This window comes from Streptomyces longisporoflavus (assembly GCF_014649775.1).
GTDB lineage: Bacteria > Actinomycetota > Actinomycetes > Streptomycetales > Streptomycetaceae > Streptomyces > Streptomyces longisporoflavus.
In genome coordinates this window covers 57,672-115,342 of the sequence record NZ_BMTR01000017.1, presented here as the reverse complement: position 1 = coordinate 115,342, position 57,671 = coordinate 57,672, and the positions used below count along the sequence as shown (strand labels likewise).

Genomic DNA, 57,671 nt, shown 5'->3' with positions numbered 1-57,671 from the left:
CAGCCATCAGCACGATGGCCAGAATGACGTCGACGATGCCCAGGATGATGGCCGCCTTGGCCATGCCCCCGCTGCCCTTGACCGCCTTCTGGCGCAGGGCGACGGCACCGAAGATGATCGCGAGCGGCCCGAGCACGATGCTGAAGATGAATATCCCGACGACGCCGCAGGCAAGACCGGCAATCGCGAGACCATTCGTCCGGGAGCCGGACGAAGCCGCGGATGAACTACCGTAAGCCGACATGATCGCACTCCTTGGAGATCGCATTTCAGCCTTACGTGACGCAACTCCGGGTGCCCCGCTATTCATTACGTAATCAGCCGACCGTTTTCATGGTTGAGGATTAACATTGCGGCGATCGCAGGATCACCCGAGTCGTTCGATCACCGTGAGGACTTTGCGCATGCCGTCCTCCCTGGCCAGAGCCCCGGAGATGTCGCGGGCGCGAGCGCGCAGGGCGGGACTGCGGACGGCTTCGGTGAGCGCCGACGAGAGACGCTGCGCGGTGAGGTGCTGGAAGCGCAGCGGGCGCGGTGCGACACCCAGGGCATGCAGGCGGGCCGCCCAGAAGTGCTGGTCCAGCTGGACGGGGACCGGGACGGAAGGAATCCCGGCGCGCAGTCCGGCCGCGGTGGTGCCGGCGCCCGCGTGGTGGACGACCGCGGCGGTCTGCGGGAACAGCCAGGCGTGCGGCACTTCCTGCACGGTGATCAGATCGTCGCTCTCGGCGTGCAGGCCGCTCCAGCCGGCCTGGATGATGCCCCGCACCCTCGCGCGGCGCATGGCGTCGGCGAGCAGACCGCTCAGCCGCCGGGCGTCGGCGGTGACGCAACTGCCGAAGCCGGCGAACACCGGGGGCGGGCCCGCGTCCAGGAAGTCGAGGAGCCGCGCGTCCGGCTCCCAGCCGGGCGGGGTCTGGGGCCACCAGTAGCCGCAGACCTCGTGCCCCGCGGGCCAGTCCGCGGGACGCGGGACGACGCGCGGGCTGAATCCGTGCAGGACGCTGCGCCCGCGCGGCATGCCCAGCATGCCGCCGAACCTCCGCCGTGACAGCCCCAGTTCGCGGCGCAGCGCGGTGACGGAGGGCGTGAAGATGCGGTCGGTGCCGGCCCACAGGGCATAGGCGGCAAGGCGGTTGCCGTGCGAGCCGAACGAGCGGGAGCCGGTCATGATCGGCGGAAAGGCGCGCGTGGGCTGGACCGGCTGGAGATAGACGCCGATGCTCGGCAGCCCCAGCGCCTCGCCGAGCACCGCGCACGCGGGGTCGGTGACCGTGGAGCTGAGCACCACGTCGGTGCCTTGTCGCACGGCGTCCGTGACGCCGCGGGTCAGCCGGGGCATGAACGCCCGTGCCATGCGCGCCACTCGGGCCAGCTCCACGGGCGGACTGCTCGCTCTGGCGAGGCCCTGGCCGCCCTGCGACGCCAGTTCCTGGCGCGGGTCCACGGGCAGGGCGCGGAAACCGAGTCCGTGGGCGGTCACCGCCTGCTCGAACCGCTCATGGGTGGCCAGGGCCACCTCGTGACCCGCGGAGCGCAGCCGCACGCCGAGTCCGGTGTACGGAGCGACGTCGCCCCAGCTGCCTGCCGTCACGATCAGTACTCGCACCGCGACAGGATGACAGACGGCAGCGGCCTCAGGGCCTGTCCGACGCGGCGAGCGCCGAGAGAAGCCGATCGGCCTCCGCCGTCACCGAGGCGAGTGCGGCCGCCGGGTCGGGCGAGCGGGCCAGGAGCATGCCCGCCTCGCACAGCGCCCCGAACATCATCTGGCAGCGTACGTTCAGGTCTCCCTCCCCGATGTGGCCGGCGGCCGCCGCGGCGCGCATGCCGCCGGTGAGTACGCGCAGCGTATGGGCGTACTCGATCTCGCGTACGGTCTCCCAGCCGAGGACCGCTGGCGCGTCGAGCAGCACGATCCGCCGGAAGCCGGGGTCGAGGCAGTGCTCCAGGAATCGGTGGCAGCCGCGACGCAGCGCGGACCAGGCGTCGGGCTTCTCGGCCGCCACGCGCTCCAACTCCGCGGCGATCTCCTCCTGTTCGCGGACGAACACCGAACGGAAGAGGGCCGCCTTGCCCTGGAAGTGGTGGTAGGCCGCACCCTTGGTGACTCCGGCGGCGGCCGCCACGGCGACGATCGACGTCGTGGCGTACCCGTCCCGGCCGAAGAGCCGCTGCGCGGCGGCGATCAGCTGCGCGGTGGTCGCGTCGGAGCGTTCCGCCTGTGTGCGGCGGGCAGTTGGTCGCGCGGACGGGACGGGCGGGCTCACGATCGGCTCCTCTTGACGAACATACTCAGGGTACGTAGGTTCCGCACCAGTTGCATACCTCAGGTATGAAAGCGAGTTGAGCATGACAAAGCCGCTCTTCGCAATCTACGGAGCCTATGGGCACACCGGACGCCTCGTGGCCGCCGAACTGCTCGCCAGAGACGCCGAGTTACTCCTGGTCGGCCGCGACGCCGCCGCGCTGGACGCGATGGCCGGCGAACTCGACGCGGGCGAGCGGGTCCGCACCCGAACCGCCCCCGTGGACGACCCCGCGGCCCTGCGCGACGTGATGACGGCAGCCGACGTCCTCATCCAGTGCGCGGGCCCCTTCGCCGTCACCGGCGCACCCCTCGCCACCGCCGCCGCGGAAGCGGGCTGCCACTACATCGACCACGCCCTCGAACCGCATCACGTCAAAGCCGTCTTCGACACCGTGCAGGCCACGGCGCAACGCACCGGCGCCGTCATGATCCCGAGTCTCAGCTTCTACGGCGGCCTCGGCGACCTGCTCGCGGGCGCGGTCGCCGACGGCATCCCCGGCATCGACCGGATCGTCCTCGCGTACGCCGTGGACGGCTGGCGCCTGACCACCGGCGCCAAGAACACGGCGACGCTCCTCTTCGCCGCAACCGAACGCCTCACCTACAGCGACGGCGCCCTGCACGCGGGCTATATCGAACCCCGTAACGCCGTCTTCCCCTTCCCGCCGCCGCTCGGCCCGCGCACGATGATCGCGCCGTTCCCTTCCAGCGAGGTCGTGACGGTGCCCCGGCACGTCCCCGTACGCAACATCGACCTGATGCTCAGCGCCAGCACCTTCGAGGCGGAGGACGCCTTCGAGAGCGAGGACATCGACGCGCGTGAGCGGTCGGCCACCGACTTCACCGTCGCCGTCCAGGTGATGAGGGAAGGAGACAGCGTGGCGGGCCAGTTGACCGGCCACGACCTGTGGCGCGCGGCGGCGCTCGCCTCGGTGGAGGCGGCGGTGCGCATCGCGGAGGGGAGGGGCCCGGCCAAGACGGGGGTCCTGGCTCCCGGAGAGGCCTTCGCGGCCGAGCCGTTCCTGCGGGCACTGGAGCGGCGGGGCGCGTTCACGCTCACGCTGCCGGGCAAGGAGAGCGAGCATGCCTGAGAACGAGCCGGTCCTCGTCACCGGAGCAGCGGGCGGACAGCAGGGCTCCACCGGCCGCCACGTGGTGCGGCTGCTGCTCGACCGCGGTCAGGCCGTACGTGCCTTCGTGCGCACCGACGACGGACGCGCCGCCGAGCTGCGGGACATGGGCGCCGAAGTGGTCGTCGGCGACCTCCGCGAGATCACGGACGTGATCGCGGCCGTGCGGGGCGTGCGGCGCGCCTTCTTCACCTACCCGGTGACGGACGGCCTGCTGGAGGCGACCGGCGCGTTCGCGGCGGCGGCCCGGCGGGAAGGCCTCGAACGCGTCGTCGAGGTGTCCCAGCTGGCGGCGGCGCCGGACGCGGGGACGCCCCGGATGCGGCAGCACTGGGTCGCCGAGGAGGTCTTCGACCGGGCGGAGGTCGGTGCGGTGCATCTGCGGGCCGGGGTCTTCTTCGAGAACCTGGACTTCCTGGTACGGGCGGGCGCGGACCGTGAGCTCGCGATGCCGCTGGGCTCCCTGGACACGGTGCTCCCGCTGATCGCGGGGGAGGACGTGGCCCGCGTGGGAGCCGGCCTTCTCGCGGACCCCGCCCCGCCGTGCCCCGATCCGGTCGTGCTCCTCACGGGACAGGTGCTCTCCGTCGGTGAGATCGTCGAGACGTTCGGCGGCGGCCTCAAGTACGTGGACGTGTCGCCGCAGGAGTGGCGGGAACGGGCCAGGACCCTCTACGGAGACGCTCATGCGGTGGCCCATCTGGACAAACTCTGGGAACTGTTCCGCCAGATCGGCTCGCACCACGAGCTGTACGAGGTGACGCCGTCGATCGAACGGTTCGGGGGGAGGGAGCCGGGGACGCTGGCGGAGTTCGTACGAAGGAGGCGGGGCTGAGGAGGAGGGGGCTGAGGCCTCACTGGTCACGACGGAGGAGGGGTTGATCGATGATCGATCAAAGTGCATGATCGATCAAACGGTTACCCCGTCCGCCCCGCCCCTCCGGAGGAGCACGTGCACCACCCCGTCACGGTAGTAACCGGCGGCAGCCGCGGTATCGGCGCGGCCATCGCCATCCGCCTCGCCGAGGGCGGCCACCATGTCGCCCTCGGCTACCGCTCCGACGCCGACGCCGCGGAAAAGGTGGCCGCGGAGGTCCGCGCGGCAGGCGCGGCCTGCGTCACCGTCCGCATGGACACCGCCGACGAAACAGACGTCGACCGCCTCTTCGAGACCGCCGCCGCGGAACTCGGCCCGGTCACGGGACTGGTGAACAACGCCGGAATCGGCGCCCCGGTGGGCCCCCTGGCGGAGGCAGACGCCGCGGCCATGCGCCGCGCGCTCGACGTGAACGTACTGGGCTACCTCCTCTGTGCCCGGCGCGCGGTCCGCGACATGACGCGGACCGGCACCGGCGGCGGCATCGTGAACATCTCGTCCGCCGCGGCGACCCTCGGCGGCCCCGGTGAGTACGTCCATTACGCCGCCGCCAAGGGAGCCGTCGACACCATGACGATCGGCCTGGCGAAGGAGGTCGCGGCGCACGGCATCCGCGTCAACGCCGTCGCCCCCGGCGTGATCTGGACCGAGTTCCACGCGGACCCCGAACGCCCGGCGAAGCAGGCCGCCGGCATCCCCATGGGACGGGCGGGCCGGCCCGGGGAGATCGCGGCGGCCGTCGCCTGGCTGCTCTCGGACGAGGCCTCCTACGCGACGGGCACGATCATGCGCGTCGCGGGCGGCAGATAACACCAGCAGACGCACGCAGAGGCCGGCAGACCCGAGCAGACGCAAGGCCGGCGGACCGCCCCGCACACCCGCCGCAGTCCTTACGCTGGGCACATGATCACCGAATCCGCCCGCATCACCCCGGACGTCGTCATGCGCCCCGCAACGCTGGAGGACGCGGGCGGTCTCGCCCGCGCACGGCTGCGCAGCCGTACCCACCTGGAGCCGTGGGAGCCCACCAGACCGGAGGACTACTTCACCACGCAGGCGCAGACCGCCCGGCTCCGCGCCCAGCTGGAGGAGTGCCGTGCCGGGCGGGCGGCACCGTGGGTGCTCGACCGCGACGGGGACATCGTCGGCTCGGTCACTCTGTCGACCATCGTTCTCGGCCCGTTGCGCAGCGGAAACCTCGGCTACTGGATCGACGTGGACCACGTCGGCAAGGGCCTCGCCACCGCCGCGGTGACGTACGCCTGCGCGTCGGCGGACGCCGAGCTCGGCCTGCACCGCGTCGAGGCGGGCACCCTCCTCGACAACGTCCCCTCGCAGCGGGTCCTCACCAAGTGCGGCTTCGAGGAGTTCGGTGTCGCGCCGGAGTTCCTGCACATCAACGGCGCCTGGCGCGACCACCGGCTCTTCCAGCGGATCCTCAACGACCGTACCCCGTAAGGGCGTCCCGGCCGGGGCACGGCCGTACGAAGAGTTCCTGCCGACCCTCGGAGGACCCGCCGACCCTCTAGACGATGTCCTCCGCGATCTCCGCCTGCTCCCGCTCCGACCCGTACGCCGAAGGCGTGCTGTAGGAGCGCCGGGCCACGAACCACCACACCGTGGCGAGGGTCAGCACCGCGACCAGCGCGATCGACGCGTAGTTCATCGAGTCGACCGTCACCGGCGAGGCCTGGGGCAGGCAGAACAGGACCGTCACGAACGCCACCCAGACCACCGCGATCCAGCCGACGGGCTTGCTCCAGCGCCCGAGGTTCCACGGGCCCTTCTCGAAGCGGTCGCCCGCCCGGAGGCGCAGGTAGATCGGGATGGCGTACGCGGGCGTGATGCCGATGACGTTGATGGCGGTCACGGCCGTGTACGCGGTCGTCGAGTAGAGGGACGGCAGCGCGATCACCGCGGCGAGACCGACCGAGAGCCAGACCGCGGGCACCGGCACCTGGGTGCGCGAGCTGACCTTGCGCCACACCTTCGAGCCGGGCAGCGCGTTGTCGCGGCTGAACGCGAACACCATACGGCTGGCCGCGGCGGTCTCGGCGTTGCCGCAGAACAGCTGCGCCACGATCACGATGAGCAGCAGAGCGGTGGCGCCGGCCTCGCCGATGGCGTCGATCATGATCTGCGCCGGCGGTACACCGGTCTCGGTCGCCCGGGTGCCCGCGTAGTCCTGGATCGCGAAGGTCAGACCGGCGAGCAGGACGAAACCGGCGATCCACGACGCCCAGATGGCCCGCACGATGCCGCGCGCCGCGGTCACCGAGGCGTTGGAGGTCTCCTCCGACAGGTGCGCGGAGGCGTCGTAACCGCAGAAGGTGTACTGCGCGAGGAGCAGACCGATCGCCGTGACGTAGAGCGGGTTGTCCCATCCGGTGTCGTTGACGAACTCACCGAAGACGAACCTCGGCGACTGGTGGTGGTCCGGCACGATCGCGAGGACGCCGACGATCACGGCGACACCGGCCACGTGCCACCACACGCTGATGGAGTTGAGCAGGCTCACCAGGCGCACGTTGAACAGGTTCAGTACGGCGTGCAGGAGCAGGATGCAGAGGAAGATCACGAAGGTCTTCTCCGGCGTCGGCGTGAAGCCGAACTTCAAGTTCAGGAACGCCCCGGAGAAGAGCGCGGCGCCGTAGTCGATGCCCGCTATCGCGCCGAGCAGACCGAGCAGGTTCAGCCAGCCCGTGTACCAGCCCCAGCGGCGCCCGCCGAGCCGGTCGGCCATGTAGTAGAGGGCACCCGACGTCGGGTACGCGCTGGTGACCTCGGCGAGCGCCATGCCCACGAAGAGCACGAAGAGGCCGACGCCCGCCCAGCCCCAGAGCATCACGGCCGGGCCGCCGGTACCGAGCCCGAAGCCGTAGAGGGTCATGCAGCCGGAGAGGATGGAGATGACGGAGAAGCTGATGGCGAAGTTGCCGAAGCCGCCCATCCGGCGCGCGAGGACCGGCTGGTAGCCGAGCTCCCTGAGCCTCTGTTCCTCGTCGGGCAGCGGGGCTTTGGCCGAGGCGGTGCTCGACCAGGTGGTGCGGGACACGGGTGTACCTCCGTCGGGGAGCGGTCGTACAAGGAGTGGTCGTACAAGGAGCGGTCTTGCATGAAGCGGTCGTACGGGTAGCCGGGGAAGGAACGGTTCGGGGGGGAGCCGCTCCGGCGCGTGCGGCTGCCGCGGAAGTCCGTGGCCGGGCGCCTCAGCCCGAATCCCGTGCGGCCGCCAGACAGCGCGTACGTGCCTGCGTGAATGCCTCGGCCGCCGCGTCCGCGTCACCGGGAGACCGGGTGCGGTACGTCCACGGCGCCGCGGTGTAGAACGGGTCGAGCACCTCGAACACCCGCCCGGCGTCCGCGAATTGGTGGGCACCCCATAACGCGTGGGCCAGGTAGTTGAGGTCGAGGAGCGAGGTCGCCGCGGGCAGTGCGTGCTCGAACCACAGGTGCAGCGCGCGCAGCGCGGAGCGGGTCGCGTCCTCCCCTATCCAGTGCAGGTCCAGGGCGTGCTCGCTGCCGCCGTCCTTGCGGTACCGCTCGACGCGCACATACAGGGGAAGTACGTGCAGGGCCGAGCCGGTGTGCGCCGAACCGGACGCCCAGTGGGCGAAGTTGACCGCTTCGGTGAGCGGGCCTCCGGGGCGGCGCGTGTAGGCGAACTGCAGCATCCGGTGGTAGGCCTCGCGGTTGCCGGGGTCGCGCTTGTCGGCCTCGGCGAGGAGGTGCCAGGGGCCGGGGAAGAGCATGGGCTCGGGGGCCGGCACCCGGTGCTCGTCCCACCGCTGCCCCTTGTCGAGCTGGGCGAGGGCGAGCAGACAGACCCAGGGCACGGGATCCTCGGGCGAGGCGTCGACCGCGGCTCCGCACGCGGCCGCCGCCTCGCGCCACAACTCGTTGGTGTGGCGGTGTCCGGCGCGATGGGCGCGCAGGGTCCGTTCGACCAGGACCCTGGTGTGCAGCACGGACGCAGACGCGCTGTGCGGCTCCTCGGCCCGCCAGGCCGTGACCACGTCCGAACCGGCGACGGCGGCCGCCAGGATCTGCGTGCGTTGCGTCCAAAGGCCCCAGTCGGGCGTGGAGTCGAGCAGGTTGCGCGTCGAGACCCAGCGACCCGTTCTGAGGTCCTGGAGCACGGCGCGCAACTGTTCGTCGTGGCCCGCCGGGTGGTAAACGGGGCGGCCTGACGGAGTGGGCATGGATCCTCTGTGGGGGAGGAGGGCGGACGGCAGAGCGTATGAACTTGCCTATGACGGAATGATGTTGTTCGGCGGTCAGTGTAGATCTGCAACTTCCGTTTTCAGGGCGGTTCGTGGATCTTTTGAGTTTCACTTGAGCTCAACTCGGCGCGCCGGTTGGCGATTTGAGGAAAGGCCGGTGTGAAACCGGCCCGGAGAGGGGCTCTTGACGCCTTCCCGGCCGCTGTAGCAGGCTTCCGCGGTGATCACGAATGGCAGAGGACAGCACGGCGAGGCAGTCCTCGCCATCGACCAGGGCACGTCCGGCACGAAGGCTCTCGTCCTCTGCCCGGAACGCGGAGTGATCGGCACCGGCACCGCTCCCGTACGCCCGCGCCACCTCCCCGGAGGCCTGGTGGAGGTCGATCCGGAGGCGTTGTTCGCCTCGGTCGTCGACGCGGGACGGCGTGCCCTGGCCGACGCGGACGAGCCGGTTGCCGCGGTCGGTCTGGCCAACCAGGGCGAGACGGTGCTCGCCTGGGACCCCGCCTCCGGCCGCCCGCTGACCGCGGCGATCGTGTGGCAGGACCGGCGTTCGGAGCCGCTGTGCACGGAACTTGCGCCGTACGGCGAGGAGTTGAGGCAGCTGACGGGGCTGCCCCTCGATCCCTACTTCGCCGCGCCCAAGATGGCGTGGATACGCCGCCACCTCACCCGGGAAGGCGTCGTCACCACCAGCGACGCCTGGCTGATCCACCGGCTCACCGGCGAGTTCGTCACCGACGCCGCGACCGCCGGACGCACCCAGCTTCTCGATCTGGACGACGTCACATGGTCACGGCGTGCCCTCGATGTCTTCGGCCTCGGCGAGGAGCGGCTGCCGCGTGTCGTCGACGCGGCGGGCCCCGTCGGCGCCACGAAGGCCTTCGGCCCCGAACTCCCGCTGACCGGCCTCCTCGTCGACCAGCAGGCCGCGCTGCTCGCCCAGGACGTGACCGAACCCGGCACCGCCAAGTGCACCTACGGCACCGGCGCGTTCCTGCTCGCCCAGACCGGCTCCCGTCCGCGCCGTGGCGACTCCGGCCTGGTCAGCTGTGTCGCCTGGCGCCTCGCGGGGGAGAGCAGCTACTGCCTCGACGGGCAGGTCTACACCGCCGCGTCCGCCGTCCGCTGGCTCACGGACCTCGGGGTGATCGAAGGGGCGGCGGACCTCGATCCGGTGGGGGCGTCGGTGCCCGACGCGGGCGGCGTCACCTTCGTGCCCGCGCTCGCCGGGCTCGCGGCGCCCTGGTGGCGCGGCGACCTGCGCGGCTCGATCACCGGCCTCGGACTCGACACGGCCCCCGGCCATCTGGTCCGCGCCCTGTGTGAGGGCATCGCGGCCCAGGTCGCCTCGCTCGCCGACGCCGTGGCGGCCGACCTGGGCGAGCCCCTGACGAGCCTGCGCGTCGACGGGGGCCTGACCCGCTCGTCCCTGCTCATGCAGACCCAGGCCGACCTGCTGCAAATCCCCGTCGAGGTATCGGCGTTGCCGGATGTCACAGCCCTCGGCGTGGGAGTCGCGGCCCGCCTGGGACTCGATCCGGCGCTCACGGTGCGGGAGGCGGTCCCGCGGTGGCGGCCCGCCGCCGTGTACGAGCCGAAGATCGGCGCCGACCGGGCCGCCGAGCGCCTCGGCGGCTTCCGCTCGGCGGTCGACACCCTCCTCGACCGCTCGTCCGTACCGTCGTCATGACCGTCACCACCCGGGGTCCGCTGCCCTCCGAGCCCTACGACGTGACCGTCGTCGGGGCGGGCGTGGTCGGCTGCGCCATCGCCCGCGAACTGGCCGGCCACCATCCCCTCCGTATCGCCCTGGTCGAAGCCTCCGGCGATGTCGGCGACGGCACATCGAAGGCCAACACCGCCATCCTGCACACCGGTTTCGACGCCGTGCCGGGCAGCCTGGAGGCCCGCCTCGTACGCGAGGGGCGCCGCCTGCTCGCCGCGTACGCCGCCGAGTCGGGCATCCCCGTGGAGCCGGTCGGCGCGCTCCTTGTCGCCTGGGACGAGGAGCAACTGGCAGCGCTGCCAAGCTTGTTGAAGAAGGCGGAAGCCAACGACTACCACGAGGCCCGGATCATCGGTGCGGCAGAGGTACGGTCAGGCGAACCACACCTCGGGGAAGGCGCGCTGGGCGCGCTCGAAGTCCCCGGCGAGTCCATCATCTGCCCCTGGACGACGACACTCGCGTACGCCACCCAAGCCGTACGCGCGGGCGTGGACCTGCACCTCAACTGCAAGGTGGAGGAGGTCTCCGCACCCCCGCAGCCGGACGTCCCGGGCCACCACGAGCAGCCGGACATCCCGGGTCACCACGAACTGACCACGCCCCGCGGCGTCATACGCACCCGCCACCTCATCAACGCGGCGGGCCTGCACGCCGACGCACTCGACCAACTAGTCCTCGGCCGAGGCGAGTTCACTGTGACCCCGCGCCGCGGACAGCTCATCGTCTTCGACAAGCTCGCCCGCGACCTGGTCAACCACATCCTCCTGCCGGTGCCGACGGCACTCGGAAAGGGTGTCCTCGTGTCGCCCACCGTGTACGGAAACGTCCTCCTCGGCCCCACCGCGGAGGATCTGGACGACAAGACGGCGACGGCCACGACGCGGGACGGCCTCGCCGGACTGCGCGCCAAGGGGCGACGCATCCTGCCCTCCCTGCTCGACGAGGAGGTCACCGCGGTCTACGCCGGACTGCGGGCGGCCACCGAGCACGACGACTACCAGATCCACAGCACGCCAGAGATGCGGTACATCACGGTCGGCGGCATCCGGTCCACGGGCCTCACCGCGTCGATGGCGATCGCCGAGTACGTCGTCGGCCTGCTCGCCGACGCGGCGGGCCCCGACCTGGACCTGACGGTGGCCGGGAACCTCGATCCCGTGCGCATGCCGAACCTCGGGGAATCGTTCCCGCGTCCGTACCAGCGCGCCGACCTCATCGCGACCGACTCCGCGTACGGCAGCATCGTCTGCCACTGCGAGCGCGTGACCCGCGGAGAGATCAGGGACGCCCTCATCAGCACGGTCCCGCCCGGCTCGCTGGACGGCCTGCGGCGACGGACACGGGCGCGGGGCGGGCGGTGCCAGGGGTTCTACTGCGGGGCCGCGGTACGCGAACTCTTCGAAGGCTGGGGCGGTTCGGGGGCGGCGCGATGAGACGGCAGCGGCACGTGGACGTGCTGGTCGTCGGCGCGGGCCCCGCGGGACTCGCCGCCGCGGCCCGGCTCTCCGCCTCGGGCGCGGGCACCGTGGAGGTCCTCGAAAGGGAGGCGCGGGCGGGCGGCGTGCCGCGCCACTGCCGGCACAGAGGGTTCGGGCGCTGGGGAGTGACGGGACCGCAGTACGCGGAGAACCTCGTCGAGGCCGCGCTCGGCGTCGGAGCGGCAGTACGCACCGGGGTGACCGCCACCGGGTGGGACGGCCCGCTCTCGCTGGACACGACGGGACCGCACGGCCTGGAGCGGATCACCGCGCGCGCCGTGCTCCTGGCCACGGGCGCACGGGAAAGGCCGCGGACGGCGCGCCTCGTACCGGGCACGCGTCCGGCGGGCGTGTTCACCACCGGGGAACTGCAGCAGGCGATCCACCTGTACGGGCAGGAGATCGGCGGCCGGGCGGTCGTCGTGGGCGCGGAGCCGGTGAGCTACGAGGCGCTGTCGGCGCTGCGGCGCGCCGGGGTACGGGTCGCGGCGCTCGTCACGGAGGAGACGCGGGCGCAGGTGGGCCGGGCGCGGGCGACGACGGCCAGGCTCGGGATCGCCGGGGTGCCGCTGGTGACCGGGGCGGTGGTGGCCGAGCTCCTGGGCCGCGGGCGGCTCTCGGGAGTGCGGCTGCGGCACCACGACGGGCGGCAGGCAGTGCTGGCCTGCGACACGGTCGTCTTCACCGGAGACTTCATCCCCGACCACGAGCTGGCACGCCGTGGGGGCGTGTCCCTGGACCCGGGGACACGGGGTCCCGCGGTGGACGGCTCGTTCCGCACTGCATCGCCGGGCATCTTCGCGGTGGGCAACGGCGTGCACGCGGCGGAGCCGGCGCGGGTGGCCGCGGGGGAGGGCGAGCGGGTCGCGGAGTCGGTAGGGGCCTGGCTGGAGGACGCGGCATGGCCCGCGCAGGCCGTATCGCTACTGGCTGACGCCCCCCTGCGCTGGGTGGCCCCGAACCGCCTCGCACCGAACACTCCGGTGCCCCGCTTCGTCCTGCGCACGACGGAGCCGCTTTTCCGCCCCGTCCTGGAGGTGACGCAGAACGGCCGCCGCCTGCACAGCGAGCGCGTGCGACGCAGGGTGCTGCCGAACCAGGGGGTGTATTTGGCGGGGGGCTGGGTGGGGGGTGTGGATGCGGAGGGGGAAGCGGTGCGGGTGGCTGTGGGCTAGGCCTTCGAGCCCGTCCGGAATGTTTTAGCCCGTTCGGCGTTTGAGGACGAACACGGCGTAGCCGGTGATGACGGCAACGAGAACCCCGCGAGGCCCGCTGAGGCTGCCCCCTAAGGCCCCCCGAGGCCCCCGCGCCGGCGGGTTTTCGGGAAGGGGCGGGGTAGGGGAAAAACCCACCCTTCCGCCCAGCGCCAGCGCCCCGTACACTGCCAAAACTAGCAGTGCTAATTAACGTCAGGCGCTAACCCGCAGACGACGACCGCAAACGATCCGGAGCCGTATCGTGCGCCCAGTCCACTTCGCCGCAGCCCGCCGCACCCCCATCGGCAAACTCCGCGGCGCCCTCTCCACCGTCCGCCCGGACGACCTCGCCGCCACGGTCGTACGAGGCCTCCTCGCAGGCACTCCCGAACTGGACCCGGCCCGGATCGACGACATCTACTGGGGTGCCGCCAACCAGGCGGGCGAGGACAACCGCAACGTGGCCCGCATGGCCGTCCTCCTCGCGGGCCTCCCGGAAACCGTCCCCGGCGCCACCGTGAACCGGCTCTGCGCATCCGGCATGGAAGCCGTCACCGCGGCCGCCCGCACCATCGCCTCCGGGGAAGCCGACGTCGTCCTCGCGGGCGGCTCCGAGTCCATGAGCCGCGCTCCCTTCGTCCTGCCCCGCCCCGACGAAGCGCTGCCGCACAAGATGGAGACCGCGGACACCCGCCTCGGATGGCGCCTGGTGAACCCCGCGATGAAGGACCTGCACGGCGTCCTCGCCATGGGAGAGACGGCCGAAGAAGTCGCCGAGCGCTACGGCGTCACCCGCGAGCGCCAGGACACCTTCGCCCTCCGCAGCCACCAGCGCGCCGCGGAGGCCCGCAAGAACGGCCACTTCGACGACGAGATCCTCCCCGTCACGCGGCCCGACGGCACCACCGTCGACCTCGACGAATGCATCCGCGAGGACACCTCGTACGAGAAGCTGAGCGGCCTGCGCCCCGTCTTCCGCAAGGACGGCTCGGTCACCGCGGGCAACGCCTCGCCGATGAACGACGGCGCCGCCGGACTCCTCCTCGTCAGCGAGGAAGCCCTGAACGACCTCGGCCTCGAATCCCTGGGACGGTACGTCGCCGGCGCCTCCGCGGGCGTACACCCGGACGTCATGGGCATCGGCCCCGTCCCCGCCACCCGAAAGGCGCTCGCCCGCGTCGGCTGGGCCATCGGGGATCTCGAGGAGGCCGAGTTCAACGAGGCGTTCGCGGCCCAGGCCCTCGCCTGCGTCGACGCCCTCGGCATCGACCCGGAACTGGTGAACCCGACCGGCGGCGCCATCGCCATCGGCCACCCTCTGGGCTGCTCGGGCGCCCGCATCCTCACCACCCTCCTGCACCGCATGCGCCGCACCGGCGCGAGCCGCGGCCTCGCCACGATGTGCGTGGGCGTCGGCCAGGGCAGCGCGCTGCTCGTCGAACGCGGCTGAATCTCCCGCCCGCACGGAGCACTCGTACGGAGCACTCGTACGGAGCACTCGTACGGAGCACCCGTACGGAGCGCACGCACAGAGCACGCGCACAAAGCACCCGCACAGAGCACACGCAGTTCAAGAACCGCACGCAACGGACCAAAAAGCGCAACGCAAGGAACGCAAGAAAACGGAGCTTCACTCATGGCCACGCTGTCCCTCGCCGCGATCCTCGCCGAGCCCGCCCGACGCCGCCCCGACCACACCGCCCTCGTGGAGGGCGAACTGCGGCTCTCCTTCGCCGAGTTGTGGGAGCAGGCCCGCACACAGGCGGCCGCGCTCGTGGAACTAGGGGTCAGGCCGGGGGACAGGGTGGCCCTGATGGCACCCAACACCGCAGAGTTCCCGCGCGCCTACTACGCGATCCTCGCCGCGGGCGGCGTCGTCGTCCCCGTACACCTCCTGCTCTCCGCCGAAGAGGTCGAGCACGTCCTGCGGGACAGCGGCGCCACCCTGCTCCTCTGCCACCCCGCGCAGGCGGAGACGGGCAGGGCCGCTGCCGCCGCCACCGACGTACGGATGCTGACCCTCGGCGGGGACGGAGAGCTCGAAACCCTGGCGCACTCCGCCGACCCGCTCCCCACCTACGTCACACGCGATGCCGACGACCCCGCCGTCGTCTTCTACACCAGCGGCACCACCGGCGTCCCCAAGGGTGCCGTGCTCAGCCACCTCAACCTGGTGATGAACGCGACGGTCTGCGCCTTCGACGCGCACGACGTGTACCGCGACGATGTCGCGCTCGGGGCCCTCCCGCTCTTCCACGCGTTCGGCCAGACCGTCTCGATGAACGCCACCTGGCGCGCGGGCGCGACACTCGTGCTGCTGCCGCGCTTCGACGCCGCGCGGGCCGTCGAACTGATGGCGGCGGAGGGCGTCAACACCTTCCACGGGGTGCCGACGATGTACGTGAACCTCGTGGCCGCGGCGGCCACGGCTCCCGAGCTGCCCAAGCTGCGGCTCGCGGTCTCCGGCGGAGCCTCGCTCCCCGTGGCCGTACTGGAGCGCTTCGAGGAGGCCTTCGGCGTACCGGTCTACGAGGGGTACGGGCTCTCCGAGACCTCGCCCACCGCCTCCGCGAACCAGCCGGTCTTCGGCACCAGGGCCGGCACCATCGGCCACCCGCTGTGGGGCGTGGACGTGGAGATCGCCCGCGCCGAGGTCGAGGGCCGCATCGAGCTGCTGCCCCCGGGGGAGCTCGGCGAGGTCGTCGTCCGCGGTCACAACGTCTTCTCCGGGTACCTAGGGCGCCCGGAGGCCACCGCCGAGGCCGTCGTCGACGGCTGGTTCCGCACCGGTGACCTCGGCACGAAGGACGCCGACGGATTCCTGTCCATCGTCGACCGCAAGAAGGACGTCATCATCCGCGGCGGCTTCAACGTCTACCCGCGCGAGGTCGAGGAGGTGCTCATGCGCCACTCGGACGTCGCACACGTAGCCGTGATCGGCCTGCCCGACGACGTGCACGGCGAGGAGATCTGCGCCGTCATCGTCCCGGCGCCAGGCTCGGCGCCGGACGCCGCGCAGATCACCGAGTGGTCCAAGGGCCACCTGGGCCGCCACAAGTACCCGCGCCGCGTGGAGTTCACCGCCGAACTGCCGCTCGGCCCCAGCATGAAGATCCTCAAGAGGGAGCTGCGCGTCACGTACAGCGGGGCGTAGATCCGGAGACGGGTCCAGTCGGTCCGGGGCGTCCAGGATGTGGCCGCCCCTGACGGCGCGGGGATAGTTGGGCCTAGCATCTGTTCCCGGCATGGACATATCTCTTGGTGTATCTCTCGGTGTGTCTCCCCGGGAATTCGCCGCGCTCGCCGCGGCCGCGGTGCTCGTCGGCTTCTCCAAGACCGCCGTCAGCGGCGCCAACACGGTCAGCCTCGCCGTCTTCGCCGCGGTCCTGCCGGCCCGCGAATCGACCGGCGTCCTGCTGCCCATCCTCATCGCGGGCGACGTACTGGCCGTCCTCACCTACCGCCGCCACGCCCACTGGCCCACCCTGTGGCGCCTGTTCCCCGCCGTCGCGGGCGGCGTGGTGGTGGGCACGGTCTTCCTGATGTGGGCCGACGACGGCGTTGTCCGTACGTCGATCGGGGCGATCCTGCTCATGATGGCGGCGGTCACGCTGTGGCGCCGCAGGGCTCCGGGGGAGGAGGCGGCGGAACCGGAGCCGCCCGGCTCCAAGGGGCCCCAGGGCTCCCGGAGCTCCCGGCTGAAGGCACCCTCCTACGGCGTGCTCGGCGGCTTCACCACCATGGTCGCCAACGCGGGCGGCCCGGTCATGTCGATGTATCTGCTCTCGGCTGGCTTCAAAAAGCTGAGCTTCCTGGGGACGTCGGCGTGGTTCTTCCTCATCGTCAACACGTCCAAGGTGCCGTTCAGCGTGGGCCTCGGCCTGATCGACGCCCGGTCGCTGCTGCTGGACGCGGCGCTCGTGCTCTTCGTCCTGCCGGGCGCGCTCATCGGCAAGGCGGTCGTGCACCGCATCAACCAGCGTCTCTTCGAGCAACTGGTGATCGGCGCCACGGTCCTCGGCGGACTCCAGCTACTGCTGCGCTGACGCCGGTACGCGGCCGACCGGCCCACGCCCCGCCCCGTTCCCTATGCCTGTTAAGTCCGTCTGCCTATGCCTTGCTCAACGGCACCGGCCGCCGAGCCTCGGGGGCGAGTCCGTGCTCCAGGTCCTCGACGAGCAGCCGCTTGGCGATGGCGTCCACGGCCTTTTCGAGGTCCTCGTCCGCGGGCCGCCCGCTGTCCTTCTCCACCTGCTCGCCCAGCCACTTCGCCCACGCCCTGCCGATCACGTCGGCCTCGCGCGCACCCGCGGGGGTGTGCGAGAAGAGCAGCCCGGAGCGGGTGAGGAAGCCCTCCTCGACCATGCGGTCGAAGACCGGCACCAGGACTTCGGACGGCAGCTGACGCCGTGCCGCGATCAGCCCCAGACTGGCATGACCGACCATCCGGTCGAAGAGCGAGACCTGCATGACGGCCCACGCCCCGGCGATGTCGAGCCGGGTGTCGGAATCGCGGATGACACGGCGTGCGGTCTCCGTACCGGTACTGCGGATGATGTTCCCGACGGCCAGTTCGAGCACCCGGTCCGGGCTGCCGCTCGACGGAGACGCGAAGCCCTCGCCCATGTCGGACGAGCTCATCCGCGCGCTGTCGCGCAGCCGTACCTGCTTGAGGAAGAGGGCCACCAGGAACCCGAGCAACGCCACGGGCACCGTCCACAGGAACACGGTGTGCAGTGTGTCCGCGTACGCCTCGATGACGGGAGCGGCGGCTTCCGGGGGGAGGCCGTGCAGCCCCTGCGGACTCTGCGCGGCCTTGGCCACCACGGCGGGATCCACGTTCCCGTCCCTGGCCGCCGCGGCCACCCCGTCCGTGAGGTTCGGCTTCAGGGTATTGGCGTAGATGGTCCCGAACACGGCGGTGCCGAAGGAACTGCCGAGCGTACGGAAGAAGGTGACGCCGGAGGTCGCCGTGCCCAGGTCCGAGTAGGCGACGGTGTTCTGCACGGCGATGGTCAGGACCTGCATGCAGAGCCCGATACCGGTACCGAGGACGAACATGTACAGCGATTCGAGCCAGGTGCTGGTCGCACTCCCCATGAGGGAGAGCAGATAGAGCCCGAGCGCCATCACCAGAGCACCCACGATGGGAAAGATCCGATATCGCCCGGTCTTGCTCACCACATTGCCGCTGAAGATGGACGCGATGAGCAGCCCGATCACCATGGGCAGCGTCCGCACGCCCGAGATGGTGGCGGAGTCCCCGTCCACGTACTGCAGATAGGTCGGCAGGAACGTCATCGCGCCCAGCATCGCGAAACCGACGATGAAGCTGAGGATCGAACAGACCGTGAAGACGGGGTTGGCGAACAGGCGCATCGGCAGCATCGGCTCGGCGGCGCGCGTCTCGACCACGCAGAACAGCGCGAGCGCGATCGCACCGCCGACGAACAGCGCGATGATGGTGCCCGACCCCCACGCGTACTGGTTGCCGCCCCAACTAGTCGCCAGGATGAGAGCACTGGCGCCGATCGCGACGAACGCGATGCCGAGATAGTCGATGACGGGCCGCACCGCCGACTTCACGACGGGGATGGTGCGTGCCGCGGCGATCACCACGACGATCGCGATGGGCACGTTGACGTAGAAGGCCCAACGCCAGGTCAGATGGTCCGTGAAGAGCCCGCCGAGCAGCGGTCCGATGACGGTGGACACCCCGAAGACGGCACCGATCGCACCTTGATACTTCCCGCGCTCGCGCAACGGGATCACGTCGGCGATCAACGCCATCGAGGTCACCATGAGCCCGCCCGCGCCGATGCCCTGCAGGGCGCGCCAGGCGATGAGCAGCGTCATGTTCGTCGAGAGGCCGCACAGGAACGAGCCGGTGATGAAGACGATCGCCGAAACCTGAAAAACGATCTTCCGCCCGAAGAGATCGCCGAACTTACCGACGAGCACCGTGGCGACCGTCTCCGCGAGCAGATACGACGTCACGACCCACGACATGTGCTCGGCGCCGCCCAGATCCGCCACGATCGTGGGCAGCGCGGTGCCCACGATGGTCTGGTCGAGAGCGGCGAGCAGCATCCCCAGCATGATCGTCACGAAGACGATGTTGCGGCGGCGCTTGTCCAGGACGGGCGGCCCCTGAGCTGGGGCCTCGGCGGCGGGCTCGGCGGTGGTGGTCACACGGCCACCCTCACACCGCGCGTGTGCCTGTGCATGCGGGGCCGGTCCGGTCCGGTGACGCCGCCGCCCCGGCCGCCGAGCCCGTTCGCCCGGTCCGGGTCGCGGCGCAGCACCTAAGTACCCATGATCCACCCCTTACGCTCACGCGCCCCGACCCGGAGGACCTCGACGCGGGTCGCGCGGCCTCGCCGAGCACCCCGGAACGCACCGCTCGCCGCCCGCTCCCGCGAGGGACCCCGCACCTCGACCACCCCACCCGACGGGCGCGATCGACACAGCGCTCGTCGAGAAGCTCCAGGCGCAGCCGGCCGAGGCCATCCCCCTCCGCACCCTGGTCGGGCAGCTGTGACAGGAACTACTGCAGCGACCGTCCACGCAGCTGAGGGGCATGCTCGGCCGCGTCCACCCCGGGCCCGTCCCCCTCCAGGAGCTGCGCCAACTGCCGCGCCCACCCCACAAGTCCGTCCACATCGATCCCGTACGGCCGCTGACCCCACTTGCCCGAGCCGATCGCGCCCGCCCCCCTGCGCAGCAGCCGCGCCCCGCCCGTGAGGTTGCCGCGGGCCGAGTGGGTCAGCCCAACGGCGAGCTGCGCGAGGCCTTTCCACAGGTCACGCTCGTCCTCGGGCCCCGACTTCCAGGCATCCTCGAAGACCTCGTGAGCGTGAAAGGGCCGCCCGGCGTCAAGCAGGGCCTGCGCCTGAGCGACCGTCTCCTCGGGCGTCCGCGTGACCCCTTCGGGCTGCCGCTCCACCCCCTCGACCCCGTACGGCAACGGCCGCCCGAGCCCATCACGCGGCCGCGCGTTACGGGCCCGCCCTTCGGCATCACGGTCACGGCCACGGTCATCGGGGCGCGGTGCAGTGCTCATAAGCCGATTGTCCCTCGCCGCCCCCTCGGCAGGGGGCGCGGACCACTCCCGAACGTGCGGTAAAGTTCTGTCTGCGCGTTCACGCAGAACACGGCGGGACACGCGCATCGGGACGTGGCGCAGCTTGGTAGCGCACTTGACTGGGGGTCAAGGGGTCGCAGGTTCAAATCCTGTCGTCCCGACGGAAACGTCGCAGGTAGGGGCCATCTTCGGATGGCCCCTACTTCGTGGTTGGGAGCACAGGGAGCGGGAGTCTGGGAGCGACGTCAACCGGGGGTGGACGGCTGGTCACCCGATCCGGTCGCTCCCGGGGAGCATCTCCGCTGCCCGGTCGGATGTTCGAGGCAAGGGGGCGCGCTGATCGCACCCTTGTCCGAATACTCGGCATGGGGCCGTGCTCCCACTTGTCCCCTTGACGGCTTTCACCGACCCCATGACAGCGTGGACTCCATGTCTCGGTGCACACGTCATCGAGGGGTTGAACGCGGTAGCGAGATGCGGTGCAGCTCGGAGGGGGTGGCGCTTCGGGTTGAGTGCTCCTGCGCGTCCCCTTGTCGCGGCGTAGGTGGCTGGTGGTGCCTGTAGGACGCGGTACGGAGATGCTCGTGGTCGGGCGTGCCTCCGCCCCGAGGGACGAGCTCTGTGGTCGCGCGTGTGGCGATTGCGCCCTCGGTGCCCTGCGCATCTCCGCAGTGGGTGTGCTCGCGTTGACAGTCGTGACGCTGTTTCGCTCCCGGTGTGGGCTGAACATTTGGCGACAGCTTGAAGGGGCTGCCGTAGCGTAGTTTGCTGAAGTAGGCTATTCGCGGCTCATTTGGGATCGTGCCCTCCGGGGTGCGACCCCGAATCTGTGGCCGTGCTGGATTGGTGCTGGATTTTCTGACCTGTCGTCACCTGTCGTCATCCCTGGTTATCCGTACCGTGCTGGATCGGCGCTGGAAATAGCGGCTGTTCACTGAACAGCCGCGTCGGGGGATGTGCGGACGTCAGACCCTGGCCTCCTCCAGGACCGGCGCGGACCACTCGATAGGGTGACCTTGCCGAGGGCCGCCGCGGCCCCCTGCACCCAACCGGTACCCGGGACCTGGAGGCGTTCTTCGCCCTCTACGCCCGGCCCCACCTGCGCTACGCGCACTCGATGCTGGGCGACGGGCAGGCCGCCAAGGCCGTGGTCCGCCGCTGCTTCAGCCACCTCGCGCTGAACTGGCGCAACGTACTAAGGGAGGAGAGCCCCGAGGCGTACGCGTGGAAGCTCCTCAAGCTGCGCGTGGAGACCCACCTGCGGCTGTCCGGGCGACCCGCTCAAGCCCAGATGGTGCAGAGCGCCGCCTTCCAGCACACCGCACGCGCCACTCTGGAGGCCATGCGATGCAAGTTCGCCGCCATGGAATCCGCGCTCGGCCTCTACACCGCGATAGCCCAACTTCCCGAGCGCCAGTACGACGTCATCGTGCTCCACTACGTCCTGGGCTACCCCTCGCAACGCATCGCCCACATCATGGGCATCAGGGCTGACACGGTCCGATCCCACCGGCGGCTGGCGCGCCAGCGCATCGCCATCGAACTCGGCCTACCGACCGCTCCGGCCGAAGACGAGAAGGAGTGACTGTGCCCAGCCACATGGACTGCATGCTCGCCGAGGCCGAGATGGACGATCCTTTCACCGACGCCGACCTCGCCGACCTCAAGCAGGAGATCGTCCGAGACGTCACCCAGACCCTCATGTTCTGCGCCGTGCCCGGCCCGGCCGGGGGCATGCCCACCGTGCACGAGGAGGCCGCGGTCAGCCTGGACACCCTGTCCACCCTGTCCACCCAGGTCCTGCACCATCCCGACGCGGCCGGGCGCCTGTCCCGGCTCGCCAGCCGCGGGCCCGACAACGCCGACGGTGCTCTGCACTTCGCCTGCCTGCTCAGGCTGGCCGGATGCTACGAAGGCGCCCAGTTCTGGTGGCAATTCTCCGCAGGCGCCGGCAACGCAGTAGCCGCCCAGTGCCTGAACCTCTACCACCTCAGCCGCGGCGAAGTACGCGACGCCGGCTTCTGGGCAGAGCAGGCCCTCACCCTCGCCGACCCACCCACCCTGCGCGCCCCCCGTGCACGGCAGCCGGACACGGGCCCGCGTGAAACCCGCCTGCCCAAGCGGCTGCAGGACGCCGTGCGCCGCCTAAAGGTCGACACCGTGGAGGATTTCGGCATGGGACGCGTTCCCCGCCCCGATTCCCGACTCGAGGAACTCACCGACGTCCTGTAGCTACCGAAATGCCCCGGCTGGACGACGCAGGCCGGCCGGGGCCGCAACCGGACCTATCAGGCTTCTCGACGTCCTGGGCAGCCTGCGTGTACTCGACCGAATGAAGACCCGGGAAGATCCTCCGCCACTGTCGCCGCAACGGCGACGGTTGGCGACGACCCGGCACCCCGGCGGGCGGTCCCCGCAGATCAACAACAGCGCATCCCTGTACGGGCGGAGATCGGCAAGTGGGGCCCCTCAGGATGCTGCCGCCGTGAGACGGGAGCTCGCGCCGTTGTCCGCCGTCCGGAGGCCAGATACGTCGTGTGCCTCTTCGGCCGGCATCGTCGCACGGTACGGAGCGCCTCCTCGCAAGCGATCTCCCGCCAGCGTCGCCCGGTAGGTTGAGAGCGACATCTAGGGGCTACGGAGGTTCACGCATGCCTGAGCTGCTCAGTCGCGAAGAGGTTCCGGTGGAAGTCGACTTCTACGGGTTCGCCCTCCAGGATTTCGATGACGGGCAAGTTCCCGTGGGGTTTCCCGAAGGGTGGGAGCGTGGTCCCTTCCTGACGTCGCGTCCGGGCCGCCTCGATTTCACCAGCGGTGGCCACACGCACACCGCCACGCTGGTCATCGAAGTGTGGGACTCAGAGCCGTCGGAGCCGGCTGGCAACTGGGAGGAGACTGCCCTCGCGGCGATTGCTTGCAAGTCGGGAAAACTCGAAGCCCGAGGCGTTGCCAGCGGTCCGATGCCAGAACCGGTCACGTTGTCGGATGGCTCCGAAACGTGGCAGATCAGGGCGGTTTGCAGTGGACGCGGAGAGGTGGAAGCGGCGGCGCGCCTCGGAGTCCCGGAAGGGGTGGAGCGTTACGTCCTGCAGTTCTGGCCACACAGTTGACATACGGAAAGCCAGGGGTGGGGTAGCCTCGCTTCACCCCTGGCTTCATAGCCGCATCAGGACGTGATCTTCACCAGGAACCCGTCATCCGGACCGTCCAGGATCCTGTTCTTGTCGTAGTACTGTGCGGAAAGGTTTCCGGCTGCTCCGTTCGCCTTTTCATCCACGGGCTTTGCGCTGAAGTTCTTCGGGTGTGCCCGAGGGTCGTACTTGGACTTGGCTGCACCTTCGTACGTAGTGGCCATGGGGAATTCGTCGCACTCTTTCCTGCCGCCCTCGGTGTAATCCGCCCCGTAATACTTCTTGCAGTTGTAGATTGCCCTGTTGCGATTCTCTTTCCTGCGAGCTGCGTCCTTGTACAGACGTGTCAGCGGCGCATTTGCGCTATTTCCGGGGAGCTTCTTACCGCTGTAGGGCGGCTTGGTCGCGCCGGGGTTGGTGTAGGCCAGCTTGATGTGCTTGGCCACATCCCACTCCGGAGCACTCGGCTTTGTGCTCAATTTCAGCGCTGTCACCACGCTGAACACCGCTGCTCCCTTTGCTCTGTTCGGCAGGTACGTGGCCTTGTCCCAGCGGGGCGGCAGCATGAAGATGTCGCTGTCGCTGGGCAGGCCGATGGTCCAGCCTGGCGGGGGCGACAACTTGATGTTGGGCTGGTAGGCGGCGAATACGGTGTCCGTGGACCCGCTGGATCCCTGGTCGGCGGCCGCATAAACCGTGTGCTTGAAGCTGCCCTGAGCAACGAGCTGTGACCACGTCTTCTTCAGGGGCAAGGCAGTTCCGCCGAGCTTGTACTTCGCGGTGCTCGGCCAGCTCTGTGCGATCTTCACCCGCGTCGTGATGCCCAGGCCAGCCGCATTCTGCCGCCCCGTAGCATTGAAGCCGACGAAGTGGTAGGTGACGGTCATGGTGCGACTGTTCTTCGCAATGGTCCCGATGGCCAGTACCGTGAAATGGCTCATCCCCAGTGGTTCCCGGTTAGTGAACCACGTGTTAGTGAACTCGCGTCCTGAGCACACGGCAAAGCGGCTCTTGATGAAGAACTCCTTGCTCCCCAGACCTTCGAGACACTCAACCTTAGACATGGTGTGAGAGGGCTCAGGCAGCGATACCTGTGGCGCGGATGCAGGGTCCTGCTCTGCAGGGGGCACCGCCGATTCCTCAGGCGACCGGGCTGCGCCAGAGCGCGCGGGCCCGACCGTTTCGTGCGGCACCGTGGGCTGCTGCGCCTCGGCAGCCGCGGCCTTCTTGAGGTACCTGTCCCAGGCTCCGGGTTTCCTCAGCTCAGCGAGATCCGGAGTCTTGGCCCCGATGGGCCCGCTGGTAGTGATGATCTCCGAGGCGGCCTCATCTGCCTGGGCGCTACCGAGCGGTACGACCAATGCAGCCAGTACCGCCGGAAGCAGCACCATGGAAACGCGTAGACGCGATATTCGAGTTCTCTGCACTTTCCCCCCTCAATGCTCCGCCGCACCCTCCTCGTGGGGCACGGGAGCACCACGTTTAACAGGCGACTCAACTGCCGAGGCGTAAGACGTACAGATTGGCGTGATCCAAATCGGAAAATGGCGAAGAACGCCGGCCGCGGTGCGACCCGGAACAAGTGCCGATCTATGAGCCTGGCGTTCGGGATTTCCCGCACGCGGGCTGCCTGTTCGCTGTTGCCCGCTCTCGCCCAGCGGCAGCCAGGACGGCGGCCGACGTGGAGCTCGCGCGTACCGAGTCCGGCCCTTCGGAAGGCATGGCGCTGATGCGCGGTAGGCGGCTTGTCAGGCGCCTTCGGTGCGGTACTCGGCAGGGATGAAGTAGACGTCGGTGACACAGGAGTCCGGGCCCGGCCCGTAGGCGATGAGCGCCAGACCTGCGCCTGCCGAAAACTCTATCCGTGCAGTTCAAGCGGCATGTTGGTATTCGTGGAGGGCTCCGCCGAGGCGGTCTCTCCGGCGTTCTTTCAGTTGGGTGATCTGTGCGTGGGAGAGCGCGTAGGGGGGGCTGTCTGGTCCGTCGCTTGGTGGGGCCGGTCGGTGTTGTCGTGCAGTCCGAATCGGTGGAGCGCGTGGCGTAGATGGCGCTCGTTCCAGACGAGGGTGCGGTCCAGGAGTTCGTGGCGGCAGGTCTGGACCCAGCGTTCCATGATGGCGTTCATGCGGGGTATCCGGTGAAGACGGCGACCCTTTATACCGAGGGTGGCGAGTTCCCCGTGCACCCGGCGGTAGCCCTACGACGGGTTCTCCCGGACCAGTCGGAGGATCAGCGCGCGGATCGAGCGGACCGTGGGTGGCCGGCCTGGTCTCTTCGGCCTGCAGGTGCGGGCATGGCGCCGCTAGATCAAGTCGCGCTGCCAGCGCAGCCAGGCCGAGCGTCTGTCAACTGCCGCCCTGGGCACCCGAACTCAATCCAGTCGAAATCCATAGCGGCTGCTGCTCACCGTTCCCGTCGGATCAGTGAGTCGTAGGCGCCGAACTGGGGGATGGGCTCCCAGTTGCCGGTCACGTCGATGTTTCGACGGCTCTCGCTGGAGACTTCGTCTCCGACTTCGACCACCTGGACAGCGATGCCGTCCGGTGTGAAGTCGTATGACTCCATGCGCCAGGCGTCCGCGTAGCCGCCCTGCTCCTGGGATTCCCCGTAGTCGTAGGCCCTGACCGTCTTCAGGAAGAGGGCGCCGTTCATCACCGTGAAGCTGTAGCGCAATTCATCGCGTCCGAGCTTGTCCATAAAGATGACGGCCGTGAATGCGGTCTCCAGGAGGACCTCGACGCGCAGTTCAGGCGATGGGTTGCCGTCGGCGAACAGGACGGCGGTGTACAGGTCACCTGAGGTATGGCGTGCGTGTGCCTGCTCCGGTGTCAGCGGGTCCATAGGTTCCTCGGTGAGGTTGTTCCACTCCTCGCAGTAGGTCCAGTTGCTGGTCACTTGGCTGAGCCCTTCGGGAAGCCTCTCGCCGTGCATGCCGTGCCGGGGGCGCACCGGACTACCAGGGCAACGGTTCGGGCCGTCGATACCACCACCAGCCCAGCTGCGCACTCCGCGGTTCCGGTCCCAGGAGCAGCTCGGCCAGCAGGCCCTGTCCGTCTTCCATGGTGAGCCCGACATAGGCGCTGTCCAACTGCTGAAGGCTGCGTTGGAGCACCGCCGCCGCGGCCGGAGGGAGCTGTCCGGGGGCAGCATCGAGGGCGCTCCGCGCGTCGAGGCGCTCTCGGTACAGGTCCGGAGGGCACCAGCCGGAGCCGGCCCATCCAGAGGCCAGGTGGCCTACGAGTTTCTCCCATGCCCTGAGGCGATCCGAAATGATGTGCACCGGCTCACCTGGAGCGGGGGGCTGTGCGGGGACCCTGGTCGTCGAAGCTGTCTGAGACCGGGGTTGGGATCTTCAACTCCCTGACTACTTCCGGGATTCTCATGACTCGTGCGTCGGGGAACTGCCGGACCGGGGATTCGATGGCGTCCACGCGATAGACGGGCGCCTCGTCGTCGGATTCATAGAGGCGAACCCGCGTGAAGTGCCGTTCGGGAGTGGCTGCCCAGTAGGCGCTGGGCAGATTCTCCTCGGCAGGGAAGAGAACCACTGCCCCGGTAGCGGCGGCGACTTGCTGTGCCAGCACCGACTCCGACGGAGGGCCGGTGACGAACTTCTGGGCGTAGATCTCCAAAGACCACGCCAGATTCCCGCGAAGCGTGCTGTATTCGCACGACACGGCAGCTTCCCAGTTCCGCAGGTCGGGATCGCCGAGGGCGTCGGCAACATCCACATCCGGAACATCGACGTGGAAGGCCGACGCCAGCACGGCTGCGAGCTTGGCCAATAGGCCGCTTCACCGCCGCTTGGGACAAGCCATCGACTGACGATGATTGGCACGCTGGCTGTGGAACTGGCGCGGGCCGAGGCGTCTATCGCCGACCAAGATCCCCTGCTACTACTGCCCGCCGAGGGGTTCCTGCATGACGAGTGTGGCCGCGTCCCCGTTTTCCGCGGCGGAGACCAAGGACGCCGTGACTTCTGGGGTGTGCACCTGCGCGACCTAGCTCAGGACGACCCGACGGTGCTTGTCAGGCGCGGCACGGCTGCGTAGGTACTGTCTGGGGTTGTTCGCCGGTCCGTGTTCGCCCTGGTTCACCGAGGTGATTTGGCTGATTCGGGGGAGGCCTTGAGGTGTTGGGTGAGCTGCTGGAGGACAGTCCAGGAGGTCGGGTCGGTGCCGTCGCCCAGGGTGTAGTGGAGCGCGGGCCGTGCGGTGGGGCCGAGGCGGCTGGGGCGGAGGCCCTCGGGCGGGCGCTGGGCTCGGGCGAGGCCGATCTCGTTCACGGCCTCCGCGCCCAGGGTGAAGGAGAGGGGGATGGGCGGGGCTTCGAAGCGGGGCGGGACGGTGAGGTCCCGGCGGGCGGTGCGGAGTGTGGCGAGCATGGATGTCAGGCCGTGCGTAGTGGCCAGGGTCTCGGCCAGCGGGGCGATGACGTCCACGGGCGGGTTCTCGTCGGTGGCGTAGCCCAGCGCCAAGGTGATGTGTTCCTCGATACCTGCCGATGTGTGCGTGACGCGGGTGGTGGCGAGAGCCGGGCGGTCGGGGGTGCCGACGGTGGTCAGCCATGTGGGGGCGTTCTTCTGGGCGCGGGCGCGGGCCAGTTCGGTCAGCTGGCGGGGGGACCAGGGCAGGGCGATGGGTTCGGCTGTGGACCAGCCCGCTGGTGAGGTGCCGGTGAGGGTTTTCCAGGCCGCTTCCAGGGCGCCGCCGAGCTGGAGATGTTCGTCGGCGGGGTGAGTGGTCTGGAAGGAGAGAAGTAGTTGGCGTTCGCCTGAAGGGGCGGAGGCGGCGGGGGCGGGTTTGAAGGCTTCCGCGAGCCGAGGGCTTCCCTCCTTGGACCTCACGGGCGTGAAGTGGCCTTCCTGCCAGTGGAGTTCGGTGCCTGACAGGCCGTCGTAGTAGCCGCAGGACGGGTCCTGGACGACCCACCGGTTGGGGTGGCCCTGCAGGGCGGTGCGGGTGGGGAGGGTCAGGCGGGTGTGTGCCGGGGTGACGATCTGCAGGGCGCGGTCGTCTGCGGTCGACGCTCGCAGGGCGTCGGCGAGCCAGCTGGTCATCGCGACGACGGGGCGGTCCTGGATGACGACCGCGGCCTTGTCGGTGAGGACGTCGACGGCCGGTGACGCGGTGGCGGGGGCCGGGTTCGCGGTGACGTCGTCGGAGGTGAGCGGGACGACATCGGTGTGGGCGGCCTCTGAGGGCCAGACCGTGCCGCCGAGCACGGCGGCCAGGCGTCCGGCGAAGGAGCCGGCGAGCCGCTCGCCCTCTTCGACCGCGGTGGAGGCGCGGGCCTCGGTCCACCAGTAGGGCCCGTTGGGGGTGGTGACTTCGGCGCCGAGCAGGCGCTGCGCCTCGCCGGGGACCTGGATGAACTGGGGTGCCTCGACGGAGACCAGGGGGCGGCCGTTCGGAGCGCAGAGCTGGACGACTGCCCCCTCGGCCAGGGAGTTGACGCCCAGGTCGGGGCCGCCGGCGAAAAGCCCGGCGAGCAGAGTGTTGATGTCGGGCATCTTGGGGGTGAGGGCGATGACGTCCTTGGTCACGGGTGTTGTGTCTCTTCCGGTGCTGCGGCGTCTTCGCTGTTGTGAGCGAGGGCGGTCTGGATGAGCTGGTGGCGGCGGCCCCGGCGGACCAGGGTGCCGCGGCCGGGGGGCTGGGTGGAGGCGTAGAGGCCGGGGAAGAGCTGGCCCTCGGTGCGGTCGCCGGTCATGAGCAGGGCGGTGGCGCCGGTTTCGCGCAGGGTGGTGAGGAAGGGTTCGTACAGGGCGCGCGATGATCCGGCGACGCGGCGGGTGACGATGAAGTGCAGGCCGATGTCCTGGGCGGAGGAGATGTAGGGAAGGAAGGGCGCCAGGGGTTGTTGGCCGGCGGTGGTGAGGATGTCGTAGTCGTCGACGAGGATGACGATCCGGGGCCCGGTGAACGAGGGTCCCTCGGTGATCGTGTCCGGGTCGGCGGTCTCCGGCAGGCGCTTTTCCAGTTCGCCCGCGATACCAGTGGCCAGTGCGGCGGCGAGTTTGGCGTTGTGGGCGTAGCCGCCGCGGTAGGGCTCGGGGACGACGCCGCGCAGTCCGCGGCGCGGGTCGAAGACGCCGAAGACCAGTTCCTTGTCGCTGTGCCGGTCGATGAGCTGCCCGGTGATGAGTTTGAGGAGGTTGGTCTTGCCGCACTCGTTGTCGCCGAGGATCAGCAGGTGCTGGTCCTGGCCGGTCAGGTCCAGGAACGCCGGGGCGAGGGCGTCCTGGTCGACGCCGAGCGGGATGCGCGAGGGTTCGGCGGTGACCGAGGGCAGCTTGGCGGCGGGCAGAGCGGTGGGCAGGACTCGTACGGGGGCGGCGAGTTCGCCGTGCCAGCTGGCCCGCAACGTACGCCCGGCGCGTTCCAGGGCGGGGCCGAGATCGGCGGTGGTCGGCTGGCCGTCGATGCGGGGCAGGGCGGTGTGGGCGAAGAGCTTGGCGTCGGTCAGGATGCGGCCCGGGGCGTCCGCGCTCAGCGTCTCGGACAGTTTGCGGTCGACGCTGGAGTCGGAGGGGTCGTTCAGGCGCAGTTCGATGCGGGTGCCGAACATCGACTGGGTGGCGATGCGGACGTCGTTCCAGCGCAGCATGCCCGCCACGATGTGGATGCCGTAACCGGAGCCGCGCTTGAGGAGGTCGGCGACGGTGTCGTCGAGCTCGGCGAACTCGTCGCGCAGGGCGCCGAATCCGTCGATGAGCAGCACGATGTCGGTCGAGCCCAGTTCGGGCAGCTTGCCTTGGGCGCGCAGGTGGCGTAGCTGGTCGACGGAGTCGATGCCGTGTTCGCGGAAGAGGTCCTCGCGCAGGGCGAGCTGGGCGCGGACCTCGGCGACGGTGCGGGCGGCGCGTTCGTGGTCGGCGCGGCCAGCGATGCCGCCCACGTGCGGTAGCCCGGAGAGTGCGGTCAGGCCGCCGCCGACCAGGTCGAGGCCGTAGACGGCGACTTGGTGCGGGGTGTGGGTCAGGGCCAGGGACAGCGCGAGGGTGCGCAGCAGGGTGGTCTTGCCGGACTGCGGGCCGCCGATGACGGCGGCGTGTCCGCCGGCGACGGTCAGGTCCAGGATCCAGGGCTTTTGCCACTGCTTGGCCGGGTCGTCGAGGACGCCCAGCGGGATCTGCATGGCGCCGGTGGTGGTGGCCAGGTGCAGGCCGCGCTCGGAGGCCTGTACGGGGCCGGCGGCGGCATCGAGGGTGATCGCGTCGGGCAGTGGCGGCAGCCAGATGCGGCGGACCGGAGGGGCGGCGGTGCACAGCTGGTCGACCATGGTCGTCAGGACGGTCGGTCCGGTCTCCCGCTCCCGCATGGCGGGTTCTACGGGTGCTCCCGTGGTGGGGTCCTGGCCGGTGTTGAAGGTGGGGTAGGGCCAGGCGAGGGGTTCGGCGTCGGTCTGCTCGCGCAGGGTCGGGCCGCGGTAGGGGCCGGAGACGTAGCCGGCCTTGAAGCGTTCGTAGGTGGAGGTGTCGACCTTGAGGTAGCCGAAGCCTGGCAGCGGCGGCAGGTGGAAGGCGTCCACGGTGTCCAGGACGGTGCGTGACTCGTCGGCGGAGAAGGTGCGCAGACCGAGGCGGTAGGAGAGGTAGGTCTCCAGGCCCTTGAGCTTGCCGCCCTCGATGCGCTGGCTGGAGAGCAGCAGGTGCACGCCGATCGAGCGGCCGATGCGCCCGATGGACAGGAAGAGGTCGATGAAGTCGGGCTTGGCGGTGAGGAGTTCGCCGAATTCGTCGATGACGACGAACAGGTGCGGCAGCGCCTCCAGCTCGAGTTCGGGCTGCTTGGCGCGCAGGGCGGCGTAGTGGCCGATGTCGGCGACGTTGCCTGCGTCCTTGAGGACCTGCTGGCGGCGCTTGACCTCGCCGGCCAGGCTGGTGTGGACGCGCTCGACGAGCTCGGCCTGGTTCTCCAGGTTGGTGATGACGCCGGCGACGTGCGGCAGTTCGGTGAAGGGGGCGAAGGTCGCCCCGCCCTTGTAGTCGACCAGGACGAGCGCCAGGTCCTCGGGGGAGTGGGTGGCGGCCAGGGCAAGGACCAGAGTGCGCAGCAGTTCGCTCTTGCCGGAGCCGGTCGCGCCGACGCACAGGCCGTGCGGGCCCATGCCCAGTTCGGAGGACTCCTTCAGGTCAAGCAGGACGGGTTCGTGGCGGTCGTTGAGGCCGATGGGGACGCGCAGGAAGTCACGTTCGCCGCGTGGCGCCCACAGCTTGTCGAGGTCGAGGGATGCCGGGTCATCGATGCCAAGGAGGGTGGGGAAGTCGACGGGGCCGGAGATGGGGGTGCCCTCGGCCGCGGACTCGGCCGACAGGCGCAGCGGGGCGAGCATGCGGGCCAGGCCCTCAGCACCCGCCAGGCTCACCTCATCCGCGGTGCCCTGACCGGGCAGCGCGTCGGGTGCCCGCAGATCCTCGACCGTGACGTGCTCGCCGTCCACGATGATGCGAACGCTCACCTGGTCGGGTTCGTGGACCTGCTGTTCGAGCAGATGCAGCACGGTCACGCCCATGCCTGTCAGGTCGACGGCGGTGTCGGGCCGAGGGAGCTCGGTGGCCGTGCTGCCGTGGCAGTCGCTGACGACCAGGAGCCGGTCGTTCATGCGCAACGCGTTGCGGTCCGAGAGGCCGCGGCGTACTTCGGCGGCGTAGGAGGAGCGGCGCCGCAGATCCGGGGCGCACTGCCGGGCGAGCTGCTCGATGCTGGGCGCGATGCGCCGGGCGGCGGCGGGCCCGTCGTTTTGCTGCGGGTCCAGGACGTGCGGCAGCCACTTCGCCCACTCCCAGTCGTCCAAGCGTTCGCCGGGCACACCGAGGGCGATGGCGACGTCGTCGGGGGCGTGGGTCACGGCGGTCTGGATCAGCAGGGCACGGGCGGCGCGCAGTACGCCGTCCCGCTCGCCGATGATGCTGACGTTGCCCGCCCTGTCCAGCGGCGCGGTCAGCGGGAAGTCGCTCGCGGTGGTGAACCGGTGCTGCAGCGCCCGTGCTTCGTTCAGCATGAACGGGTCGGGCGGGGTCAGTACCCCGCTGCCCTGGTTCTGGCCGATCGCAAGACCCTGTACGGGTACGTCGCCGGTGCCGAGCCGCACCCGCAGGAAGTCCGCGTCGAGCCGGCGCCGCTCCCACAGCCGGGCCGGGTCGCGCACCAGGTCGTACAGCGCGGCGGGCGGCGGATTGAGGACCCGTGCCTGACGCCGCAGCTCCCGCTCGGTAGCGCCGAGTTCGTCGCGCTGCTCCTCGACGTATTCGAGATACCGCTCGCGCTGGGTACGCCGGGTGCGCTGGGCCTTGCCGCGCTGGGACAGGAACAGGGCCACCGCGCCCAGGAGGGCGAAGACGAGGACGATCGCGCCGATGGCGGCGAACTGGCTATTGCGGATGACGGTCATCATGACGACCGAGCCCATGACGCCGGCCATCGGAAGCAGCGCGGTCGCCGCGTTTCCCATCTTGCCCTCGGGCAGATTGGGCGGCGGTTCAATGGTGCGCTCGGGAGCGGCGGCCTGCGGCCGGGTGGAACGGGCCGGGCGGTGTATGAGGTGTTGGGTCATCGCACCCGCACCGCCCGCTGCATCGCCTCGGCGGCCAGTTGGACGGCGGCGTCGCGGGAGCTCTGGCTGAGCATGCCGGTGCGGATGGGGCCTCCTTGGGCCAGATGACGGTCGTAGGGGAGAGGCACCACGGCAGCTCCCGTCGCGCGCAGGTGCGCGGCGGCCGTCTTCAGGTCGAGTGTCATGTCGGGGGAGTTGGCGGACAGGGCCACGACGGTGGTGGCCAGGGCCGAGTGCGGCAGCTGGGCCAGCCAGTCGAGGACCATGCGGGTGCCGTTGACGCCTTCGGCGGTCATCGGGGCGACCACCACACGGGCGTGTGCGGTGTCCATCGCGGTACGCGCCACCTCGCCGGGCAGCGTCTCGCAGTCGACCACCAACATCGCGAAGTAGCGGCGCAGCGCGAGGGTGACGGTGCGATAGGTGCGTACATCGAGCGGTGCGCCCACACGGCCCTGGCTGGCGGGCAGCAGCCAGCCGCCGTCGGCTACCGGCACCAGGTAGCCGGTGACGTCGGTGAGCTGCATTTCGGGGCTGAGGATGCGGGCCAGGTCGGCGCAGGACCAGCGCACCGACTCCGCGCCGAGGCGTACCGGCAGGGTGCCGAGCGCGGCGTCGGCTTCCAGGGCCAGGACAGGGTCGTGGCGGTAGTGGTTGAAGGTGCGGGCGAGGAGGGCGGAGACGGTGGACTTGCCGACGCCGCCGCGTATGGACGTCACGGCGATGACCCGTCCTGTGGTCACCGGCTGCTGCACTTCGCGGGCGAGGCGGGTTTGCTCGGCGACTTCTTGGCCGGCCGAGGCGGTGAGCTTGCGCAGCGAGCGCCCCGTGCGCCGTACGGCGGAGTCACCGTGTTGCGGGCTGCCCAGGGCGCGGGCGAGGCGCGGGTCGACGGTGGGGACGGATTCGGGGGTGGGCATCGGGACGCGGGGGTCGCGAGGTGCTGGTCGGCCGGTTGCCGACGAACGGGGTGTTGGAGCAGTGGTCCGCCGCGCCCCCCTCTCCCGTGCCGGCTCCGGGGCGGACTGTGGGAGCTCGGCAGTGGGCTGCGCCGGAGCAGCCCCCAACTCCCGCAGCACGTCACGCTGCCAATCGCTTCCCCTCTGAGCCATGCCGCACCCCTACGCGAAGGTGTCGAGCAGTCGCCCGTACACACCGAACACCCCGATGACCAGCGGCAACAGGGCAATGACTCCTACGGACTCCAGCAGGTCACCGACGCGGCGGAGCCGCACCCGTACGTGATCGGCGGGCTGCACCGCAAGCACGACCAGAGGAATCAGCGCCAGCGCGACGAGCAGGGCCAACGGCTCCCCCGCGGCCGACCGCTCCAGCCACACCCCGACAAGGGCCACCACGACGACGGCCGAGGCGGCGAACAACCCCACCACCTCCGCGACGAGTGGGTAGGCGCGCGCCCGCAGCCCGAGGACCAGGGCGGTGACCACAGCCACGAGGACGGTCCACACCGAGGGGGCACGCAACACCATCAGCCCGGCCGCCGCAGCGGAGACGGCCAACACGAGGGTGGCCAGTGCCAGTCCACGATGCGTCGCGGTCAGTGCCGTACCCACCCGGTACCGGCTGACCGAGGCCCCACCGGTACGCCGGTCATCGAGCCCCGACAACCCGGAGGCCATCAAGGCAAGCCGCGGCAGCACACCGAGCACGACCACCGACACGACGGCGAGCAACGCCCCCATACGGGACTGCTCGACTCCGGTCCGGCCACCCTCCTGCAGCGCGAAAGCCGCCTCCCACAGAACAAGGCACCCCAGAGCGGCCGCGGCCCCGATAAGGGCACCGCGCCCCAACGGCGAGAACCACCCGAGAAGGAGCAGCGCGAGTACGACGTTGACGGCGACGCCAGCCACCAGCACCGGAGAGTCCCAGGCATGGGCATCGCCCAGCGTCCAGGCCCCGAGGATGCCCAATGCAGCAGCAGACACGATCAACGTGGTGGCAAGGCCGGGCTGCTTACGCCACCCCAGCAGAGCGCCGGCAAGTCCCAGCACCACGGCGACAGCAGCCAGCGCGTTGCCTGCCGCCGCTGACTCAAACTGACCGGCAGCGAACACCCCCGCGACAACCACCCAGAACACAGTGGCCAGCCCCGCCGTCACCCGCCGCGCAGCGGGCCGCCACCGCCAAGCCCGCACATCCAGATCATCGGCAGCTTCATCGGTGACGTCATGCACCACGGGCGCGGACGGCGCATCCTCGACGCGCACCAGCCGCAGCACGGCACCGTCGGCGACACCGGCGGACTCCAGGGTGCTGTCGTGCGCCAGCGCGGAACCGTCGGCGGTGACGAGGTGACGCAGCATGGGCCGGGCGGCAGCCTGATCGTCGAGCAGCCGCAGCACTTCCGGAAGCAGGAGCCCGATGGGCTCCTGGGAGGGAAGGACGAGGTCTACCCGCCGCTGCTCTCCCACCAGGGTGACCCGGCTCAAGGCCGTACGACTCGCACTTCCTGCATTACTCGTGCGGCTCAACGGCCCCGCAGATATCACGCGTTCGAACCTATCATCGAGAAGAAGGGCTTACGGAGGGTGAGGGGGAGGTAGTCGACGACGGGGACGAAGGCACGGAGGTGCTGTAGGGGCTCTTGCCGATGAGCCGGTTCGAAATGAACGACCACCCCACACACCCGGCACACAACACCGCGGCGATCACCACCCCGGCGAACACTCTCCCCAACCGCTCGTCCACGGACCGCCGCTGCCGCTGTTCCCCGAACAGCAGGGCGTCTCGGAGCCGTCGGCGCCGTACCGACACCGACTCCAGCAATTGGCTGTCGTAATCCTGGGCTGGCACCGCTATACGCTTCTCTTCCAACTCGTTTACCGCATGGCTTAGGGGTACGCAGTCCCCATTCCCTCACTGCTCACCGTGCTCAGGTATTGAACCCGCCTACCCACCTGCGCTGCAGAAGGGCTGTAGGCAGGTATTCAGACTCGACTTGGATCGGCATGTCGGCATCGAAGGCCATGCATGGAGCGATCATTCCGAAGTCCACGGCAGAGGATCCGGGCAGCGATGCCAGTACCAACGCCGTTCAGCAGTGTTGGCGACCTCATTTCCCAACGCATTGCGAAGGGATTCTCCTCCATCGTTGCTGGTTAGTGTGCGGTAGTGGGCGTCCAGTACGGAGAGTGAAGCGCTGATCGCTTTTTGTTCCCCCTCGGCTAGTGCCCTCAATCGCACCTCCAGTCGATCCCGGAGTTCCAAGTCCTCCTTGTACATCTCGGCTGAGTACCAGCCGGCAGGAGGCCACCCGGAGTGCATACGGTTGCCAAGTCGCTCCCAATTCACTAGCAGTCCGCGGATCTCCTCGTGCTCTCGGGCGGGCTTGGCTGGTACGGCGGCATCTGTCACCGGAGTGGGGACAGCAACGGCGCGTACGACTTCAGGGAAGTGCTGGATGGGGAGGGTGGGGAATCCGGTGATCGAAGATTCCGCTGCCTCAACAGCCAGGCGGGGCCTCTCTTCGTCGGACTCGATCACACGGGCCAGTGTGGAACCACCTTCGGGCATGGCAACCCTCTGGATCCAAGGAATCCCGATACCCGAGGCGAAGAAGACGGGAGCGTCGAGCCGCTGAGACATGAGTGTCGCCAACTCTGTCTCGGATGGCCGTTGCTTCACCTCCTCAGCTGCGTAGACGGTCAGTGACCAGGCCAAGTCCCCTTCGAGTCGCTCATATTCGCAAGTGACCAAGGCATCCCAGTTCCGTGATTCCAACTCGGAGATGTCTGAAACATCCGTCTCGGAGAGTTGGACATCGAATGCCTCGATAAGGAGTCCGGACATGACTTCGGGAGCTTTACTGCTAGTGGTCATGAAGACGTATGTCATCCGTAGTACTTCCTGTACAGTCTGATCGCCTTTTCCACGGATTGCGGATTTCCCCTAAACTTGGGATCCTTGCTGAACATTGTCTGAAGTCTACTCATGTCGCCTTCGGCTTTCATGATGTGCTTGAGTGCCAAGTATTCGACCCGATTCATTTCGACCAATCCGGGACCTCCCACCGGGAAGATTCGACCGTTGGGCTCAACCGCGTACCTTCTGCCATTGATAAGGTATCGCTGTGTCTCCGGTTCGAAGGCCGCCCGGCCCGCTGCGATCTCCGCAATGTCCTCACGAACCTTCTCCTTCGTCTCGGGAAGGATCAGTGTGTTGTCGGTGTCTACGGCGCCGCTTCGAACGCCACTGAGCTGATGCCGGTAATGCGGGTACAGCAGTGTCTTTCCTCTGGCCGGGCCGGCGATGTCGTCTTCAGACCTCCACTCCTCCACTGGCTTCGGTCGACGACTTTCGTCATGTCCTCCTCCGCTCTGTCCGGAGCCAGGAGCAGAGTTTCCACCCGGCCCGCCTGGAGACGGATCGACGGGCTGAGAAGGCGCATGATGATTATCACCGCCCGCAGGATTCCGGTGGGCGGAACCATGCCCACCCGCCTCTCTCTGGCTGCTCGGCCCCTCGCCTCCGCTGCCCGCCGAGCTTTGGGGCGAGCCGTGGTTGGCTTGCGGCGGCAGGTTCTGGCCGCCCGCGTGAGCACCGGCTTCCGGCGCCCGCGCGCCTGCGCCGACGAGCTGGTGGTCGTGTGGCATCTCGATGGAGGGTGCGCGTCTGTTGGCGGCCGGCTCGACTGGCGCTGGTGTGGTGTCGTGGACGCCATCTTTGAAGATGATGAACTCGCCGTTGGCCAAGTGCAGTTCAGTGTTGGCCGAGAGTCTTAGCACGGTGCTGGTGGATCCGGTGCCGGGCGCGTTGCCGAAGCCGGCGCGGGCGTGGGCGGTGGCTTCTGCGATTTTTGGTATGGCGCGGGTGGTGGCGCCGACGGTCCTGGCTGTCGCGCTGATGGGGTCGATGGCCTCGCCGACCCTGGCCAGGGTGCCGGCGGTTTTCGCGACGGTGCCGCCCTTGGCCATTCTCGAGACGGCGGCCAGTGGTCCCGAGGCGATGGTCAGGCCATTGAAGGCGACGGTGACACCGGCCTTGGCGGGGTGATCTTCCCAGTCGTCCCAGCCGACCAGGCCCTTGGCAAAGGCTTTGGTGTACGGGCGGCCCTCGGCAACCTGCTGCTTCCAGGGTGAGTCTTTCTGGTTGAGCGGGTCGAAGAGGTAGGACTCCAGGCCGAGGACCGCCATGCCCAGTCCCTTGCGGGCCGCGTTGCCGTCCGCTCCGGGGCTGAAGAGGTCGATGAAGCCGGTGACGGTGCCGACGACGTTTTCCTTGAAGCTGACGCCGGCCTCTTCCACGTGGTGGGAGATGTCGAACTTGTCGTAGGTGAGGGCCTCCGGGGTGCCCCAGGGCAACTTGTCAGCGTGCTTGAGAGCTTCGGCGGTGTAGCCGTAGATCTGCGCACCGAGTGGGACCAAGGTGCCCTCGTAGCCCTGCTGGACGTACTGGGCACCGTCCACCAGTGCCGTGATCTTGTTGTTGGCGGTGATCTCAGCGGTGGTGAAGTCGGCCTGGGCTTGGTTGACTTCGGCCCACAGGGCATCGTGCTGGTCGATCTTGTCCTGGTCCTGGGTCCACTCGTCGTCGATCTCGCCGCTGTCGGTCTTCAGACTCGCCGCGAAGTCGGCCACGCGGGTCCGGAGACGGTCCAGGCGGGCGATGATGGGCCGGACCGCGCCGGCGTAGTCGTCCAGCGCCCCGGCGACCGTTTCGATCTTTGAGGCGAACACGTCCGCACGATCACGCACCGGAGCCGTAGAGGCGAACAGTCTCTCCGCCTCGGGTGCATGGTAGAAGGCCCCGAGTCCCTGGAACTTGCTGTGCGCCACACTGCCCGCCTGGCGCAGGGCGCCGGCGTGGTTCCGCAGTCCGGAGGCGTGCTGCTCCAACTGTTCCAGATCACCGGTGAAGTGGGGGATGTCCTTCGCGCTGATCACAGAGAGCCTCGCGTAAGGGGTATGGGACGCTCCAGGATCGGGTCGACGACGCTGGCCGCGGACTGCTGTATCTCGGCCGCGATCTCCAGGTCGCCCGCCTCGTAGGCGGCGGTGGCTAGCGCCGCGCCGCTGACCGACTGCCCGGCCCGCGCGCCGATGAACTGCACTTCCTCGGCTGTGCCTTCGGCGAACTGGACGAGTGCAGAGGCGACCAGGCCCCCGACGGGACTCTGGCCTCCGCCGCCGGCTTCCCCTGATACAAGGGCTCCGGACCACTTCGCTGCGCCTTCCAGGTCCTCTCCGTACCCACCGACGTGTCGGTCCAGGGCGCCCAGTACGTCGTTCACGTGCGACAGGACGAGACTCACCCCGCCCGGCTCAATATCCCATTTCGGCATGCCAACCCCCTACTTCAGCCCCGTGTCCCCGTATCTGCGTCGGCTCGCAGCGGTCGGTCGTTCAGCCGATGTTGTCGACCGCTGCCCGCGCCCGCGCGAGCGTCGACTGTGCGGTGCCGTCGTTCTGTTCCAGCGTGGTGCGCACGAGGCGGATGATTTCCCGGACCTCGTTGGCTGCCTTGTTCCAGCGGACTTCCTTGCCGTGGTAGTCGTCCGACACGCCGTCGGCCTGGTAGTCGGCCATCGCGGCCTTCACCGCGCGGTCACGGTCGCCGAGCACCCGCTCCAGCTGGCCGATGATGATCTGCAGGCCGCCCTGCACGTCAGCCGAGGCGCCGGTGTCGTAGGAGCGACGGTCCTGGGTTCCAGCCATGGCGAAATTCCCCCTATGTGTGAAGTGTTGGGTGTGCGAGACGGCTGACTCGGCAGGATCAGGCCGAGAAGCGGGCGCCATCGAAGTTGGCCGCGCCCATGTTCTGGTGGGCGTTGTCGGACTGCTCCTGGTCGCCGGAGCCGAATGCGGTGTCCATGCCGGCCTGGCCGCCCAGGATGGAGGACAGTGCCCCGTTCAGGTCCGAAGTGATCTCGTCCGCCCGGAGCTTGAATGCGTCGAAGGTCGCCTTGCCTGCCCCGTTGAACTTGCCCTCCAGCGGTTCGGCCGCCTGGACCAGCAAGCTGATCAGCGTACCGAGATCATCGCTGGACCCCGCGGTGTTCTTCCCCAGCACCGCGAGAGTCGTGTCTCCCATGTCGAACTTCATGAGTCCTCCCCCGTAAATCGCCAACTATGATGTGCGCCGCTCGCCGTCTGTCAGTCACAGCAGCTGCACACATCACTCACGCCCCGTAGCGTATCGAACATCCTCTCCCATCGCGCGTTGCAGACGCAACGCCGTTTGGGCTGAAGTGGCGTGATCTGTCGCATGGCGTCAGCAGCGGCGTCCTGGCGTAAGTAGCCCAACTCCGTGCTCACCAGCAGCGTGTCAGTTCGGCCCCGAGAGGATCGGGCCCCGCTGGCAGGTGCTGAGGGGAGCTACGTGGCCGGGACCTTGCGTCGCGGTCAGGGCACGACGGGGCCTGATGCAGGGCGTAACCGGTGGTCGGCGCAGTCAGAAGCGCTGCTTGCGGATCAGTGCCTGTGCGCCTGGTCGTCGAGTCAAGGCGTTCTCGATGCGCATCGTGGACGGCCGAGGAGCGAGTGGTTCGAGTCGTTCGTCGGCCCGTTGACCGGCGGGTGCTGGTGCAGTGACGGGCCGGGGGCGGCGGCTCTGCGGTGGGCAGCGTCGCTGTCGCCGGTGCAGCGAGGGCGCTCGCGGGTGCAGACGTTTGCTGTCTGCTTGACGGCGGCGGGGTAGCCCGCCCGCCGCCGATGTGTTTCCCAACGCCACAGGATGACGTACGGCCGTGTGCTGGATCGGTGATTGTCCTGTGAGTCTGAAAGGCCAGCATCGCCGATTTGGACGGCGTTCGCCGCAACGTACCGGCGATCGGGCGCCGTCCGGAAGATCGTGACGGACGGCCTGCCGGGTGGCAGGCTGGCACCAGCACCGGTGCCGGGGGAGTGTGGCGGCGATCTGACGCAAGCTCTTTGGCGCCGTACTTCTGCGTACAGCGGCGTACGGGCGCCAACAGGCCTTCAGGACTCCGAACCAGCATCGTGCACCTGACTGGGGGTCAAGGGGTCGCAGGTTCAAATCCTGTCGTCCCGACGGAAACGTCGCAGGTAGGGGCCATCTTCGGATGGCCCCTACTTCGTGTTCGGGAGCAATTCCGGGTGCGGGGAGTGGCTCCCTGTGCTCCCTGGGAGCATCTCCGCTGCCCGGCTGCGGGCGGCCCGGGGGACCTGGGCCGCGGTGGGGGGGGATGGTGGGGTGGCCTGTGGTGCCGAAGAGCCGGATGCGGCGGCGGGTGACGTGCTCGATGACCGCGAGGGTGTGAGGATGTACTGACGCTGACCGGATCGCCGTACTTTGGCGACTACCACCCGCCCCGTCGCGCCACCAGGACACATCCGGCTGCGGCAACCCCTGCCAGAGTCAGCGTCCACCACGCGGCTCCCGGGGCGACCGTGAACAGCGCCCCGCACACCAGCGGCCCCGTCGCTGCGCCCAGCGAGACGCCCATCTGGCTGTAGGCCGTCGCCTGCTGTTCTTGCCCGGGGTAGGGCAGCCCGATCGCGTAGTGCAACAGCCCTGCCCAGCCCCAGCCGCCGCCGTACGCGAGCAGGGCGCCCACCGCGGTCAGTGCGAGGCCTGTTCCGGTGAGTAGGGCCGTCCCGCATGCCCCCGTCAGGAAAAGGGCCGTCAGAGTGGTTCCTGTCGCGCCTGGGTGACGCCCCACCAGCCAGCCCGCGCCCAGACGTACCGCGATGTTGAGGGCGGCGCCGCACGTGGCCACCGCTCCCGCCACGGCCAGCGAGGTGCCGTGGGTGGTGAGGGAGAGCAGCAGGAATCCGCCCAGGCCATTGCCCACCATCGCGCCGAAGAACCCGGCGCAGCTCAGGGCCAGGAGGTAGGTGTCACGATGCAGCACTGTGCCGCGCTGCCTGGCGATCTGACCGGCCTGGTCGCCGGAGGGCTCGCGCCGCCGCAGCAGAGGGGCGGTCGCCGCCGCGCACAGCACTGCCGTCGCCGCGAATACCGGTCGCCAGCCGGCCGGTTCGGCCAGCAGCGGCATGGCGAGGCTGGCGAGGAGAGTCGCCGCCGGTACCGCCGCCTGCTTGAGCCCGAACGCGAAGGCTCGGATGCGCGGCGGGCAGCGCCGCATGAGCAAGGCGTTGGTGTGCGGCTGCGTGCAGCCGTAGGCGAAACCGCCGAGCGTGGAGCTGACCCACAGTCCGGCGGCTGGTGCTGCCGCCGCGCAGCCCAGGCCCAGCGCGGTGGCGGTCAGTGCGAGGGCCAGGGCACGTTCGACGGCCGGGGGAACGGCAGAGTGCTTGGTGACGTACGCGCCCGCCATCGAAGCCAGCCAGTACGTCGCCAGTACCGCGCCCATGCGCGCCGAACTCCACCCGTACTCGGCGGAGATGAGGCCGTTGGCCGCGCCCGGCAGGAAGACCGGCAGTGACGTCAGCACGGTCACGGCCGCCACCGTCACTGCTGTGGACAGGCCGCCGGCCCCGGTCTTGGTGGCCGTGTCGGGATGCGAACGGGTAAGGGTCCTGGTCGTGTTCATCGCGCCCCCGCCAGCGCATGGGCCTCCGCCGGGCGCGCCGTGTCGAGGGCGAGTACCGCCCTCGCAATGGCGTCAGTGTCCCCCAGTGTTACCGAGTCCACGCCCGGCCTGATGCCGGCCGCCGTAGCCCAGTGCGCGCCTTCCGTGGGTACGCCCAACGCGAAGCGGCCGCGGTAGGGGCGACGGTGCGCGTCCAGTATGCGGGCGGGTCTGCGCGTCACCGCCAGGGCGCCTGTCTCGTGGTGGTCGCCGTCCGGGTCGGGGATGCGGTAGGTGATGGCCTCGCCCGAGTCGATCAGGTGACGCAGCAGCGGGTCGGAGGTGGTGCGCACGTCCGTCTCCTGAATCCGTGCCTCCACGAGCGTGGTGACGGCGATCGGGTCGCCGGGGACCACGGCCGAGGACACCTCCCAGCCGGTGGCGGTGGCGGTCACCTGCATCTGTGGGCCCAGTGGGGTGAGGACGCCTGCACGGATCAGGGCGGCCATCTGCGCTATTCGCCGTCCGGGCGGGCCGATGGACAGGGAGGCGTTCAACGGCGTGTACCAGCCGGTGAGTTCGTCTCGGTAGGAGGAGCCGGTGATACCCGCGTGGTCGACGACCTGGCGGATCTCGTTGCGCAGGTCGCGCAGTGCGTCCAGGGCCGCCTTGACGGGCTCGTCCACGTTCCCTTCGCGCGCCAGAGCCGCGTCGTGCTCGAGGTGGGAGGCCAGCCACGCGGTGAACTCGGCCCGTCCGCTCAGGGCGCTGGCCGGGTAGGGGCTGGTCAGCGCGTCCCAGTCCCAACGCTCGCTGTCCTTGATGCCGTGGGCGTCCAGCAGTCGGCTTGCGGCGGGCCCTTCGACGGGCGCTGTCCGGTAGACGCGAAGGAATGCCGCGGCCGTCTCCCGGGGCGTGCCGCGACGGCGCAGCAGCGCCTCGTAGTAGACGAGTTCGACCTCGCGGGAGATCAGCGGCCAGACGTCCGCTCGGAAGCGGACGGCCTGGCCGGCGGCGCGCTCGCGCAGGGTTCGCACGGCGCGGGGCGTCAGGAGCAGCGGCCGGTGGCGCTCTCCGGGGCCCTTCTGGTTCTCCCCGCGTGCCTGGTACGGCAGCCCGCGTCGGGACCCCGCGTACAGGCACGGCTCACGGCCCGAGGGGCGGTAGGCCAACGTGCCGTCGGGACGTGACTCGAAGCGGCCGCCCCGGCCCTCGGTGAACAGGGCCAGGTAGTCGAAGAAGGCCAGGCCGAGGCCGCGCAGGGCCACCGGATCGCCGGGGGCCACCGCGGACATGTCGGCGTCGGCCGGGTTGCCCGGCGGCACGTGCCGGGCCCCGGCGGCGACCGGGCCCCCGGCGCTCGGTCCGATTGCCTCTCTGCTCCCGGGCCCGTGCCCCCGGGCCGGGCTCCCCGGCACGTGCCCCTGGGCCAGGACCACCGCGTCCAGCGGCAGCCGCGTTCCGTCGCTGAGGCGCAGCACGTCGCGGCCGTCCCCGCCGGCACTCAGGGCGACGGCCGTGTCCTCATGCACGCAAACTCTCAGCCGGGCGGGCGCGGTGCGCACCACATGGTGGAAGGCCCAGTGCAGGTAGCAGCCGTACAGCGCGCGCGAGGGGTACGAGTTGGGGCCAAGGGCGCGCGCCCGGGCCAGGATCTCCTCGCCATGGCAGGCGGATCCGGCGGGGAGTGACGACGCCCACGCGTACAGATCGGGCCCTGGCACCACCGGGCCGGCGCAGCTCACTCCGGCGTCGGTGAACACCGTGACCTGCTCGGCGACCGTGTTCATCAGCAGGTGTGCCGACTGGTCGGTGCGCCAGACGCGGCCGGCCCCCGCCGGGGCCGGGTCGACGACGTGGACGGTGACGGGGCCGCCGTCCGGCTCCGTCGCCGCGTTGGCGCACAGGCGCTCCAGAGTGCTCAGTCCGCGCGGGCCCATGCCCACGATGCCGACCTCAAGTCCGTGTCGACCGTTCAAGGGAAGACCCCCCGTTCCCTGTGCCGCGCGCCGTGCCGCGCGGATGCCGTGCAACGTGATCACTTTCCCCGGCCGCCGTCCGGCGGCCGGGCGATGGCCGATCCTAGACGCCTTCTTTCAGCCCGCCCCGGCGATTGATGCCTTTCGCAGCCGATTAATGCGGCACGCTCATGAATGCGATTCATTCGGTCTGCGTATTAATGCGCCCCCGAAACTATTTCTTCCGTCCGGTTTTCCCGGGCTATGTTTCCGGTGCGGCGAACGAGCGGCGCATCTGAGGCCGGAAATGCCAGGCCAGGGCGGGTGCAAGGAAGCATGGACGCGCGGGAGCCCCCCTGCGCCCGCCCCAGGTGCCCCCTTTTTATCCGACCTTTGGCCAACCCCTTCCAAAACTGCGACAGGGAGTCATCATGGACACTTTCAGTCACGCCGGAAGCCCTGCTAAATACAAGCCTTACAACCGCTCGTCCATCAAGCGGGCGCCCCAGTGGGAGCGAATTCCTCCGGAACTGCGCGAGGCCGTCGAAGTGGTTTCTCACGTGCTGCCGTTCCGCACCAACCAGTACGTGCTCGACGAACTGATCGACTGGGACCGGATACCGGACGACCCGATCTACCGGCTCAACTTCCCGCACGAGTCGATGCTCGAACCGGACGACTTCGCGACCCTGCGCGACCTGCTGCGCTCCGGCGACAAGCAGCGCCTCGCCAAGGAGATCCACGCGGCCCGGACCCGGATGAACCCACACCCCGCGGGCCAGCTCACGCACAACGTGCCGGAGCTGGAGGGCGAAGTGGTGCCCGGCATCCAGCACAAGTACAAGGAGACCGTCCTCTTCTTCCCCAGCCAGGGCCAGACGTGCCACGCCTACTGCACGTTCTGCTTCCGCTGGCCCCAGTTCGTCGGCGAGGAAGACCTGCACTTCGCCGCCAAGGACGCCGAGGGACTGTGCGCCTACCTGCGCAGCCACCCGGAGGTCACCGACGTGCTGATAACCGGCGGCGACCCACTGATCATGCGCACCGCCAATCTGGAGCGCTACCTGGAGCCGCTCCTCGCCCCCGACCTGGCGCACGTGCGCAACATCAGGATCGGCACCAAGGCGGTCGGCTACTGGCCCCAGCGCTTCGTCAGCGACGTCGACGCCGATGACCTGCTGCGCCTGTTCGAGCGAGTAGTCGGCGCGGGCAAGCACCTGGCACTGATGGGCCACTACAACCACCCGGCCGAACTCCGCCCCGACATCGCCCGCGAGGCCCTGCGCCGTATCAACTCCACCGGCGCCGTGGTGCGCATGCAGTCGCCCGTCCTGCGCCACATCAACGACGACCCGGCCGCCTGGCACGAGCTGTGGACCCAGGGTGTGCGCCTGGGCGCGGTTCCGTACTACATGTTCGTCGAGCGCGACACCGGCGCCCGCGCCTACTTCGAGCTGCCGCTCACCGAGGCGTACGACATCTTCCGCACCGCCTATGCGAGCGTCTCCGGCCTGGCGCGGACCGTGCGTGGCCCGTCGATGAGCGCCTTTCCCGGAAAGGTCATGATCGACGGCACGCCCACCATCCGGGGCGAGAAGGTCTTCGCCCTGCAGCTCCTGCAGGCCCGGCGCGGCCACCTGGTGCGCCAGCCGTTCTACGCGAAGTTCGACGCCAAGGCGACCTGGTTCGACCAGCTGGTGCCCGCCTTCGGCGAGCGCAGGTTCCCCTTCGAAGAGGACACCCCCGCCGTCCCGGCCCAGAGCCGGCGGCTCGACCTGGTGGGAGCGTGAGCGCCGTGGCCTCCGACACCCCCCTGTACGAGGTGCTCGCGCTGCGTTTCGGCACCCACGCCCAGCGCCCCGCACGGGAGAACTTCCTCACCGACGAGGGCCAGTTCGCCCCGGGCTCGCAGATGCCCAACGACTACTACCTGTGGGTGGTCCGCAACGACCGGCACTTCCTGCTCGTCGACACCGGCTTCCCCGAAGAGATGGCGCGGCGGCGCGGACGCACCTTGTTCCGCGACCCGGTGGAGGCCCTGGGCGACCTCGGCACGAGCGCCGACGACGTCACGGACGTGGTCATCACACACATGCATTACGACCACGCCGGGAACCTCGACCGTTTCCCGCATGCCCGCATCCACCTCCAGGAGGAGGAACTGCGATTCTGCACCGGCCCCTCGATGCGCCACCGCGTGGTGCGCAGGCCGTTCGAGCCGGTGAACGTACACACGGCCGTCCAGGGCCTCTTCGAGGACCAGTTGGTGCTGCACCGCGGTGAGGCGGAGATCCTCCCCGGCGTCACCGTGCACCCCGTGCCGGGGCACACCCCGGGCACCCAGGTGGTGCGGGTGCCCACCGCGCGCGGCTGGGTCGTGCTCGCCAGCGACGCCGCCCACCTGTGGGCCAACATCCGCCTGCGCAGCCCGTTCCCCATCCTGGAGAGCCTCACGCCGATGCTGGACGGATACGACACGATCGAGGCCCTGGCCGACGGCGACGACCATGTCATCCCCGGTCACGATCCTCAGGTGGCGCTGCGCTTCCCGGCGCTTGCCGGAGCGCCCGACTGGACGTGCCTGCACGAGCCCGCCGCCGATGGCCTCATGGCCGCCACCACGGCCGGCGGAGCCGTGCGATGAGCCCGCTGCGCGCGGCCGTGGTCGGGGTCGGGCCGCGCGGCCTGAGCATCCTCCAGAAGATCGCGGATCTCGCCGGCGAACTGCCGGCCGGCCGGCAGCTGGAAGTTCACCTGATCGACCCGGGCGACGGCGGCCAGGGCGCACACCCCGCGCGCCAGCCCGGGCACCTGCTCACCAACACCGTCGCCAGTCAGGTGTCGATGTTCGCCGAGGGCACCGGGCCGTCGTTCACCGAATGGGCGGCCTCTGCCGGATACCGCGCCTTCGACGCCGCCTACCACCCCACCGGCGACGACAGCGGCGAGCCGGTCGGCGAACACGCCTACTTGCCACGGCGGATGCTCGGGTCCTACCTCAGCTGGGTCTTCGACCGCACACTCGGTTCGCTGCCCGACACGGTCCGCGTCGTTCAGCACCGCGACCGCGCCGTGGACGTCGCGCCCACCGCGGATGACCGCTACGCCGTCCGGCTGGCCCGCGGCTTCACCGTCACCGTCGACTACCTGTTCCTGACCACCGGCCACTGCGAGCGCGTCCCCACCGAAGAGGACCACGCCTACGGCGACTTCTCCCGCAGCCACGCGGAGCGCAACCCGCACCTCGCGTACTTCTCCACGCCCTACCCCGTCGACCTGCTGCAGCGCATCGCGCCCGGCTCCACTGTCGCGGTGCAGGGGTTCGGCCTGACGGCCCACGACGTGATCTCCGAACTGACCGCAGGACGCGGCGGGACGTTCCGGGGCAGCGGCCCCGCCACCGAGTACCGCCCCTCCGGACGCGAGCCGCACATTCTGCTGTTCTCCCGGCAGTGCCTGCCCTTCAGCGCGCGCGGCATCAACCAGAAGGGCATCACCGGCGGTCACCGGGCCCGCTTCTTCACCCCGGAAGCGGTGCGCGCCCTGCGCGCCACCCGGCCGGACGGCAAGCTCGACTTCGTCGAGGACGTGCTGCCCCTGCTGGTACGGGAGATGAGCTACGCGTACCGCGCGGCGCGGCTCGGACGGCCGGTTCCGTCCGAGCGGTACGAGCCGACGGCGGAGGAGCGGCGGATCGTCCAGGAGATCCTCGACCCGCTGTACGGCAAGAACTTCGCCGATCAGGACGCCTTCCGGCGCTTCTTCACCGAGCACGTCGCCGACGATCTGACCCACGCCGAACTCGGCAACCTGACCAGCCCGGTCAAGGCTGCCACGGACGTCATCCGTGACACCCGTGCCGCCCTGCGCGAGGCGGTCGAGTTCGGCGGCCTGACGCCCGCCTCGCACCGGATCTTCAACGCGGTGTACGTGCCGGTGATGAACCGCGTCTCCTTCGGGCCGCCCCGCCATCGCAACCACCAGCTGCTCGCCCTGATGCGGGCGGGCGTGGTCGACCTGGCGGGCGGACCCGGCGGCCGGCTCGTCCTGGACCGGGAGCGGGGCCGCTACACGGTGCACACCGACTACTCCGGCGGCGCCGAGACGCGGCACGCCGACGCACTGGTCGTCGCCCGGCTCGACGCGTTCCACCCCGAGCGCGACCGCTCGCAGCTGACCGCAAGGCTCCTGGAGCGCGGTCTCGTACGCCCCTACCGCAACGGCGACTTCGCGCCCGGCGGCCTGGACATCACCGAGACGGGACGCCCCGTCACGGCTGAGGGCACGCCACTGCGCGGCGCCTGGGCCCTGGGCTACCTGGTCGAGGGCCCGAGGTTCTACACGCACGCGCTGCCCCGGCACAAACTCCCCTCGCAGTTCACCCGGGACGCCGACGCCGCCGTGCGGGACATGGTCGCGGACACACACCGCCGCCGCACGACGACGCACTCCCATTCCTACGAAGCTGCCCGGGAGGCAGAGCATGCCGGTACAGACCGGACGTCAGTTTCCATACCTTGAGTTCCGCAAGCGCCACGTCCAGCAGACCCCGGAACCGGTGATCTGGCCCTGGAAGAGCCTGGCCAAGGAGCTGGAAGCAGCTGATCACTCGGAGTACGGCACGCTGACGCTGGCCGGCCCCGACGGCGGGCACGAGATCGTGCCGGGCACGTCGATGACGTTCCAGTCGGTGCGCCCCGGCGAGCACACTACCCCGCACGCGCACTCCTGGTGGCACCTGTACTTCGTGCGGTCCGGGTCGGGCGTCCTCGTCCTGGACGAGACGGGGGAAACCATCGAGCTGGACGGCGACGACGTGCTGTTGATCCCCGCCTGGTGGACGCACCACTTCGAGAACCGCGGCACCGAGGGCGACCTGCTCCTGCTGAACATGTCGAACCTGCCCCAACTGGCCTCGCTCCACAACAAGTTCTCCCGAGAGGGAGAGGCCTTGTCCTCGGGCGGGGCGCCGAGCAAGTAGATACGAGAAAGGAAGTCGAGAATGTTCAAGCGTATCGATCACATCGGAGTGGTGGTCGACGACCTGGCCGAGGCCAGGGCGTTCCTGGAAAGCCTGGGAATGGTCCTGGAACGGGCCCAAGAGGTCCCCGAGCGGCAGGTGAAGATCGCGTTCTACCACTGCGGCGACGGCCGCATCGAGCTCATCGAGCCCACCACGCCCGAGGCACGCGAGCGCCGTCTGGGCGAGGGCAAGCAGGCGACGATCGAGCACATCGGCGTCGAGGTCGACGACGTGCCGTCGATCATGCGGGCGGTGCAGGGGCTCGGCGTCGAGCTGACCACAAGCGAGCCGGTACCCGTCGGCCCGAACCTCAACGCCTGGACGCAGCCCGGCACTTCGAAGGGCATCCAGTTCCAGCTGGTGCAGCGGGACGCGGTGTAGTGGCGGCATTCGCATGGCCGCGGGTGTCAGGGAGGACCAAGGGGCACGCGGCGACGGTACACATGGGGCGGTCAGGCGAGGGATGGATTCCGTGAAGACCACTGCGGCGCAACAGACCACGGGGTCAGAGACGTCCGGACGCCCCGCGCCCCGGGCGGGGTGGGTACTCGCCTCTCTGCTCGGCGGCATGTTCCTCGGCAACGTAGACATAGCCGTCGTCAATGTCGCCATCCCCTCGATACACGACCGCCTGCACGCCTCGGGCGGCGAACTGGAACTGATCGTCTCCGGATACACCCTCGCGTACGCGATGCTCCTGATCACCGGCGCGCGGCTCGGTGAGATCCGCGGGCGGCGCCGGATCTATCTCACCGGCCTGGCAGTCTTCACCCTGTCCTCCCTCGGCTGCGGACTCGCACCGAACGGCGCCACGCTGGTAGTGGCGCGCGTAGTGCAGGGCGTGGGCGCGGCACTGATGGTCTCCCAGGTCCTGACCAGCATCCAGGTCAACTTCGCGGGAGAAGCCCGGCGCCGCGCGCTCGGCGCCTACACCGGTGTCCTCGGTGTCAGCTCGGTGGTCGGCCAGGCGTTGGGAGGCGTCCTGGTCTCGGCGGACATCCTGGGAAGCGGCTGGCGCCCGATCTTCCTCATCAATATCCCGCTCGGGATCGTCCTGCTGATCACCTCGTACGCCTTCCTGCCCGCCGACGAGGGTCTCGGCCGCAAGAAGCTCGACCTGATGGGCGTGGGCCTGCTTTCCCTGGCTCTGTTCCTGCTGGTCACCCCGCTGGTGCTGGGACAGGACGCGGGCTGGCCGCTGTGGACCTGGCTGTGTCTGGCCGCCTCGCTGCCCGTCTTCGCGCTGTTCGCGAAGGTCGAGCGGGACACCGCGCGGCGGGGTGGCGACCCGCTGGTGAACGTGTCGCTGCTCTCCCGGGCCCCGGTGTCGCTCGCCCTGGTTTCCCAGGCGGCCACCCGCGCCGGCTACTTCGCCCTGCTCTTCGTCCTCGCGCTCTACCTCCAGCAGGGCCTGGGCAAGAGCGCGGTGTACGCGGGGCTCGTGCCCATCGCCTGGGTGGCGACGTTCGCAGCGGTCGGTCCTCTCCTGGGCCGCACGGGCGCGCGCAGCCGCCGCTTGGCAGCCCCGGTGGGTGGCCTCCTGATGGCCGTGTCCTTCGCGGGCATCGCGGCCGGCCTGCAGACCACTGCTTGGTTGGTGCTGCTGCTCGGTATCGGCGGTATCGGCTACGGCGCGGCGTTCAGCGGAACGCTGGCGCACCTCACGGAGTCGGTCGAGCCGGAGTACGCGCCAGACGTCAGTGGCCTGTTCAACACCACGCTTCAGGTCGGCGGAACGATGGGCGTCGCGGTCTTCGGCACCGTCTACCTCGCTCTGGCGGAGCACACAGGCACAGCGCACGGGGCGTTCGGCACGACGAACGCGGTGCTCGCGGTCGTGTCGGTCGCGGCCTCCGGGCTGGTCTTCCTGGCCGGGAGGACCGGGGGAGACGGGAAGGCGTAGAGCTCTGGCCGCTGGCACGAACAACAAACCATCGACGAACGAACCACTGGACTGAGGAGTACACACCATGGATGTCATCCGCCACCCCGGAGACGCGACCAAGGGTCCCGAGGACCGCTTCCACGGGGATGTCTGGCTGTGGCCGCGCATCGGCGCCACCGCCAACGCCGAAGTGCGCAACGTACTGTTCACCCCCGGCGCGCGCAGCGCCTGGCACCGCCACCCGGCGGGCCAGGTCCTGCATGTCACAGAGGGAGTCGGACTCCTGGGTTTCCGCAGCGGCGAGGTGCAGGAGATCCGGGCCGGCGACACAGTCGTCTGCCACCCCGGCGAAGAGCACTGGCACGGGGCGGGTCCGGGGACCTTCATGACACACATCGCGGTCACTGACGGCCCGACGGAGTGGAAGGAACACGTGACGCAGACGGAGTACCAGGCCTGAGTCCGAGGGGAGGATCGCGTCTGCGACACAGGGGCCCGGACCCGGCGTCCGGGCCCCTTCGCATCCCGACAAACGGTAATTGACGAGGAATAGCGAGACTATCGCAGGCTTTCGAGGGAGCCACCCGGGTGGGGATGCGGGTTCAACAGTCTGCATATGCTGCTCGGCATGAGCATCGAGCTACACCACCTGCGCGGGTTCCTGGCACTGGCGGAAGACAAGCACTTCACGCGTGCCGCGAAGCGGATGGATGTCTCTCAGCCAACTCTCAGTCGCAACATACGACGCCTGGAAGAGCTGATCGGGAGACGGCTGCTCGAACGCACAACACGGCAGGTGGCGCTCACCTCGGCCGGTGAGGCCCTCTACAGTCAACTCAGCTTCCTCATACCGAGGCTGGAGGCGGCGCTGCGACCCGAACCGGAGGACGAGACGTTCCGCGTGGGCTTCGCCTGGGGGTTCCCGTCCGGCTGGCCGCAGGAGACAATCGCCCGCTTCGAGGCGGAGACCGGACTGACGGTACGTGTGCAACGGCACGACGCGAAACTCGCGGGGGTGGATCGCGGGGACGCGGACGTGGCGGTGTTGCGAGGGCGCGTACGGGCGCCGGGCATGCAGGCAGTGACGCTGCTGCACGAACGCAGGATCGTCGCGGTGTCGACCCGTTCGGAGCTGGCCGAGCGGGAGGAGATGAGCTGGCAGGAGATCGCGGACCACCAACTCGTGCTGAACGAGGTGAGCGGTACGACGAATCTGGACGAGTGGCCCATCGACCGGCGACCGGACGTGGCAGTCGTGTGCCGCAACTTCGACGAATGGCTGGAGGCGGTGGCGGCGAACAAAGGGCTCGGGGTCGTGCCGGAGTTCGTGGGCCGCCAGCACTTCCACGCGTTCGTCTCCTTTCTGACGATTCCAGACGCTCCGAGCGTGCCACTGAACCTGATATATCCGCAGCACGGCGGGCATCCGCAGCTGGGGAGGTTCGTGAGGATGGCACGGGAGACTGTAGGGGCGTATGGACCAGCATCCGCCGCGACCATCACGAGTGCATGACAGTGGAGCAGGACGAGAAGTAACGAGGCGAGGGGTCGCGTTGTTCGCCCCCTTGTCCGGATACTCGGCCCTGCCGGGGATCTGTCAGGTGAACGGCACTTGGACGGCCGGATCCCCGTCCCTCTCGAAGGGGTGTCGCCAAAGGCCCTCCGCGGCCAGGCGGGGCAGTACGCCCTCGCCGAACCAGTACGCCTCCTCCAGGTGCGGATAGCCGGAGAAGATGAACTCGTCGATGCCCAGAGCGGCGTACTCCTTGATCCGGTCCGCGACCTCCGCGTGGCTGCCGACCAGTGCCGTGCCGGCGCCGCCGCGGACCAGGCCGATTCCTGCCCAGAGGTTGGGGTGGATCTCCAGGCTGCGCCGGTCGCCGCCGCCGTGCAGCGCGAGCATCCGCTGCTGTCCCTCGGATTCGCTGCGGGCGAGCCCCGCTTGTACCGACGCCACCGTCTCCTGGTCGAAACCTGCGAGCAGCCGGTCGGCCTCGGCCCACGCCTGCTCGGATGTGTCCCGGGTGATGACGTGAAGCCGGATGCCGAACCGCACCGTACGCCGCTCTCTCGCGGCCAGTTCCCGGATCAAGGTGATCTTCTCGGCGACCTGTGCCGGGGGCTCGCCCCAGGTGAGGTACACGTCGACATGCCGGGCGGCTGTCTCGCCCGCGATCGGCGAGGAGCCGCCGAAGTAGACCTCGGGGACCGGGTCCGGCGTCCGCGCCAGCTTCGCGCCCTCCACACCGAGGTGTTCGCCCCGCAGGTCGACCGTCTTGCCCTCCCACAGAGCCCGGACGATCTCCAGGAACTCTCCGGTGCGGCGGTAGCGGGCGTCCTTGTCCAGGAAGTCGCCGTAGGCGCGCTGCTCGTGACTCTCGCCGCCGGTGACCACGTTGAGCAGGAGCCGGCCCCCGGTCTGCCGCTGGAAGGTGGAGGCCATCTGCGCGGCGAGTGTGGGGGAGACGAAGCCCGGGCGGAAAGCGACCAGGAACTTCAGCCGCTCCGTGTGCTGGGCCACCATCGCGGTGGTCAGCCACGCGTCCTCGCACCAGGCGCCGGTGGGTGTCAGCGCGCCCACGAAGCCCAGCTCCTCCGCGGCGCGGGCGATCTGGCTCAGGTAGGCCACCGTCGGCGGCCGGTCCCGTCCGCTGGCGGTGGCCGGCGTGCCGTGACCGCCGCCCACGACATGGCGGCTGTCGCCGTTGGTGGGCAAGAACCAGTGGAAGGTGAGGGGCACGTGGTGTCTCCGTTCAGGAGTCAGGCGTCAGGAGTCAGAGGATGTGGATCTGGTGCCTGACAGGTCCGGGGCGGTCTGTCAGAGCAGGCCGTGGCGGGGCGGCCGGGTGTTGTTGAGTACGTACCGGCCGATGTGCTGGATCTTCCAGCGGACCGGGTCGTGGAGCGTATGGGTGCGCGCGTCTCGCCAGTAGCGGTGCAGGTTGAGGGAGTTGAGGGCCGAGCGGGTCCCGGACACCTCGAAGAGGGCGTCGGCCACCTCTACGGCGGTCTGCGCGGCCAGTACCTTGGCGGCGGCCACCGCGATGGACGCCTCGGCCGCAGACTCGTCGGTGAGGTCGGCTCGGGATGCGTCCACGGCTCGCCCGGCATCCCCCAGCAGTGCCTTCGCCGCCCTCACCCGTATGGCGAGTTCACCGAAGCGCTGGATCAGCAGTGGGTCCTCGGCGGCCGTCTCGACGCCGCTCTCGAACCAGGGGCGGCTCTTGGTCCGTACGAACTGGGCCGCCTCCGCCAGGGCGCCGGAGGCAATGCCGGTGTCGATCGCCGCGTGCAGCAACTGGGCCACGGCGCCCTGCAGTTGCGGCCCCTGGAAGGTGAGGTGATGCGGCAGGACGCGGTCGGCCGGCACCCGTACGGCCTCCAGACGGACGGTGCCGCTGGCGGTCGTGCGCTGGCCCAGGCCGTCCCAGTCGTCGACGACGCTGAGGCCCGGCGCGTCACGGGGCACGAAGGCCACCTGCAGGGCGTCGTCGTCCGTACGGGCCAGTACGGGGATCCAGTGGGCGAAGAGCGCGCCGGTGGAGTAGTGCTTGACCCCGGTCAGGTCGTAGGAGCCGTCCGGTCGCAGTTGCAGACGGGTGCGGATGTCCTGGACGTGTTTGGTTCCCGCCTCCGACTGCGCGTTGCCGAATCGGGCCCCCGAGAGCAGCTCGGCGTAGAAGAACTTCTGCTGCTCGTCGGTTCCTTGGCGGCGGATCACGTTGATGTAGGCGAAGTGGCTCTGCGGGATCTGGGCGAGGCTGGCGTCGGCAGCGGCCAGCAGACGGAAGACCTCGGCGAGCGTCTCGGCGGAGACGTCCGCCCCGCCGTGTTCGGCGGGGACGGTGACGGCGAGCAGGCCGGACGCGGAGAGCCGGTCCAGCTCCGCACGCGGCAGACGGCGTTCGACGTCCCGTGCGGAGGCGTCCGTACGGAACTCCTCGGCCAGCGACGCGGCGACGGCGAGGGCCTCCGTGTCGTCGGCGATGACATGGGCAGCCTGGCCGGGCATCGCTCAGCCCGCCGCGGCCAGCAGCGGCGTACGGCCGAGCGCCGACACGAACTGGTCGAGGACCTGGGTCAGCGCCTCGCCCGCGGCCGGTGCGACGGTCAGGGTGCCGTCCTCGTGGGCGGTCAAGTCCTTGTCGAGGGTGAACCAGCCCTGGACGATGTGGCCGGCGCCCATGGAACTGAGCACCGGGCGCAGGGCGTAGTCGATGGCCAGTACGTGGGCCGTGGTGCCGCCGGTGGCCAGGGGGAGCACGGTCTTGCCGGCGAGTGCGTACTGCGGGAGCAGGTCGAGGAGGGCCTTGAGGACGCCGGAGTAGGCCGCCTTGTAGACGGGGGTGCCGATGACGATTCCGTCGGCGCGGGCGAACAGCTCGGTGGCCTCGATGATCGCGGGGTGGCGGAAGTCGGCGCCCAGGAGCGCTTCGGCGGGGATGGTGCGGACGTCGAGCGGGATCACCTCGTGGCCCCGGGCGGCGAGGCGCGTATCCAGATGGCGCAGCAGTTTTCCGGTGCGGGAGGTGGCGGAGGGGCTGCCGGAGACGGACAGGACGGTGGCCATGGGTGCCCTTTCGGATGGTGGGGCGCCTCCCGCGGTGGGGGAGGCGCCCCCGGGAGCGGTCAGGGGTACCAGGTCGGTCAGGAGTACCAGGTCGGTTCGGGCAGCTCACCGCTCAGGACCCAGCGTCCGACTTCGCGGCGCTTGTACGAGACCGGGTCGTGCAGGGTGTGGGTGCGCACATTGCGCCAGAACCGGTCAAGCCCCTCGGAGTTGGCGGTCGAGCGGGCCCCGGTGACCTCGAAGATGCGGCTGGACACTTCCAGGGCGACATCGGTGGCGCGTGCCTTGACCGCGGCCACCCGCACCTCGAATTCGCCACGGGACTGCTCGGTGACCGCGTCGGGCTCCTCGTGCAGTCGCTGCCCTTCGGCGGCGACCGCGTCGGCCAGTGCCTCGACCGCCCACAGCTTCGCGGTGAGGTCGCCGTAGATGTCGATGACATACGGCTCGTCGACCGCGCGCTCATGGCCGCCGTGCAGCCAGGGGCGCGTCTTCTCACGTGTGTAGGTGGCGGCTGTCTGCAGAGCGCCGCCCGCGATGCCGAGGTAGAAGCTGACGAACACCAGCTGAATGGTGGGGACGTTGAGGGTGTTGTAGACGCGCGGCTGGAACTTCTTGTCGACGTATCCGGCCGCTGAGGCCCACGGGGTGCGGACGCCGTCGAGGGTCACGCCGCCGCTCTCGGTGAGCCGCTGGCCGATGTTGTCCCAGTCGTCGTGGAAGGCCAGGCCGTCGCTGTCGGAGGGGACAATCGCGAAGACGTGCTGGTCGGTGCCTTCGAAGACGCCCTCCAGGACGGTGACGTCCGAGACCTTGCTGCCGGTGGAGAAGGTCTTCCGACCGGTGAAGACCAGGTCGTCGCCGTCCTCGGTGACGACGACGTCCGCGTCGCGCGGATTGACGGCTCCGCCGAAGAACCAGCGGTTCCTGGCCGCCTCGGCCTCCACGTGCTCCCACTGCTCGCGGGTGCCCACCAGACGGGCGGCCCAGTTCCACAGGTAGTGGTAGCCGAGGAGCTGGCCGATGGAACCGTCGGCCTTGGACACCTCGCGGACCACCCGGTAGGCAGTCGGCCACGTCTGGCCCGCGCCGCCGTGCTCGGTGGGGCCGAGCAGGGTGACCAGGCCCGAGTCCTTGAGGAGCTGGACCTCGGCGTACGGGGTGGCGCCGGCCTGGTCGCGGGCGGCGGCGTCGGTGGCCAGGACAGTGGCTACCTCGGCGGCGCGGGTGATCCAGTCCTCGGCTGACTGCGGGGTGGGGCGGGTCTGCCAGTCGACGGGCGGCGTGGTGGTGCTCATGGTGCGTGACCTCTTTCAGGGAGCGGTGCGGAAGGTGGGTTGTACGGAAGGTGCGCGGGTGATCGCGCGGGGATGTGGGCGGGTGAGATCGCGCGGAGGGTGCGCGAACTACCCTTCGGTGTCTGCGAGTTGGGACTCCAGCTCGCGCACCAGGGGCAGGACCCGTCGGCCGAAGTACTCGACTTCCTCGTGGTAGTGCAGGAAGCCGAGCAGGAGCAGGTCGACGCCGAGCTTCTTGTAGGCGACGATCCGCTCGGCGACCTGCTCCGGCGTGCCGATGAGCCCGGTGCGGAAGCCGTCGTTGTACTGCACCAGGTCCTCGAAGGAGGAGTCCTGCCACATGCCCTTGCCGTCGGCGGCGGACCGGCCGGCCTGCTTGACGGCCGCCCCGAAGCCTTCGACGGCCTCGGTGTCGGCCTTGGCGACGATCTCGCGCAGCGTCTCGCGTGCCTCGGCCTCCGTGTCACGGGCGATGAGGAAGCCGTTGAGGCCGAACTTCGGTGCGCTGCGGCCCGCTTCGGCGGCGGACTTGCGTACGTCGTCGACCTGCTCGGTGACTCCGGCGAAGTCCTTGCCGTTGGAGAAGTACCAGTCGGAGACGCGGCCCGCCATGGCGCGCGCGGCCGTGGAGTTGCCGCCCTGGAAGATCTCCGGATGAGGCCGCTCGGGGGTGTTCAGGGGCTTGGGTTTGAGGGTGAAGTCGCGCAGCCGGTAGAAGTCGCCCGCGAGTTCGGTGTGGTCCTCGGTCCAGATCTGGCGGAGC

General features: G+C 69.7%; 48 protein-coding genes, 1 tRNA gene and 1 pseudogene (2 of these 50 cut by a window edge). 22 read left to right on the top strand and 28 right to left on the bottom strand.

The window, feature by feature from the left end:
• From IE226_RS30420 to IE226_RS30410, 3 genes are all read right to left on the bottom strand, one after another.
• Positions 1 to 244 carry the 5' portion of a DUF4190 domain-containing protein gene (locus IE226_RS30420; protein WP_190084620.1) on the bottom strand. Its footprint begins 44 nt before the window's first position, so the window shows 244 of its 288 coding nt (coding positions 1–244); the start codon lies at positions 242 to 244; the stop codon falls past the left edge of the window.
• A gap of 123 nt (positions 245 to 367) precedes the next feature.
• Positions 368 to 1,609 (bottom strand): glycosyltransferase, encoded by a 1,242-nt coding sequence (locus IE226_RS30415; protein WP_190084619.1) that lies wholly within the window; start codon positions 1,607 to 1,609, stop codon positions 368 to 370.
• Positions 1,610 to 1,637: 28 nt separating this feature from the next.
• Positions 1,638 to 2,270: a TetR/AcrR family transcriptional regulator gene (locus IE226_RS30410; protein WP_229871633.1), complete on the bottom strand. Its 633-nt coding sequence runs from the start codon at positions 2,268 to 2,270 to the stop codon at positions 1,638 to 1,640.
• Positions 2,271 to 2,352: 82 nt separating this feature from the next.
• Between IE226_RS30410 and IE226_RS30405 the strand changes: the two genes are divergently transcribed.
• From IE226_RS30405 to IE226_RS30390, 4 genes are all read left to right on the top strand, one after another.
• Positions 2,353 to 3,402, top strand: a complete 1,050-nt coding sequence (locus tag IE226_RS30405) for a saccharopine dehydrogenase NADP-binding domain-containing protein (protein ID WP_190084617.1) — start codon at positions 2,353 to 2,355, stop codon at positions 3,400 to 3,402.
• Positions 3,395 to 4,276, top strand: a complete 882-nt coding sequence (locus IE226_RS30400) for an NmrA family NAD(P)-binding protein (protein ID WP_190084616.1) — start codon at positions 3,395 to 3,397, stop codon at positions 4,274 to 4,276. Before IE226_RS30405 ends, IE226_RS30400 begins: the two co-directional genes overlap by 8 nt.
• Positions 4,277 to 4,393: 117 nt before the next feature.
• Positions 4,394 to 5,128 carry an SDR family oxidoreductase gene (locus IE226_RS30395; protein ID WP_190084615.1) on the top strand — a complete coding sequence of 245 codons (735 nt, stop codon included), beginning with the start codon at positions 4,394 to 4,396 and terminating at the stop codon, positions 5,126 to 5,128.
• 93 nt (positions 5,129 to 5,221) lie between these two features.
• Complete coding sequence (locus tag IE226_RS30390) at positions 5,222 to 5,776, top strand: GNAT family N-acetyltransferase (protein WP_190084614.1); 555 nt, start codon at positions 5,222 to 5,224, stop codon at positions 5,774 to 5,776.
• Between the two features lie 67 nt (positions 5,777 to 5,843).
• On the opposite strand, the gene IE226_RS30385 is transcribed toward IE226_RS30390, so the two are convergent.
• Together IE226_RS30385 and IE226_RS30380 are read right to left on the bottom strand one after the other, a co-directional pair.
• Positions 5,844 to 7,373 carry an amino acid permease gene (locus IE226_RS30385; RefSeq protein ID WP_229871632.1) on the bottom strand — a complete coding sequence of 510 codons (1,530 nt, stop codon included), beginning with the start codon at positions 7,371 to 7,373 and terminating at the stop codon, positions 5,844 to 5,846.
• A gap of 154 nt (positions 7,374 to 7,527) precedes the next feature.
• A complete protein-coding gene (locus IE226_RS30380; protein ID WP_190084613.1) occupies positions 7,528 to 8,520 on the bottom strand; it encodes a hypothetical protein in 993 nt (330 codons plus the stop codon).
• 241 nt (positions 8,521 to 8,761) lie between these two features.
• On the opposite strand from IE226_RS30380, the gene IE226_RS30375 reads away from it, so the two are divergent.
• From IE226_RS30375 to IE226_RS30350, 6 genes are all read left to right on the top strand, one after another.
• Positions 8,762 to 10,234 (top strand): FGGY family carbohydrate kinase, encoded by a 1,473-nt coding sequence (locus tag IE226_RS30375; RefSeq protein ID WP_229871631.1) that lies wholly within the window; start codon positions 8,762 to 8,764, stop codon positions 10,232 to 10,234.
• Positions 10,231 to 11,703: an FAD-dependent oxidoreductase gene (locus IE226_RS30370; RefSeq protein ID WP_190084612.1), complete on the top strand. Its 1,473-nt coding sequence runs from the start codon at positions 10,231 to 10,233 to the stop codon at positions 11,701 to 11,703. The genes IE226_RS30375 and IE226_RS30370 overlap by 4 nt, the downstream gene beginning before the upstream one ends.
• The gene (locus tag IE226_RS30365; protein ID WP_190084611.1) at positions 11,700 to 12,923 is read left to right on the top strand and encodes an NAD(P)/FAD-dependent oxidoreductase; all 1,224 of its coding nucleotides are present in this window, start codon (positions 11,700 to 11,702) and stop codon (positions 12,921 to 12,923) included. Before IE226_RS30370 ends, IE226_RS30365 begins: the two co-directional genes overlap by 4 nt.
• Positions 12,924 to 13,206: 283 nt before the next feature.
• Complete coding sequence (locus IE226_RS30360; RefSeq protein ID WP_190084610.1) at positions 13,207 to 14,394, top strand: thiolase family protein; 1,188 nt, start codon at positions 13,207 to 13,209, stop codon at positions 14,392 to 14,394.
• A gap of 186 nt (positions 14,395 to 14,580) precedes the next feature.
• Positions 14,581 to 16,098 carry a long-chain-fatty-acid--CoA ligase gene (locus IE226_RS30355; protein ID WP_190084609.1) on the top strand — a complete coding sequence of 506 codons (1,518 nt, stop codon included), beginning with the start codon at positions 14,581 to 14,583 and terminating at the stop codon, positions 16,096 to 16,098.
• A gap of 91 nt (positions 16,099 to 16,189) precedes the next feature.
• Entirely contained in the window at positions 16,190 to 16,990 is an 801-nt protein-coding gene (locus tag IE226_RS30350; RefSeq protein ID WP_190084608.1) for a sulfite exporter TauE/SafE family protein, read from the top strand.
• A 64-nt stretch (positions 16,991 to 17,054) separates the two neighbouring features.
• Here IE226_RS30350 and IE226_RS30345 read toward each other — a convergent pair whose 3' ends face one another.
• Entirely contained in the window at positions 17,055 to 19,136 is a 2,082-nt protein-coding gene (locus IE226_RS30345) for an MDR family MFS transporter (RefSeq protein ID WP_268251298.1), read from the bottom strand.
• A 355-nt stretch (positions 19,137 to 19,491) separates the two neighbouring features.
• Positions 19,492 to 20,007 carry a DUF309 domain-containing protein gene (locus IE226_RS30340; RefSeq protein ID WP_190084607.1) on the bottom strand — a complete coding sequence of 172 codons (516 nt, stop codon included), beginning with the start codon at positions 20,005 to 20,007 and terminating at the stop codon, positions 19,492 to 19,494.
• A 108-nt stretch (positions 20,008 to 20,115) separates the two neighbouring features.
• Between IE226_RS30340 and IE226_RS30335 the strand changes: the two genes are divergently transcribed.
• From IE226_RS30335 to IE226_RS30320, 4 genes are all read left to right on the top strand, one after another.
• Positions 20,116 to 20,189 (top strand) — tRNA-Pro (locus IE226_RS30335).
• A gap of 878 nt (positions 20,190 to 21,067) precedes the next feature.
• Complete coding sequence (locus IE226_RS30330; protein WP_190084692.1) at positions 21,068 to 21,613, top strand: RNA polymerase sigma factor; 546 nt, start codon at positions 21,068 to 21,070, stop codon at positions 21,611 to 21,613.
• A 2-nt stretch (positions 21,614 to 21,615) separates the two neighbouring features.
• Positions 21,616 to 22,260 (top strand): hypothetical protein, encoded by a 645-nt coding sequence (locus tag IE226_RS30325; protein ID WP_190084606.1) that lies wholly within the window; start codon positions 21,616 to 21,618, stop codon positions 22,258 to 22,260.
• A 419-nt stretch (positions 22,261 to 22,679) separates the two neighbouring features.
• The gene (locus tag IE226_RS30320) at positions 22,680 to 23,138 is read left to right on the top strand and encodes a hypothetical protein (protein WP_190084605.1); all 459 of its coding nucleotides are present in this window, start codon (positions 22,680 to 22,682) and stop codon (positions 23,136 to 23,138) included.
• Between the two features lie 56 nt (positions 23,139 to 23,194).
• Here IE226_RS30320 and IE226_RS44275 read toward each other — a convergent pair whose 3' ends face one another.
• From IE226_RS44275 to IE226_RS30245, 16 genes and pseudogenes are all read right to left on the bottom strand, one after another.
• The gene (locus IE226_RS44275; protein WP_229871629.1) at positions 23,195 to 24,550 is read right to left on the bottom strand and encodes a hypothetical protein; all 1,356 of its coding nucleotides are present in this window, start codon (positions 24,548 to 24,550) and stop codon (positions 23,195 to 23,197) included.
• Positions 24,551 to 25,030: 480 nt separating this feature from the next.
• Positions 25,031 to 25,488 (bottom strand): annotated as a pseudogene (locus IE226_RS30310) (integrase core domain-containing protein); the annotation flags it as partial.
• 74 nt (positions 25,489 to 25,562) lie between these two features.
• Positions 25,563 to 26,054 (bottom strand): hypothetical protein, encoded by a 492-nt coding sequence (locus tag IE226_RS30305; protein WP_190084604.1) that lies wholly within the window; start codon positions 26,052 to 26,054, stop codon positions 25,563 to 25,565.
• A gap of 389 nt (positions 26,055 to 26,443) precedes the next feature.
• Positions 26,444 to 26,944, bottom strand: a complete 501-nt coding sequence (locus IE226_RS30300) for a hypothetical protein (protein ID WP_190084603.1) — start codon at positions 26,942 to 26,944, stop codon at positions 26,444 to 26,446.
• A 308-nt stretch (positions 26,945 to 27,252) separates the two neighbouring features.
• Complete coding sequence (locus IE226_RS30295) at positions 27,253 to 28,704, bottom strand: DUF6177 family protein (RefSeq protein ID WP_190084602.1); 1,452 nt, start codon at positions 28,702 to 28,704, stop codon at positions 27,253 to 27,255.
• Complete coding sequence (gene eccCa / locus IE226_RS30290; protein ID WP_190084601.1) at positions 28,701 to 32,717, bottom strand: type VII secretion protein EccCa; 4,017 nt, start codon at positions 32,715 to 32,717, stop codon at positions 28,701 to 28,703. Before eccCa ends, IE226_RS30295 begins: the two co-directional genes overlap by 4 nt.
• A complete protein-coding gene (locus tag IE226_RS30285) occupies positions 32,714 to 33,637 on the bottom strand; it encodes a CpaE/TadZ family protein (protein WP_229871628.1) in 924 nt (307 codons plus the stop codon). The genes eccCa and IE226_RS30285 overlap by 4 nt, the downstream gene beginning before the upstream one ends.
• Before the next feature lie 201 nt (positions 33,638 to 33,838).
• Positions 33,839 to 35,170: a type VII secretion integral membrane protein EccD gene (gene eccD / locus IE226_RS30280; protein WP_229871627.1), complete on the bottom strand. Its 1,332-nt coding sequence runs from the start codon at positions 35,168 to 35,170 to the stop codon at positions 33,839 to 33,841.
• A gap of 73 nt (positions 35,171 to 35,243) precedes the next feature.
• Entirely contained in the window at positions 35,244 to 35,534 is a 291-nt protein-coding gene (locus tag IE226_RS44270) for a hypothetical protein (RefSeq protein WP_229871626.1), read from the bottom strand.
• Positions 35,535 to 35,720: 186 nt separating this feature from the next.
• A complete protein-coding gene (locus IE226_RS30275; protein ID WP_190084599.1) occupies positions 35,721 to 36,575 on the bottom strand; it encodes a hypothetical protein in 855 nt (284 codons plus the stop codon).
• Positions 36,572 to 38,623, bottom strand: coding sequence for an ICP22 family protein (locus IE226_RS30270; protein WP_190084598.1), 2,052 nt, complete (start codon positions 38,621 to 38,623; stop codon positions 36,572 to 36,574). Before IE226_RS30270 ends, IE226_RS30275 begins: the two co-directional genes overlap by 4 nt.
• Positions 38,620 to 39,021 (bottom strand): DUF6507 family protein, encoded by a 402-nt coding sequence (locus IE226_RS30265; RefSeq protein WP_229871625.1) that lies wholly within the window; start codon positions 39,019 to 39,021, stop codon positions 38,620 to 38,622. Before IE226_RS30265 ends, IE226_RS30270 begins: the two co-directional genes overlap by 4 nt.
• A 61-nt stretch (positions 39,022 to 39,082) precedes the next feature.
• A complete protein-coding gene (locus IE226_RS30260; RefSeq protein ID WP_190084597.1) occupies positions 39,083 to 39,394 on the bottom strand; it encodes a pore-forming ESAT-6 family protein in 312 nt (103 codons plus the stop codon).
• 58 nt (positions 39,395 to 39,452) lie between these two features.
• On the bottom strand, positions 39,453 to 39,782 hold the full coding sequence (locus tag IE226_RS30255; protein ID WP_190084596.1) for a hypothetical protein: 330 nt from the start codon (positions 39,780 to 39,782) through the stop codon (positions 39,453 to 39,455).
• Positions 39,783 to 40,998: 1,216 nt separating this feature from the next.
• Positions 40,999 to 42,195 carry an MFS transporter gene (locus IE226_RS30250; protein WP_190084595.1) on the bottom strand — a complete coding sequence of 399 codons (1,197 nt, stop codon included), beginning with the start codon at positions 42,193 to 42,195 and terminating at the stop codon, positions 40,999 to 41,001.
• Positions 42,192 to 44,153 (bottom strand): FAD/NAD(P)-binding protein, encoded by a 1,962-nt coding sequence (locus IE226_RS30245; RefSeq protein ID WP_229871624.1) that lies wholly within the window; start codon positions 44,151 to 44,153, stop codon positions 42,192 to 42,194. The genes IE226_RS30250 and IE226_RS30245 overlap by 4 nt, the downstream gene beginning before the upstream one ends.
• A 410-nt stretch (positions 44,154 to 44,563) precedes the next feature.
• Between IE226_RS30245 and IE226_RS30240 the strand changes: the two genes are divergently transcribed.
• From IE226_RS30240 to IE226_RS30205, 8 genes are all read left to right on the top strand, one after another.
• Positions 44,564 to 45,922 carry a KamA family radical SAM protein gene (locus IE226_RS30240; RefSeq protein WP_190084594.1) on the top strand — a complete coding sequence of 453 codons (1,359 nt, stop codon included), beginning with the start codon at positions 44,564 to 44,566 and terminating at the stop codon, positions 45,920 to 45,922.
• Between the two features lie 5 nt (positions 45,923 to 45,927).
• Positions 45,928 to 46,776 (top strand): N-acyl homoserine lactonase family protein, encoded by an 849-nt coding sequence (locus IE226_RS30235; protein ID WP_190084593.1) that lies wholly within the window; start codon positions 45,928 to 45,930, stop codon positions 46,774 to 46,776.
• Positions 46,773 to 48,653, top strand: coding sequence for an FAD/NAD(P)-binding protein (locus IE226_RS30230; RefSeq protein WP_190084592.1), 1,881 nt, complete (start codon positions 46,773 to 46,775; stop codon positions 48,651 to 48,653). Before IE226_RS30235 ends, IE226_RS30230 begins: the two co-directional genes overlap by 4 nt.
• The gene (locus IE226_RS30225) at positions 48,616 to 49,113 is read left to right on the top strand and encodes a cupin domain-containing protein (protein WP_190084591.1); all 498 of its coding nucleotides are present in this window, start codon (positions 48,616 to 48,618) and stop codon (positions 49,111 to 49,113) included. Before IE226_RS30230 ends, IE226_RS30225 begins: the two co-directional genes overlap by 38 nt.
• Before the next feature lie 21 nt (positions 49,114 to 49,134).
• Positions 49,135 to 49,536, top strand: a complete 402-nt coding sequence (locus IE226_RS30220; protein WP_190084590.1) for a VOC family protein — start codon at positions 49,135 to 49,137, stop codon at positions 49,534 to 49,536.
• A 91-nt stretch (positions 49,537 to 49,627) separates the two neighbouring features.
• Positions 49,628 to 51,058 (top strand): MFS transporter, encoded by a 1,431-nt coding sequence (locus IE226_RS30215; protein WP_229871623.1) that lies wholly within the window; start codon positions 49,628 to 49,630, stop codon positions 51,056 to 51,058.
• A 67-nt stretch (positions 51,059 to 51,125) separates the two neighbouring features.
• Entirely contained in the window at positions 51,126 to 51,500 is a 375-nt protein-coding gene (locus tag IE226_RS30210) for a cupin domain-containing protein (protein WP_190084589.1), read from the top strand.
• Between the two features lie 156 nt (positions 51,501 to 51,656).
• Positions 51,657 to 52,553, top strand: a complete 897-nt coding sequence (locus IE226_RS30205; RefSeq protein ID WP_190084588.1) for a LysR family transcriptional regulator — start codon at positions 51,657 to 51,659, stop codon at positions 52,551 to 52,553.
• A gap of 84 nt (positions 52,554 to 52,637) precedes the next feature.
• Here the strand turns inward: IE226_RS30205 and IE226_RS30200 are convergent, their stop codons facing one another.
• The 5 genes from IE226_RS30200 to sfnG all read right to left on the bottom strand — a co-directional run.
• Entirely contained in the window at positions 52,638 to 53,780 is a 1,143-nt protein-coding gene (locus IE226_RS30200) for an LLM class flavin-dependent oxidoreductase (RefSeq protein WP_190084587.1), read from the bottom strand.
• 78 nt (positions 53,781 to 53,858) lie between these two features.
• Positions 53,859 to 55,052 carry an SfnB family sulfur acquisition oxidoreductase gene (locus tag IE226_RS30195; protein WP_190084586.1) on the bottom strand — a complete coding sequence of 398 codons (1,194 nt, stop codon included), beginning with the start codon at positions 55,050 to 55,052 and terminating at the stop codon, positions 53,859 to 53,861.
• A 3-nt stretch (positions 55,053 to 55,055) separates the two neighbouring features.
• Positions 55,056 to 55,610, bottom strand: a complete 555-nt coding sequence (gene ssuE, locus IE226_RS30190) for an NADPH-dependent FMN reductase (RefSeq protein WP_190084585.1) — start codon at positions 55,608 to 55,610, stop codon at positions 55,056 to 55,058.
• A 77-nt stretch (positions 55,611 to 55,687) separates the two neighbouring features.
• Positions 55,688 to 56,908: an acyl-CoA dehydrogenase family protein gene (locus IE226_RS30185; RefSeq protein WP_190084584.1), complete on the bottom strand. Its 1,221-nt coding sequence runs from the start codon at positions 56,906 to 56,908 to the stop codon at positions 55,688 to 55,690.
• A 108-nt stretch (positions 56,909 to 57,016) separates the two neighbouring features.
• Positions 57,017 to 57,671, bottom strand: partial view of a dimethylsulfone monooxygenase SfnG gene (gene sfnG, locus IE226_RS30180; protein WP_190084583.1) — the 3' portion only. The gene runs 443 nt beyond the window's last position; 655 of the gene's 1,098 nt are visible here — the last part of the coding sequence; its start codon lies off the right edge, out of view; it ends in the stop codon at positions 57,017 to 57,019.

Bases quoted from the DNA above. Each gene is read 5' to 3' on its own strand.
- IE226_RS30405 (WP_190084617.1), top strand. From the start codon at position 2,353: ATGACAAAGCCGCTCTTCGCAATCTACGGAGCCTATGGGCACACCGGA.
- IE226_RS30400 (WP_190084616.1), top strand. From the start codon at position 3,395: ATGCCTGAGAACGAGCCGGTCCTCGTCACCGGAGCAGCGGGCGGACAG.
- IE226_RS30390 (WP_190084614.1), top strand. From the start codon at position 5,222: ATGATCACCGAATCCGCCCGCATCACCCCGGACGTCGTCATGCGCCCC.
- IE226_RS30380 (WP_190084613.1), bottom strand. From the start codon at position 8,520: ATGCCCACTCCGTCAGGCCGCCCCGTTTACCACCCGGCGGGCCACGAC.
- IE226_RS30370 (WP_190084612.1), top strand. From the start codon at position 10,231: ATGACCGTCACCACCCGGGGTCCGCTGCCCTCCGAGCCCTACGACGTG.
- IE226_RS30365 (WP_190084611.1), top strand. From the start codon at position 11,700: ATGAGACGGCAGCGGCACGTGGACGTGCTGGTCGTCGGCGCGGGCCCC.
- IE226_RS30355 (WP_190084609.1), top strand. From the start codon at position 14,581: ATGGCCACGCTGTCCCTCGCCGCGATCCTCGCCGAGCCCGCCCGACGC.
- IE226_RS30350 (WP_190084608.1), top strand. From the start codon at position 16,190: ATGGACATATCTCTTGGTGTATCTCTCGGTGTGTCTCCCCGGGAATTC.
- IE226_RS30340 (WP_190084607.1), bottom strand. From the start codon at position 20,007: ATGAGCACTGCACCGCGCCCCGATGACCGTGGCCGTGACCGTGATGCC.
- IE226_RS30320 (WP_190084605.1), top strand. From the start codon at position 22,680: ATGCCTGAGCTGCTCAGTCGCGAAGAGGTTCCGGTGGAAGTCGACTTC.
- IE226_RS44275 (WP_229871629.1), bottom strand. From the start codon at position 24,550: ATGGTGCTGCTTCCGGCGGTACTGGCTGCATTGGTCGTACCGCTCGGT.
- eccCa (WP_190084601.1), bottom strand. From the start codon at position 32,717: ATGACCCAACACCTCATACACCGCCCGGCCCGTTCCACCCGGCCGCAG.
- IE226_RS30285 (WP_229871628.1), bottom strand. From the start codon at position 33,637: ATGCCCACCCCCGAATCCGTCCCCACCGTCGACCCGCGCCTCGCCCGC.
- IE226_RS30275 (WP_190084599.1), bottom strand. From the start codon at position 36,575: ATGACATACGTCTTCATGACCACTAGCAGTAAAGCTCCCGAAGTCATG.
- IE226_RS30265 (WP_229871625.1), bottom strand. From the start codon at position 39,021: ATGCCGAAATGGGATATTGAGCCGGGCGGGGTGAGTCTCGTCCTGTCG.
- IE226_RS30260 (WP_190084597.1), bottom strand. From the start codon at position 39,394: ATGGCTGGAACCCAGGACCGTCGCTCCTACGACACCGGCGCCTCGGCT.
- IE226_RS30255 (WP_190084596.1), bottom strand. From the start codon at position 39,782: ATGAAGTTCGACATGGGAGACACGACTCTCGCGGTGCTGGGGAAGAAC.
- IE226_RS30250 (WP_190084595.1), bottom strand. From the start codon at position 42,195: ATGAACACGACCAGGACCCTTACCCGTTCGCATCCCGACACGGCCACC.
- IE226_RS30240 (WP_190084594.1), top strand. From the start codon at position 44,564: ATGGACACTTTCAGTCACGCCGGAAGCCCTGCTAAATACAAGCCTTAC.
- IE226_RS30230 (WP_190084592.1), top strand. From the start codon at position 46,773: ATGAGCCCGCTGCGCGCGGCCGTGGTCGGGGTCGGGCCGCGCGGCCTG.
- IE226_RS30225 (WP_190084591.1), top strand. From the start codon at position 48,616: ATGCCGGTACAGACCGGACGTCAGTTTCCATACCTTGAGTTCCGCAAG.
- IE226_RS30220 (WP_190084590.1), top strand. From the start codon at position 49,135: ATGTTCAAGCGTATCGATCACATCGGAGTGGTGGTCGACGACCTGGCC.
- IE226_RS30210 (WP_190084589.1), top strand. From the start codon at position 51,126: ATGGATGTCATCCGCCACCCCGGAGACGCGACCAAGGGTCCCGAGGAC.
- IE226_RS30205 (WP_190084588.1), top strand. From the start codon at position 51,657: ATGCTGCTCGGCATGAGCATCGAGCTACACCACCTGCGCGGGTTCCTG.
- IE226_RS30195 (WP_190084586.1), bottom strand. From the start codon at position 55,052: ATGCCCGGCCAGGCTGCCCATGTCATCGCCGACGACACGGAGGCCCTC.
- ssuE (WP_190084585.1), bottom strand. From the start codon at position 55,610: ATGGCCACCGTCCTGTCCGTCTCCGGCAGCCCCTCCGCCACCTCCCGC.
- IE226_RS30185 (WP_190084584.1), bottom strand. From the start codon at position 56,908: ATGAGCACCACCACGCCGCCCGTCGACTGGCAGACCCGCCCCACCCCG.